Consider the following 48,890-nt stretch of genomic DNA (forward strand, 5'->3'; position numbering starts at 1 on the left):
CTCCAGCTCGTGGCCGTCGATGGTCCCGGCACCGTGACGCTGAGCGGCACAGGCCTCAAGCTGATGCAGAGCGGAGGCTTCAACGGCAGCCTGATCGTCGACGGGCTGCGCTTCTCGACCAGCAACGACGATGCTATTCGGCTCACCAGCGTCACGAACCTGCTGCTCGTCAACAGCACCTTCGATCCGATCGGCTCGGATAATCTGGCACATAACGCCTTGGAGTTGACGATGAGTAGTGGCGTGCGGCACGTGGTGCTCTACAACAACACGTTCCGCAACATCGCCAACGATGCGATCCTGCTGATCGGGGAGGGCACCGCGCAGCCGACGATCACGATCGTCGGCAACACCATCACCGACAGCGGCACCCATGCCAACACCACCGATCAGGGAATCTCGGTGGAGATGCGCGGCAGTGCCAGCGCCAGCGCGACGATCGCCGACAACAGCCTGACGCAGTTGGAGAGCCGCGCGGTGGTCGTCGCCGCTGACGACACAGCGCAGTTCCAGGCGATGATCGCGCGCAACACGATCAACACGATCACCACCCAGGATCAGGCGATCATCGCCGAGACGCTGAACGGCTCGACGACGGCGCTGCTGGATGTGACGATCGCCGAGAACACGATCAGCAACGTCAGCAGCGGCAGCGGCATGGTGGTCAGCCTGGGCGGTGTCGTCGCGACACCCAGCACGCCGCGCATCGTCGCCCGCATCGTGCGCAACACGCTGACGAATATCGGCGGCAACGACTTCGACCGGGGCATCGCGATCATCCCAGGTATCAGCAATAACACCAATCTGAACGGGACCATGAGCCTCCTTGTCGCAGAAAACCAGATCAACACCAGCGCGGCGTCGGGCTTGTATCTCTTCGCCGACGATAGCATTGACATCGATGCGACGGTGCGCAACAACAGCTTCCTCAACACGGTAGCGTTCCCCAGTGCCAACGAGGCCGGCTTCCTGTTCCGCACCAACAATGCAAGCGCGCAGCTACGGCTGGCGCTCACCAACAACACGGCGACAACGGCGACTCCCGCTACCAACCGGGCGATCCGGCTGCTCCATCAGACGGGAACCTTCCAGCTAGAGGGCAATTCGGCGCTGACACCGGAGCAGAATGTCGCGGCGGATAATCCCGGCTCCGCTGGGTCGATTCTGGTAGGAGGAACGATCGGGATTATTCCTCGCGGCACGGTCGTCCCGCCCAGTGACAAGGACCCGCCCGTCGCCCAAGACGACACCGCGACGGCGTTTTCTGGCACGCCCACGACGATCAATGTGCTGCCGAACGATCTCGATCCAAACGAGGATCTGGTCAGGCTTAACTTCTTCAGCTTCACCTCGTTCCGGGGCGGCACGGTCACTCGCAACGATAACGGCACACCCGCCAATCTGACCGACGATCGGCTGGTCTATACGTCGCCCGCTGGCTACGTCGGCACCGATACGCTCTACTACACCGGCTCCGACGGCCAAGCGACCGATGTGGCGAAGGTGACGATCAACGTCATCCCGTTGCCCACCAGCACGCCCACCCCGACGGCCACCAATACGCCGACGCCGACCAATACGGCTACTCCAACGAATACGGCGACACCGACCACCACACCGACCAACACACCGACCAATACACCGACCAATACACCGACCAATACACCGACCAACACGCCGACCAATACACCGACCAACACGCCAACCAACACGCCAACTAACACACCGACTAACACACCGACCAATACACCAACCAATACACCAACCAACACGCCGACTAACACGCCGACCAACACGCCGACGATCACGCCAACTAACACGCCGACCAATACGCCGACCAATACGCCAACCAATACGCCGACGATCACGCCAACCAATACGCCGACTAACACGCCGACGATCACGCCAACCAATACGCCAACCAACACACCGACCAATACACCGACTAACACGCCAACCAATACGCCCACGGCGACCAATACGCCCACGGCGACCAGTACACCGACGCCGACCAATACGCCGACGCCGACTAACACGCCGACGATCACGCCCACGGCGACCAATACGCCCACGGCGACCAGCACGCCGACGATCACGCCGACGACCACGCCGACGAGCTACAAACAGTACATTCCGATCGCCGCAGCCTGGCCTGAGCTAGTTGCGTCGATCCGTCTTGAGCCGAGCAAATCCACGTTCGCCGCCGGAGAGCCAGTCAGGATCATCGCGACGATCACGAACCTTGGCACGACGCGGTCGGCGCCGGCATGGGCGGACCTGTTCATCAATCCTTCGTCGCCGCCAACCAGCGCCAACATTCGCTGGAACGATGTCTGCGGCATGTATCCGTGCTTCGGGATCGCCTGGCGCGTACCCGCGCTAGCACCCGGCCAGAGCGTCGTGCTCACCTCCGATCCGGGCAGCTACGCTGCCGACTACTCGGTCTGGCCGGGCTGGTTCGCATCGGGAACGTCGGATCTGTACCTCTACGTCGATAGCTGGAATCCAGGCGTCGCGACGGGTGCGAATCCCGAAGAGACGGAGGCGAATAACCGCGCCGAGCTACATGGGTTACAGGTGACAGGATCGAATCCGCAAAGCACACGCGACACGGGTGACGTACAGCAGCGTCCGGCTCGCTAGCGAAGTTCCCCGATGGGTGCGCTGCATGCCAGCGCGCCCATCAACATCGTGTGTTAGGATAGACGCTTAAGATCGCCTAAGCCCCCCTGCGTTTGCATGAGGATGGAGTATTTCGGAGGAATAGCGACGCATGATCCAACACTACACCCGTGCCCTGCTTCTGCGTACAGGATTGCTGCTGATGATCGGTCTGGTGCTTCAGATCGCCATCGCCCGACCGGCACTGGCCCAGGAGCCGCCGCGACCAACCCTGGAACCGACCGCAACCCCGACGATCACGCCAACCGGCACGGCAACGCCAACGCCGGTTCCTCCAGATGACACGTTGCCCAGCCCAACCGAGGCTCCTGCCGGGCGGATCATCGGCACGGTGATCGATCTGACCACCAACGCTCCCGCGCCGGGCATCCGCGTCGCAGTGGGCGATATCACCGTCACTACCGATGGCAACGGCAACTACGAGCGCGCGGGCCTACCCGCAGGCAGCTATCAGGTTGCGCTGGTCCTGACCGCCGCGCAGGGCGTTGCGGAGCAGGGGCCGATCACGGTGGATCTGGCCGTGGGCGCCACTGTGGTGCAGCACCTTGCATTCCGCAGCCCCCTCGCAGCCACGGCTGTTCCCAGCACGCCGACGCCGACACCGACTGGACCGGCAACGCTGCCCGATACGGGCGATAGCAGCGGAAACGCCGCGCTGTTCCAGGGCGGGCTGCTCGCAGCGCTGATCGTGCTGCTCGGCCTGAGCGTCTGGGGCATGACCGAACGGTCGCGCCGAACCGCGATCAGGCGAAGATAGATCCGGGCCAGCGCGACCGCTCTATGAGCAACAGAACAGCACCCGCCGGGATGACCTCCTGGCGGGTGCTGTATGTTCGAGCGGGGTGCGGAATCGCGGTCACGGCCTGTGCTGCTGCGCCGCCAGCGATCACCCGACCGACGTACGACGACTCAGCGCGGCGATCCAGCCTGCGATCAAGAGCAGCTCACCCAGCGCATCCAGCAGATAGATCGGCGAGATCCTGCGCTTTGCCACGTACACCACGTCGCCCGCCGCCAGCACGCCAGCGCTCCCGATAGCCAGCAACGTGGCCTCCGGCCCAGGACGGCGACGCAGACCGGCCACCATCAGCACTCCCCCGACCACGGTGATCAGCGCTCCAACAATTTTGACCAGCCAGCGATCGACTTTCGGGCCGGTCACTTTCTGGAAGGTATCGATGCTCACCAGCGGCCAGATGCCGGTGATGATGTAGTAGAGCGCCTGTGCCAGCGCGACGAGCCGCAGCCAAAGCGATGCGCTGCGCGCTTCCGGCGTATCCCCGGCGATTGAGTGACGGCACATCGTCTGTTCGTCCATGCCTCTCCCTCACGCAGTTCACAGCCTGTCCGCCCAAGGTAAAGCGGTCGGAATACGCTCCCCTTGTTTCCGACCGCTCTCAGGAGGCCCACATGGCGTGGTTAGCGCCGTAGTGTTAGCAAGCTCTATGCCAGCCAAGTTCAAAGTTTCGAGGTTATTCCCTATGTTCTCCGTCCGGGCGCAGCCAGCAGATCATATGTGGATAGGGCGCGACGCCGCGCGACGCCGCCTGCGTGGCGTCATAGGTCATACCCGCCCATTGCAGCATCGGCACGCCGAAGGTATGGCCCTGCTGAAAATTCTCGACGATCGAGCGCGCGCCGCCCTGATATCCGGCCTCGTGAAAGACGACCGCCGGGTCGATCCTGAGATGCAGCGCCGCCGCATACGACCACGCAATCGCCATCATCTCCTCGGCGGCATCCGGCCCTACATCGCCGCTGATCGTCGTGCGGCGCGCGGGAGCCGCCACTGCCAGATGCCCGGCCTCATGCAGCAGGTCGCCGGGATAGCGCAGCCGCGCCTCGTCGATCAGCAGCGCGCCGTGGTCGATCCAGATGCCGGGTAAGAACGTCTCCGCCGGGATCTGCCCCGCTCGGACGTCGAGGCCGATCGCCTGGAGGAAGCTCACGATCGTCCGGGTCAGGGGGTCGGTAAAGGTTGGTCGGGTCATGCCTATCTCCACATGCTGATGGTTGGATGGGATCGGGGGATCGACGCAGACGATCATAGCATAGATCAGCGCACGGGCGAAGTGGCATTGCGCAGACGATGCCGCCGACGGTAGCTCAGGCGCAGCGGGCAGGGATGTTGCCGACACGCTGCCCGTAACACTAGGCCGGTAGCAAGCCTTTGTCGCGCATGATCGTCTGCTCATCCTGATGGGCGATAAACAAGATCACTTTCGGCTGCTCGGCATCCCTGGAGACAACGTATGTCACCTCGAACGCGATCGGCTCGTCGCCGGTCTTGCGGAAGAACGCAGCCCATTTCACCTTGACCAACGCATAATGATCGTCCAGCGCCGTCTCACTCAGCGCCAGAATCCTGACCGACTCCAGCTCGACACGCCGATAGAACTCGTAGATCTGGGTCACGGCAGCCCGCAGCTCATCCTCGCTCGTGGTGCAGCCGACGAAATGAGGCGCGGCGGCCATGCAGCACTCGGCAAATACGCCGATGGCCGCCTCGACATCAAGCGCACTAAACGCTGCCTCATACGTCGCAAACAGCCGCGCCAGGTCGCTGTCCATGGAGTTGCTCATGGAAGTCCTCCCGCTGTAGAAACAGACGCAGCTCTGCTCGTGTGCAGGCGTCTTTCAACCGCAAGCCTCGTCTCAAGCGTATCTTAGCACGTCCGACTATAACACGGACAATCAGGCGCAGGCTGCAACACTCGATCGGCTGTGAGCGTCTTTGTAGGCGTAGCAGTGCGCCTGGTACGATGGAGGAGCTATGTTAGATAAAGGAACGCTGGAGCAGGAGAGCAACGATCTCAAGCGCGAGATCGGCAACCTGGAAACCCAGATCAAAAGCGTTCGCGACTATATCGCCGCGCAAGAGCGCAACTTACGAAGCGCGGCAGAGTCGGTTCGCGCAATCACCGAGCGCAGCCTGGCCGAGGCGCGCGGCGATCTCTACCTCAAGGAGCTGCGGCTGCAACAGGTGCGTCAGGAATTCCAGATCAAGCAAGAGCATCTCGCCAAGATCGGCGCTATCGCGCGCAAGCAGCAGGATATTCAGACCTTGGAGCTGGAGCGCGACAGGATCACCGGCATGCTTCAGCGCGCGCAGGTCGAGCTTCAGCAGCTCATGCATGAGTATCAATCGTCGAGCAGCCCCAGCGCCACCGCTGAGTATGCCCTGATCTTCAGCGGCGGCGAGCGCTTTGTGCTGCCTGCCAGCGCATCCGAGATGCTGGTCGGCTGCGCCGACACGGGCGTGTTTCCCGACATCGATCTGGCACCGCTCGGCGGCACGGCGCAGGGTGTCAGTCGCAGGCACGCGGCGCTGCGTCACAGCAATGGAGCGTGGTCGATCGTGGACTTGAACAGCACCAACGGCACGTACGTCAACACGATCAAGATCGCGCCGAACATGCCGACGCCGTTGCAGGATCAGACCAGGCTGCGCTTCGGCAATCTGGATGCGGTCTTCGGCCAGCAGCCAGCACCGGCACATAAGACCGTGCGCCTGACCTAGCGCGGCAGCCGCCCGTGCCGATAGCGTTCTCAGCAGCCATGCGGATCGATGTGCAGGACTGGCGCTCAATCGCCAGTCCTGCACGTGCGTTATCGCCTCCTGCTCGATCGCCGCCTGCTACTGCCGACGCTCCACCCTTTTCACGGCAGCACATGCTCTTTGAGCGCCTGCATAGCACGCAACCGATGGATCAACTTGTGCTAGAATCCATTGAGAATCCGCTGCCGTTGCGTCGAGAGCAGAGCTATGTCACCCACCTCAAGCGCTCGCGATGGTGGACGATCGCAGGTCAGCATCCTCCTACGACCAGCAAGAAATCGTGACCTCACGGAAGCACATCTCTACCTGCGACGGATACCACGTACACTACAATGCGTCAATCTGGCGCTGCGATACCGGTACAGCCTAACCACCGGGCAAAAGGACATGAGCGGCGGTGTGGATCAGCCGATGAGTACATCCGCCCGCAAGAGGTATCGCCGTGCGTAAAGATGCCCTAGCTCAGGAAATTGAGGCGCTGCAACAACGGATCACCGATCTCCAACAGCGCATGACCGAGGCGACGCCGGAGCTGCTCCAGCAGATGCTCGACGAGCTGCACACGGCGCTGGAAGAGCTGCTGGTGGCCGAAGAGCAGCTACACGAGCAGAGCGCGGTGCTCCTTGCCACCCAGGAGGAGCTGGAGCTCGAGCGCCGACGATTCGCTGACCTGTTCGAGTCTGCGCCCAACGGCTACCTGATCACCAGCGCGCGCGGCGTCATTGTGGAAACCAACCGGGCCGCCAGCGACCTGCTGCACCATCCAAAGGCATTCCTGGTGGGCAAGCCGCTTGCTCTGTTCGTCGTAAAGCACGAGCGGCAGCATTTTTGGGCGCTCCTCAAGCGGCTCCACACATCGCCGAACGTTCAGGAGTGGGAGGGTCAGTTGCAGCGACGTCGCGATACGTCTATCGAAGTGAGCGTGCGCGTGGCTCCCGTGCGCGATCAAGCCGGTACCGTCATCGAGCTGCGCTGGCTGATGCACGATATGACGGCGCGCAAGCAGGCCGAGGAGCAGATCCGGCATCTGAACGCGGAGCTTGAGCAGCGAGTTGCCGAGCGGACCACGGAGCTTGTACAGGCGAATCAGATCAAAGATGCGCTGCTGCTGCGTGAGCAGGCGGCAAGGCGCGAGGCCGAGGCGGCACGGCAGGCGCTCCAGCTCAGCGAGGAGCGCTTTCGTATCGCGCTGGCTAGCTCGCCCGTCACGGTGTTTCATCAGGATCGGAATCTGCGCTACACCTGGATCTACAATCCGTATCCTCCCGCGCAGCCGGAAGAGATCGTCGGCAGGAGCGATGCCGAACTCTTCCAGCCCGACGATGCCGCACGCCTGACGGCGATCAAACGCGGCGTGATCGAAACCGGAGTGGGCGTCGAGACGGAGGTGCAGCTCTTCACGCCAGCCACGCCGATGTGGTTCAACCTGCGCGCGGAGCCGCTGCGCGACGCGGCGGTCGCGGTCGTCGGGATCGCCTGTGCTGCGACCAATATCACGGCGATCAAGCAGGCCGAGTTTACGATCCGGCGGCAGGCGCAGCTTCTGGAAGCGACCTTCGACGCGATCCTGGTTCGCGAGGTTACGGGACGGATCATCTACTGGAACCGCAGCGCCGAGACGCTGTACGGCTTCTCGAAGGACGAGGCGATCGGCGAGTTCTGCTACGAGCTGCTGCGCATGGCCGGCAGCGAGAGCATGACGGCGATACAGCGCGCGCTGAATGAGAGCGGGCGCTGGGAAGGCGAGCTTCAGCATACCACACGCGACGGTCGCACGATCGTCGTCTCCAGCCGCCAGGTGCTGGTGCGTGAGGACGACGGCAGCGAGCACGTGATCGAGTCCAACTACGACATCACCGAGCGCAAGCGCGTCGAAGAGCAGTTGCGCGAAAGCGAGGCCCGCTTCCGCACCCTGGCCGACAGCGCGCCCGTGCTGATCTGGATGAGCGGCCCCGATAAGCAGTACACATACGTCAACAAGATCTGGCTGTCGTTTACCGATCGCCGCCTTGAGCAGGAGCTAGGCACCGGCTGGCTGGAAGGCATCCACCCCGACGATCGCGCGCGGTCTGTGGTGCTCTACAACGCGGCCTTCGACGCGCGCGAGGCGTTGCGGATCGAGCACCGGCTGCGACGCGCCGACGGCGAGTATCGCTGGATGCTGAACTGCGGCATTCCGCGTCTCGCGCCCGACGGCGCGTTTGAAGGCTATATCGGCTCGTGCATCGACATTACCGACCGCAAACATATGGAGCGGGTGCGCCATACGCTGCTTGAGCGGATGGTAGCGGCGCAGGAGGACGAGCGCCGCCGCCTCTCGTACGAGCTGCACGATGAGTTGGGACCCTACCTGACGGCGCTCCAACTGGGCCTTAGCTCGCTCCAGGAGCTTGCCCCGGCGGATACCGCCGGTGAGCAGCACATCAAACAGTTGCAGGAGTTGACAACCAGGCTTGGCCGCGATCTGCACGCGCTCGCCCGGCAGCTTCGCCCGGCTGCCCTCGACGATCTTGGGCTGCGCGCCGCGCTCGAAAACCTCGTCGAGGAGTGGTCCAATCGCTACGCCATCGCCGCCGAGGTTCAGTCGATCGGCCTCGACACACAGCGGCTACCTGCGCCGCTAGAGACGGCGATCTACCGCGTGGTGCAGGAAGCGCTGACCAACGTCGCGCGCCATGCCCAGGCCCGACACGTGAGTGTGATCCTGGAGCGGCGGAGCCAGCACGCGCAGCTTATCGTCGAAGACGACGGGCGGGGCTTCGAGGCCGAGACGCTGCTGCATATGCCCGATACCGAGCGCGGGCTTGGCCTGATCGGGATGCAGGAGCGCGTGGCCGCCCTTGGCGGCAGGCTGACGATCGAGTCGTTTCCTGGGCGCGGCACCGCGATCTTCGTGCGGATTCCGATCTCCAGTAAGCCGGAGGTGACGACCGATGACTAAGCTGCGTATTTTCCTTGCCGAGGATCATGGTATCGTCCGCCAGGGATTGAAGACCTTGATCAATGTCCAAGCCGATATGGAAGTCATCGGCGAGGCGGGCGATGGCCTATCGGCCATCCAGCAGGTCCAGACCTACCTGCCGGATGTGGTGGTGATGGACATCTCGATGCCGATGCTCAACGGCGTGCGCGCCACGCGCCAGATCAAGCTGTGCTGCCCCGACATCAAAATCCTGGTGCTGAGCGCCCACGAGGAGAAGAGCTACCTGCGCGAGATGTTGGCGGCGGGCGCGACTGGCTACGTGCTGAAGCGCGCCGTGGCCGACGATCTGATCCAGGCGATTCGCGTGGTCGCCGCCGGTGGCGTCTACCTGGACTCGTCGCTCGCCAGCACGGTGATGAGGAGCTTTGTCCAGGGCACCAGCCGCAAGCGCGAGGCGCAGCGTATGGCCTTGAGCGAGCGCGAAGAAGATGTTGCCCGGCTGATTGCGCAGGGCTATACCATCAAAGAGATCGCGACACAGCTCAATCTGAGCATCAAGACCGTTGATACCTACAAAACGCGGGCGATGGAAAAATTGGGCCTGGATAGCCGCGTTGCGCTGGTGCGCTATGCCTTGCAGCACGGCTGGCTCCAGCCTGAGTGACGCCGCGCTTGTGGTATCCGTCGCACTGTCAGAATTTTCCTGACACAGCCTCCGAACTCTTCGTGTTTGTCTGACACAGATTACGCTTTTTGCCCCTATCAGCATCTGACCCCTGGTTGCTACACTATAGAGACAATCAGATTCAGCAGTTGTCGATAGCCGATACTCCCACGGTATATCCGCTGCCCCTCAACGCTGCCTACGCTTTTAGCATCACGCCCGACGGGCACCCATGCTGGTACCTGCACCGGCGGTAGACACTAATTAATACATATCCAACGCAGCTCTCAGCCCGTGGACCGAGACCATTGGATATAGCGGCGGATCATGGCGATCCGCCAGAGCCGGTTCCAGGCTGAGGCCAATGCCGGAGCCGGGCTGGAGCGATGATATGGCGATGATATGCACACAACATCAACGAGCCAGCGTCTTGTTGCACGCGCCGTGCTCAAATGCGGCAACCTCGGCTGGATCTGGGCGGTACTAAGCTGCCCCTGCTGCGGGGGTGAGCACTGGCACTCTGGTGGCCCGCTCTACGGCGATCCGTATCGCTTCGTCGGGCCGGACATTTGCCATGTATGCCCAGGCGTCACCGAGCTGGCGGATGACCTTGAGCAGACGCCCGTGATCCGCCGATCGATGATCTATGTGCTCGAGCCTGATGGCTCGGTTGCCGCTGATCACGTGCGAGAATAATACTGTGTCGGAAGCAGATCCGGTCGGCGCTGTCCCGTGATCTGCATGTTCATGTCAACATATTCCCTGCGATCTACCGCCAGGAGGCTCGGTCATGTCAGCCACCGCTAATCAAGCGCTTGTGCGCACGTTCTTTGACGCCGTTTGGAATCAGGGTGATGAGACGATCCTGGATAATCTGCTCGCACCACGATCCGGGCGCTCCATCGCCACAAGGCTATCCCGCGACACCGCCTATATTCGCGCGAATGTCCGCATCTTACGCGCCGCGTTCCCCGACTGGCGCGTCACGATCGAAGAGATGATCGCGATGCCCGATCGAGTGCTGACGCGCTGGTGTGCCGAGGGCACGCATCTGGGCTCGTTCATGGGCTTCGCGCCGACAGGCCGACGGATCAGTGCCACCGGAATCAGCATCTTCTATATCACCGGGGGCCGCATTCAGGACGCGCGGGTGAGCCGCGACAGCCTGAGTATGCTCCGGCAAGTCTGCGCCGGGTTGAGCAAGGGGCCGACGGCTCAGCGAGCGATCAGCACCGTTACCGACGGCGAGCAGGGCGAGGCGCTCGCGCTGGGCGGCGGATAAACCGGCACCGGGACGAACACGAGACGAGGAGATCGCATGATCTCCTCGTCTGAGTATACGCCCGTCGATCGGCTCGATGGGCTGCCGGGACGCACCTGATCTTGCCCAGCATGGAGCGGCACCTGGATCTCGGAGCCACTCCACGGCAGCGCCGGGCTTAGCGATCCGGTCGATCGGTCACGCGGATCGCGTTGATGATCGGCTCGCCAAAGCCACGCCGCGTCAGGAAGCGGATGTTGAGCTGTCCATCGGTGACGGTCACGAAGAAGCTGCGGTCGTCAGCCGTCAGGCCCGGCACCTTGCTCCTGATGTCAAAGCCCGTCAGCACCGCCTTGTCCTCCATGGCAACATCAAAGACCCGCTGACCGGGACGCAAGCCCTGGATCTCGGCGAAGCGTAGCTCGACCTGATACGTGCCTTGCGGCAGCCCGTCGAAGCGATACTCAACCTGACCACGGCGCGCATCCTGGTAGAGCGCGTCATCGTCGGTTCCCGCGATGCTCGAACGTGTGTTGACGGTGCTCGACCGGTTGAAGTAGCCGTAGCTGCCAGCCGTGTATGCCTGATCGGCTGCCCAGGGATCGGTAGCTTGATCGGTGTAGGCATTGCCGCCGGTATTCACCGCCACGCGGTAGCGCGGCACAATCAGCCGCACGGGGATCGTGATCCAGTTCATCCGTCCGCTGTTGCTACCCACATAGAGGTAGGCGTAGTTGGACCATCCGGGCTGCATGCCGCTCGAATTAGCCGTGACGTGGACGATCTGCGTCGCTCCCGCCGCCAGATCGCCGTTCATCGGCTCCTCCGAGAGCCATGGTACATCGTAGTCTTCGTAGAGCCACCACGGCGTAGACTCGGTTCCCGTATTCCGCAGCGTCAGCGCTATCGTGCGGGTCTGATTTGGCGGCATGATGAACTCAAGCTCAGACCGGCTGACCTCCACGCGAGCGGTACGCAGGGCAAAGTCTTGCTGCACAAACCGATCCTCGGCAACCGTGAGCTGCGCCGACTCGGCGGTGTAGTTGTACTGGGACGCCTCCACGGTGTAGGTTCCGACCGGAAGCTGCAACTGGTAGAAGCCCTGATCGTCGGCCCATGTTGCCTGGACCTGGCTTCCGTCCTTGATCGCCTGCACGAACGCCGATGGCATCGGCTGGTGGTCGTTGTTGTCGGTGACGTAGCCGCGCACGAAGCCGGACGGCGGCAAGCGGTACAGCACCGCCGTGTCCTCGCGCAGCGTGGGCTGATCGAAGGAGTACTGGAGGCCGACCCACCCGTTCTCGTCCTCGATGCCCATGGTCGCGGAGTTGCCCTGCTCGCGCTGTTCGGCGTCGATCGAGGTGTACTGCATCAGGATGCGACCATTCTCATAGAGCACGACCTCGAAGCGCACCCGCTCCTGGCTCACGCAGCAGAAGGCAACGTCGCGCCATTCGATCACGAAGCGGCGATTCGGCGCGGTGCCCAGCAGCTCAGACCGCACGCTGGACGCCTCATCCACGTACAGATCATCCCAGAACGGGTAGATCGCGGCGTTGGGAGAATACGGGTTGGGGATCGACACGTTGCCGAGATTCGAGTCGAGCCTCTGGAAGTTCAGGAAGCCGTTGGTGCTGACATAGGCGTAGTTGTAGATCTGTCCGTAGAAGATGAATGGGAACGGAAGCGCGACCGTGGTCGCGCTGTCGTCGCCGTAGAGCGGCACGACCGTGTTGGCGTCGATGAAGCTGAACGGAACTGCCTCGCACGAGTAGCCAAAGGCGTCCACGCGCTGCCGCAGCGCAAAGTCGAGCGTCACGTCGCCACTCACCACCAGCGATTGCGTGAGCGAGTCGTTACAGCCCTGACCAACAGCCTGAACATCATAGGTCCCTGCGGGAACATTGGCAAAGCTGTAGAAGCCGTCGGCGTCGGTGGTCGCCGGCGGGATCGGCACTCCGAGTATCGTCAGCGTCGTATTGGCAACCGGAGCATTATGGAAGTCTCGCACGTAGCCGGACACCGTATACCTCGGAGCGGAAGTCAGCGCGAAGTTCTGGGTCGTCGTTGCATCCTGGCTGATACTCACGCCGCTCACGGTCTGCGGCAGGTACCCGAAGGCAGCGATGCTGACATCATAGACTCCGACCGGCAGCCGCATGCTGTAGAAGCCGTTGGCGTCGGTGGTCGTGTGGCGGCTGGCAGGGCCGCTCATCTGGACGCTCGCGCCGACGATCGGCGCCTGGGTGCTGGCATCGACGACGGTGCCCTGAAGCATACCCATCGGGCCACGCGGTGACAGATCGACGGCGGCGAAGGCGTCGAGGCGACCCTCGCCCCAGACGTTGTTGGCGTTGCCCGCGTCGGCAGGCCCAGGATAGGAGCCGTCACAGCTCGTATCCTGCACATCGATCGCCGTTTGATCCAGTAGCTCGCGTGTGGCCGCCACATCGCCGATCAGCGACGGAGCCGCCGACCACATCAGCGCCACGGCGGCGGCGACGTGCGGTGAGGCCATCGACGTGCCGCTGTTCGACCCATAGCCATTGCCCGGTACGGAGCTGCGCACATCAACGCCGGGTGCAGCAACATTCGGCTTCACGCCGCCAAAGGCCGAAGGCCCACGGCTGGAGAACCAGGCGATGTTGTTGCCAATATCGAAGGCACCTGCCGCGTAGCTCTCAGGATAATCGCCGGGAGAGCCCGCTGTGCGGCAGCCTGGTCCGGCATTGCCGATCGAAAAGGCCGGGAAGATACCGGCGGCAACCCACGCCTGCACGACATCGCGGAAGGTCGAGTCTCCTGGGCCATCTCCCCACGAGTTATTCACGATGTTGGGCCGCAGATCGGGCCGTGGATTATTGCCGTTCAGGTCGGTAGGCGCGAGCATCCACTGCATCGAGGCCATCAGCGCACCGAGCGAGCAGCCATTCGTCTCGCAGCCTTTGGCCGTAATCCAGGTCGCGCCGGGTGCCACGCCGATCTGGTTCGTGCCGTCATCGCCGACCATCGTGCCCATCGTATGCGTCCCATGGCTTTCGTTATCGCAGGGAACCGTCGACGGGACGCCGCAGATGTTGGACGGGTCAAACCAGTTGTAGTTATGGTCGAAGCTGCCGTCAGGCTGCCGACCACGATACTGGTTCACCAGCGCCGGGTGGTCGAACTGCACGCCCGTATCGATGCTGGCGACAACGATGCTCTCGCCGCGCACGCCGAAGGTCGACCAGACCTCAGGGGCGCGGATGCGATCGATATTCCACTCGACGCCGTTGACCGCCGGATACTGTCTGCCGGGTGTCGGCTCTGGTATCTGGTACGGGCGATCAGCCACGATCTTTTCGACCTCAGGCAGCCTGGACACCTCCTTGATCGTCGCTGCATCGGCAGTCGCCTCGATGGCATTGACGATGAAGAACGGTCGGTGCTTAGCACCACGGCTTTGGAGCAGCCCACGGACACCCGCCTGGCTTGCATTCGCCATTGCCTGGAGCCGATTGTAAACAAACTGACCGCGCGCCTCCCAGTTCTTGATCGCAAAGGCTGGCTCCAGGTTCGCCTTACCATGCAGGATAATCCAGACGGTGGACTCCTGGTTGGCCGCAAGCTGGGTGTAGACGCTCGGTTCGATCTTCGCCTCTGAGGCCACAGATGGACCCGCGAAGGCGATCAGGGGCAAGCTAACCGATAACATGAAGAGCGTTGCAACGATAGCTCTGCCCCAGCGGAAGGATCTATGCGTATTCATCATCGTTCCCCCTTACTAGCGCTAGAACTCCGACAGGACTGTCTGGCAGCAGCAAGATGAGATAGCGCGGCAAGCAGTACTCACATGCCGCCAAAACAATGATCATTAGGTATTGCACAAGAGAACATGATCACCTCCCTTGTTTGTGCCATGCAGAGAGGAGATTGCACCGAAGTAGCACATAGCACGAAGCCATGTTGTGCAGTCGCTATTCGATCGTGGATCGCGATCTACGACAACAGAGGTTGAGCTACAGATTGAGAGCGGAGGTGGGGGAACACCACCGTATGGTTGAGCCGAAGCATCGGCTCACGATCTCGTGAGGCATGGCCCCCGACGGTGTACGCTGGCGCTCATGCTTGTTATTTGCTCCGTACCACGGATACTAGATCAAAATACTGCGCGTGTATCAGAAGAGGCCGCCACGACGAGTAGAGAACTCACCACACGACGCAGATGCGGCGACAGTAGCGAGCTTAATACACATCGTGCCCGGATCATAACGCCACGCGCGCGCGCTGACAGCTACACTGCGCTTAATCGGGCATACGGCACCGAGCACCAGCCCTGGCCCTCCTGCAATGGGCAGAGCGGGACGTGGGCGATCCCGCTTGATCGCGCCCTCGCAGCGCAGCTCTCGCACCACACCTACCGCACAGAATCTCACGAGCCGCGCTGCTCCACGCAGCCGCCGCAGTGGGCCAGCCGGTGCCGCTCGAACGATGCAGACGGGAAGATGCGATGCCGAGGCGTTCCATCGGCAGGAGGGGCAGATGACAGACGCTTTTTGCGAAGCCGGTGCGACGCTCCTTGTCGCCCTGGATGGCTCGCCCGCCGCAGCGACGGCCCTGCCGATAGCCCTCGCTCTGGCGGCGCAGCTTCGGGCCACGCTTGAGATCTTGCACGTGGTTCCCGCGGCGCAGGCCGCTGCCGCTGCGCGGGCCACGCAGCCCACGATCACGCGCTGGGGCGAAATCAAGCTGCGGCTGGAGGTCGGCGATCCGGTCACGCAGATTTTGCTCGCCATCGCCGATCCCAAGGTTGTGCTCGTGATCCTGACAACGCACGGGCGGGTGATTGAGCCGGGGCGCAGCCTGGGACGAGTGGCGGAGGCCGTCGTCGCTGCCACGACCCGTCCAATCGTGCTGGTACGCCCGGAGGCGGCTACCTACTTCCTCATGAATGGCGGGATGATCCACCGTCTGCTGCTGCCGCTCGACGGCACGCCGACGACCACATCGCTGCTGCTGCCTGCGACGGGATTGGCGCAACAGCTTGGCGCAAGCATCGATCTGCTGTATGTTGCCAGCGCCGATGCCGCGCCCCCAGATGAGCCGGGCAGCCTGGGCGTGCCAGCGTATATCGATCAGCCGCAGCATGAGTGGCCCGCCTGGGCAGATGAGATGCGCGCACGGCTTTGTGCGATCTGTGACAACTGTCCGGCGGACGTGCCCATCCAGGTATTTCTGGCGGAGGGCGAGATTGGTGAGGAGATCGCGCAGTTTGCCGCCGAGCGCCATGTCGATGCGGTTGTGCTCGTGCGCCGCAGCCATTTCGAGGCCGGGCATGCCCATGTGCTGCGCTCGGTGCTGAACCTCACGCCCTGCCCGCTGCTGCTCATCGGCAGTGACGGGGAAGATCGTCGATCAGACGGATGGGAGCGGGCAGCTCGCCCAGCTCAGACCAGCGTCCAGGATCGAGAAAGATGATGTCTATCTTCTCACCGATCTCCATCGTCTCCGGCGGCATTGGCGCAAGGGCCGAGCTGATCCAGACGGCACATCGCGCCGGACGCAAGATCGGCATCTGCGGGCAAGCGCCGTCCGACTACCCGGAGTTTGCGGCGTTCCTGGTGGAGCAGGGCATCGACTCGATCAGACTGAGCCCCAATGCCGTAGTTCGCACCCGGCTACGAATCCTTGAGGTCGAGCGCGCCCTGGTTGTGTGAGCGTGCATGAGCAAAGGAACAAGGGCCGCATCATGAATCTGCGCGCTGCAGCCAGGATTCAGGGCGGCATGCCATAGATTCAGAATTGAGGAGGAAAGCGATGAACACACGCTATCGAAGCTTCCGCGTGCTGATCGCCGGTATCATCGCGGCAGCTTTCTTACCACTCGCTGCAACGCCGCTCGCGGCCAGGCCAACTGCCGACGTCGCCGAGCCGTTCCGCGACTACTACAACCGGCACCAGGGCATCCGCGTGCTGGGCTATCCGCTCACCGATCTGGTTGAGGTCGACGGCTATGCCGCGCAGTACTTCGAGAAGGGCCGGATCGAAGATCATCGCTGGGAGACGACCGATCCCAACTGGGCGTTTTTGTACGGGCGTCTGACCGCCGACTTGATGGAGCGCGCGCCGAACAGCTCGGCCAATACGACGAATATGACCTACGGCGATCTGCGGCGCGCAAACGATCCGCGTCTGCGCCACGCGCCGCCGGCCGGCTTCAAAGGCGGTGTCGCCTCGGTCCATGACGGTATGTTCGTGCCGTACGATTCGCAACTGCGCGCGGCTCCCGGCTATCATGTCGCGCCGTACTTCTGGGCCTACATCAACCGCAGCGATCTCTTCCCCGGCGGCTGGCTCCACGACATCGGCCTGCCGATGACCGATCCGTTCACCGCAGAGACGGTCAAGCAGGGCCAGCGTCGGACCATCTTTATGCAGGCGTTCGAGCGCACGGTCCTGTCCTACGACATGCGTAATCCGGCGGGCTGGCAGGTCGAGCGCGGCAACATCGGCACCGATATGGTGCGGACGCTCACAACCTTTGGCGCGGTTGAGGTTCCCACGACTGGCGCGCGAGCGACGCTGCCGCTGCACATGCTGATTCGTGGCGGACAGCCCAATGAGCGCGTCACGGCGACGCTGCGCTGGCGTGATGGCACGGAGCTATCGCAAGCCTATACGCTGCTGCGCGGCGAAGATGGTCGCGGCCTGCTGATCGATAGCCTCAACTGGATGGGCTCCGGCCCGCCGCCACAGCCACGCACGCAGACGGCAACGCTGGAGATCCGCAGCCAGACCGGCGATCTGCTGGCCCGGCAAACGCTGACGATCCTGAGCGCCAGCGATCCTGATACGCAGGTGATCGATCTCTACTGGGTGCTGGGCGATAACCTGCAAGCGATGCCGCGCCGTATCCCGAAGACCGTCCGCGTCGGCTCGGCGGCGCTGGAAGAGCTGCTGTGGGGGCCTGGGCCGCCCAACTTCGCCGGGTTCGAGACGGGGCTGCCAACGCCGCGGCAGGTGTTGACGTACCCAGGCCGCACGTCGAGCTGGGGGCCGCGCGTCACGCTCCGCAAGCTGACGATCGTGGATGGCGTGGCGACGGCGGATTTCTCGCGTGAGATGGCGGCGTATGGCGGCGGCTCGACGCGCGTGATGTTTATCCGCCAGCAGATTACCCGCACGCTGATGCAATTCCCAAGCGTGCGTGAGGTCCGCATCGCGATTGAGGGGCAGACGGAGGCGGTGCTCGAACCCTGATGCATCATCGGAGATACCGGCGCACTGTCCACAGATCTTCACCTGGGGTTGCGAGATCGCAACACACAGACGGGGCATATGTGCTATGCTCGTAGCACGCGGTTGAGCAGACAAGTAGATAATCCACATCGGACATCGAACGAATGCTCAGCCGCCTCAACTTCGTCACCATAGCCGGGAAAACTCGGCTGATACCTGAGTAGGGTGTCAGGCTACCCGGCTAGGATGAATAGCCGCAGCTACGCAGTTTATCGCCTGAGAGGGTGGAGAAACGTAGCTGCGGCATCTTTTGTTTGCGGCGCGGCTTTGGTCAGCGTCGAGCAGGCGCTTCGGCTCGTAACTCGGCCCACCACCCCATCGGCTGCGCGCATCACCCCCCACGAGCCGCCTCGCGGAGCAGATCGCCCTCCGCATCAGCCGGTCGCAGGTAGCTGCTAAACCAGCGGGCCGCGAGCTGCGCGACGCGCTCCAGCGCGCCCGGCTCCTCGAAGAGATGGGTCGCGCCGGGGATGATCTCAAGCTGCCTGACGGCGTGGAGCCGTCTCGCTGCCGCTTCGTTGAGCGCGATCACCGGTGTATCCGCCCCGCCGACGACCAGCAGCGTCGGCGCTTGGACCAGATCGAGCGCCGCGCCTGCCAGATCCGGACGACCACCCCGCGAGACGATCGCGCCGACCACGGATGAGCGCTCGGCTGCGGCGACCAGCGCCGCGCCCGCGCCGGTGCTTGAGCCAAAGTAGCCGATCCGCAGCATGGCGGTGGCTGGCTGCTCGCCAAGCCAGTCGGTTGCCCCGACGAGCCGACGCGCCAGCAGGCCAATGTCGAAGCGCAGCTTCGCGGTCTGCCGATCGATCGCCTCTTCGTCCTGCGTGAGCAGATCGAACAGCAGCGTGGCGAGCCCTGCCTCCTGCAACGTCCGCGCGACCGCCCGATTGCGCGGGCTGTGGCGGCTGCTGCCGCTGCCGTGCGCAAACACGACGATCCCTTGAGGGTGATCTGGAATACTCAACGTACCATCGAGCACAACCGAGTCGGCGCGCACCCGCACTTCACGTTGTTGCGCTGATGCCTCCATGGTCAAACCTCCTTGATCCGCTTCATGCGGCACGGGGCATACGCGGGGCGTTCACTGACTCCTGGCCCCCGATCCCGGCCCCCCGACCTCGTTGTGTTGCGCGTGCTCAGCGCGATCCAGCAGGCTGCGTACCTCGTCATCCGTGACCTGGTGGAAATCGGCGTACCACAGCCCGACGCCGTAGAACAGCTCAGGCGTCAGCAGACAGACGATCTCGTCCACTTCACGACGGATCGTGCTGACCGTGCTCGGCGGCGCCACCGGCACGCCGACCACGATCCCGGCGGGATGGCGCGCGCGTAACGCCTTGATCGCCGCCAGCATCGTCGTTCCGGTCGCCAGCCCGTCGTCGACGAGCAGCACAATCCGATCATGCACCTCAAGCACGGGCCGGTGATCGCGATAGACGTGTTCGCGTCGCTCGAGCTCGCGTCGCTCGCGTGCGGCGACAGCCTCGATCGCTTTGTCGGCGATGCCAAGGTCCTGAATGACCTCGTTGTAGAGCACGCGCACGCCGCCCGACGCAATCGCTCCCATCGCCAGCTCCTCGTGGCCGGGCACGCCCAGCTTGCGCACGATCAGAACATCCAGCGGCAGTGCCAGCGCCCTGGCGATCTCATAGCCCACCGGCACACCGCCGCGCGGCAGCGCCAGAACGACAGCATTCGGGCGGTTGGCGTAGTGGATGAGCGCGCGCGCGAGCAGTTGCCCAGCCTCGACTCGATCGCCGAATGGTGGTCTGTTGATCATGAGCCTCCTCCTTCGATGATCATCCTGGTGCCGGGCAGCAAGCAGTAGGCAGAGCATGATGCAGGGTCGTGGGGCGAGGTCGATGTGTGGAGGCCCGAACTGGTAGTACGGGCTGCGCGGCATGATGTGTCGCCTACCGTGCGATGCGTCCCAACACCAGGCGGCGAAGCCTGCTGCACCCCTGTGTCGCTATCATAACTGATCCCCACAACCCAAAAGTCCTACACAGGAATACTACAGGTACTAGGCTTAAAATAGTACTTTTGAACAGGCTGTATTAATTTATTTTAATGTTATCGTATAGGCATCCGCTACTGTATGTTACTCGACCGACTGGGGGGTGGGCCGAGCACCATATCGTAGCGGGTATTTATTTTCCCCGAATTTCTCCGAGCACCTCAAAACACCCAGGCGGCATCTGCGCGCGGGCAGCGCTACAACCGGGCAGCAACCAATTGGCCTCATCGGCTCAGCAGATGCTGGGTTAAACAAAGAACGTACCGCTGGGGGGTGTCAGTGCGATACGTTCAAGGCCGCCGAGCACAGGACGTATCGTTGGAGGGTGTAGGCCGACACGTTGGGCTGTAGTACAGCGGTGGTGATAAGGTAAGTTGTTCAAGTGGGGTGTTCTCACCGGAACTGATGACAGTGTAGCACCGGCACCTTACCAACAACCTTACCTGTTCGCCGTGTTTGCTACGTCATTCCAGGGATGCTCATCAGCCGCCACGTCGTCCCGATCTGTATGTGTAGCGTATAGGCAATGTCGCTCGATCGAGCCGCGAGCCGAGGAAAAAATCTTCCAGCCTGCATTTATTGTAGGTGCATTATGAGCACGTGACCTACATCGCTTAGCTTGGTATCGGAGCAAACAATGCAGCAGACCGAGTGGCTTCCCACAGACGAAGAATGGTGCGAACTCTGCTTTGCATTCATGGAGCTGAGCCAGGCCCATGATCACCTGCAAACGCTCTTGCTGGCCGACAGCCCGCCATCCCTCCAGCAGCTTTGGCAGGCCACCAGCGCCTATCGCAATCACTCGCAAACCTTCTTCCAATCGCTCGCCGCCCAAGTTCGCGCCCGCGTCAATCTTTCTGAGCATTCGCTGCCCCGCTCGTAGCTCATCTCCGGCAGCTATAAAGACGCACTGCCGCCCAGGACAGCACTGTTCTGGGTCATGGGCGTTTGGGCTGGCGGTATGTCCGGGTGCTCCTGCGCTGACGCCCTCGGCGTCAGGAAGGGTCTACGGTGTACTCAGGACTAATGGCTGCGTGGTCGCTATCTCAGCCTATACGTATAATCTTCTTAACTATTGACAATCCTGCACAAGATTGCACAAGGAGCACGATATTGAGGCCCATGCTTCAACACCTCATTACATGGAAACAGGCGGTTGTCTCAGCGGTCATTGTTTTTCTAGTCGGCGCTGCGCTGATTATTCCAGCCCGGTACGTGTTCGCAGATACCACGTGCGAGCACTATGATCATGGGCACTTCCCTGGAACGAGCGGCAAGAACGAGCGCTATATCTACTGGGAGCAGTGGTACGTCAGTACCTACCATTACCACAAGTATTGGCACGAATACACCGATCTGACTCATGGCGATTGGCATACACGGGTCTGCTAAACGTGCAGCACGGCGGTATTTGTGAAACATCGTTATGAAGCGGGAAGGTCGTCGGCATCAACAGTGCGGTCAGCCTTCCCGCTTCAGCGATCCAGATCGTCACATACGATCGTACAAGCCCGCCGGACTAACGACGACTCGGCCCGCAACCTCCAGTGGATCAGTTGACGCAGCAAGAATTAATTATGTCAATATCCCTTCTGCCACAAAGGTAATGATTGGCCTGTAGAGCCGCTTCCGGTCATCCACTGTAAAATCATCCACCCCAGAACGCAATCCATTATTGTCAATTAGACTAAAAGGACGACGAGTCATGATTCTGTCAGATCCAGACCTGGCGTACCTTGACAGTCCTTTTACAATTAGATCGTACAAGTTTATGTCCCCCCATCCAACCGGCCTGGGTGGCACCTGCCACGATCGTAGTCAAGGATGAGAGAATCCATGAGAGTTCGGACGCAGCGAACGATGTTGTCGCTCATGAGCGTGTGTGCGCTCCTCACCGCCCTGTTGGTCCCGTTCGTCAGTCGGTCAGCGTACGCGGCAACGGGTCGTGAGCCGGTCATTGTGATCCCCGGCGTCGCCGGATCGGAGCTTACCGCGACATCGGCATTTACGCTCAGCGTAGACAACGGCCACGGCGGCACCTACACCCGCAGCTACAGCGCGGGCGAGAAAGTCTGGGTCAACACCTGGGAGGCCGCGCTGTCCGGCGATGACGATTATTTCGACGCGCTCAAGATGCGCCCCGACGGCGTCACGCCGGTCGCTCCGGCGCTCCGGCCCAGTGATATCTATCACTCAGCCTATGACGATCTGATCGGCTACCTTGAGCGCCAGGGCTACGTCCAGAACGTGGATCTGTGGGTCTTCCCCTACGATTGGCGGCGCGACCTGCGCACGACGGCCAGCCAGTTGGATGCGCTGATCACGCGGGCGCTGACGGCGACCAACGGCGGACGCACCGATCGCTCCACCTGGACGATCACCCGCGCCGACATCGTCGCGCACTCGATGGGCGGCCTGGTGAGCCGCTACTATATCTCCGACGCAGCACGCGCCTCGCGGGTCGACCAGTTGATCACGCTTGGCTCGCCGCAGTTGGGCTCGGTCAAATTCCTCAAAACGCTGATGTACGGCGATCAGTTCGGCCCGTCCTTCCTGGGCATCGGGCTAAACCCCGACGAGATCAAGGATGTTGTGCAGAACATGCCGGGCGGTATGCAACTGCTCCCCTCGCGCGGCTACTACACCTACTACGATAACAGCGACTCGGGTCGGCTGCGTCCATACATCGAAGACCGTGATGTCGACGGCAACGGCACGATTGGCCGCGTGCTCTCGTACAGCGGCGTCAAGCAACTGCTGCTCAACCTGGGCAAGAATAGCACGGTGCTGAACATTGCCGAGGCGACCCACGATGCGCTCGACGGGCAGCGCCACGGCGGCATCAACGGCGTGCGCTGGGTCGCGCTGACCGGCTACGGCTCCGGCACGCTGGGACAGCTTCGCGAGTACACCGGCTCGTGCCTGACCTGGACCGGCTACAAGCCGTGTCCCAAGCGCGACGAGCTGCCCGTCGACGGCGATGGCACCGTCTCGATCATGTCCGCCGCGATGGGCGATCCCTGGCGCAACACGCTGATCAACAGCGGCGCGCAGCTCTGGTACGTCGAGCGCGAGCACGGCGCGCTGGTCCAGCGCGATTATGTGATGGGCGTTGCCGTCAGCGATGGGCCGGTGCTGCCCTGGATCGGCGATCTGCTGCGCGGCGCGATCCCGATGTCGGCCTCGGCGACGACGACCTCACAGTCTTCGACCAGGCCCACTCGCGCCCCGCTGGAGCAGTTGAGCGGCGCGTGGATCAGCGCGCTTGGCCCGGTTGCGCTGCAAGCAACCGACGCCGATGGCCGCGCGACGGGCCGCCGACCGGGCGATGTGGATGCCCAGCCGCCCGCGATCCCCGGCTCCCACTACGAGCGGCTGCCGGAGGGCGAGTTCGCCTTTGTCAAGCCCGATCGCGACTACACCTTCAACCTCGCCGCCGAGCGTGAGGGCAGCGTCGATCTCAAGGTGCGCGTGCTCGGCAATGGTCGCGTGGAGCGCACCGCGCTCTACCTGGGCGTGCTGCTCGGCACGAATGGACGCGCGCAACTGGCGCTTCAGCCGGGTGCCGGTCGGGCGGCAGCGCCGCAGGGCTGGCCCGCGTTGCAGGTGGACGCCGACGGCGACGGCATCTTTGAGAGCAGCGTACAAGCCTCAGCGGTGCTCGACGCCCGCGAGAGCGCCGACGCGAGCGCGCCCGATCTGAACGTCGCAGCGCCGGTGGCGCAGGCCGGTAGCGTGACCATTCGCTGGCAGGCGGCGGATAAGGACGCGGGTATGCTGCTTGAGCAGGCCACGATCGATCCCGACACGGCCAATGCGCGCCAGGTGCAGAACGGCGAGACGCTCAGCCTGCGCCCTGGACAGCACCGGCTGCTCGTCGTGGCGCAGGACCGCGCAGGCAACACCCGCAGCCGCGAGGTCGTCTTCACCGTTCGCTAAAACACATTGCCGATCGCAGATGCGCGCCAGGCTGGTTTCAGCCTGGCGCGCATGTTGTCACCACGATCATTTCCCGATCGCTCCTCCGTAGAGTTGGCCGGCCTTCCATGCATTTTTGTGGGAGCCTGCCGTGGGCATGCGCGATCTGGGGACGCTCGGTGGGGAGATAAGCTTTGCGCATGCCATCAATAATCAGGGCCAGGTGACGGGCTCAAGTGAGGATGCGGCGAACAAGGATCATGCCTTCCGGTGGACGAGGTGCCACAGCGCTGCCACGGGCAACCCGTCAGTCGTCCCAGCCGCAGCAACAACGCCTGAGCAATCGATGCTCAGGCGTCGTCGCGTCAACGATCGTCGGAGGAGGCTAGCGGAACATCGCGGGCATCCAGATGCGCGAGTGGACCAACTGGTACACCCGCACGTAGTCGAAGTTGGCGGTAAAGCCGGTGCCGCCCATCGACACCAGGCCGATGCGCGCGCTGGTGCCCAGGCTATGCGTCCACGTGCCGCCGCGCACCCACTGCGCGCCGGGAGCGTCGCGCTTGGTGTAGGCGGTGTAGTGCTCAGCGCCGGCGTGCGTGCGCTTGACGATCCGCAGATAGGTCCACTCGTCGGGCGGGCCGATCAGCGTGCTGCCGTAGAACGGGCCTTTGCTGACATCGACGTACTCGCGGGCAAACTCGGTCTGGCGCGTCTCCCAGATCGAGGCATGCACCAGCTTGAGATACCGATCGTCGTCGCCGTAGATCACCAGACCGGCCTGGACGTAGTTGAAGCAGCAGCCCTCGGCAGGCAGACTCAGCCTGACCCGCGTCTCGACCACATAGTTGCCGCTGGGCGCGGCCTCGGTCAGCACCGACGCGCTGTTGTTGGTCTGGTACAGATCCGCTCCCTGCGTCTCGAAGCGGAACGACTCGCCGGTCAGCCCGAACTGGTCGGCGGCTGGCTCGCGTACCCAGCTCCAGCGCGGGCTAAGCGACGCACCGTTGAACTCGTCGGAGAACGCTTCGAGCAACGGCCCGGGCTCGTCCATCGGCGCGGGCGGCGTGCGATAGGCCGTCGTGTCGCCGGGCTGGGCTGCGGGCGCTGGCTGTGGCGTATCGGAGATCCAGTGGCCGCCGCGCACTGTCGGCCAGCCGTCGATCCAATCGAGCGCATCCAGCAGCACGGGCCGCTTGGTGAAGTTATCGGTTCCGGCAAAATACGGATCGTTCTGGTCGATCGCGTGATAGATCGTCCAGTCCTGGCCCTCGAAGTCGGTGAAAACGGTGTTATGGCCCGGCCCGACCCAGCGGTTGCCGTTCAGGCTGAGCACGGGCGTGCCCCCGACGCGACCGGCCAGCAGCGAAACGCCCTCGCGATCGACGAACGGGCCGGTCGGGCTGGCCGCTCGGCCAGCGTAGACGCTGTAGCCGGTCTGCGGGCCGTTGCAGCAGTTCGACGCCGACACAAACAGGTAGTAGTAGTCATCGTGCCGGACGACCTCCGCGCCCTCGTAACGGTTGGCGATCGTCACCTGCACGGCGCTCTCGGCGGGCGCGGTAAATCCATCGGCGGAGAGCATACGCACCTGAATGCCGCCGTAGTAGCTGCCGTAGTAGATGTACTTCTGTGGCTCGCTGTACTCATCGACCGGCTCAGCCACGATCACTTCGGGGTCGAAGGTCCAGAAGAAGTTGCAGCCGGGGCCGTTGCGGCGTGGCTCGACCACCGGACGACCGATGTCGTCCCAGGGGCCGAGCGGGCTGCTGCTCGTGGCGACGCCGATCGCGTTATCGCCGCCGCAGTTGGGCTCGCCGCTGACCTCGGTCTTGACATCGGTGATGCCGTAGTAGAGATAATACTTGCCGTTGAAATAATCGATTTCGGGAGCCCACACGCCCGCCGTCGGCTCGCCCCACGAGGGCACGGCGGCGAACGCATCGCCCATATAGGTCCAGTTGACCAGATCGAGCGAGCGCAGCATCGGGATCTTATGGAAATTGAAGTTATCGCCGGTCTTATCCTCGTCGTTGAGCGGATCGGTCGTGCAGTACATGTACCAGTAGGTATCGCCCGGCTGCTGGCCGCGAATGACCGAGGGATCGGCGCAGCTTTCGACCAGACCGTCGCCGGGGATCTGGACCGGCAGCGGGTTGGTGTAGGTTCCGGCGCTGACGCGGACCTCGGCGGATGACACCCGCGCGCCAGCGGCCAGCCCGACGATCAGCAGCAGAGACAGCAGGTGGACGAGTAGACGCGGCGGTCGTCGCCGCAAGATACGCCCTTGCATCGTTCTTCCCCTTTCCGAGCCCCTACATCGATGTTCCAGGTTTCAAGCTTCGAGTTTGGAGTTTCGTCGAACGTTGAACTTGGTTCTCTTATGGAAGCGCCTGCGGCACGTTATCCGGCCCTTTCACCACCGGAGTATCGCCCTCCCAGACCAACTCATCGATCATCATGCGCCGATAGGTGACGGTCGGGTCCCACGAGTGATAGATCATCCAGGCCTCGCCGTCCTTATCCAGCACAATATCCTGACCGCCCGGACCAAGCGCAGCGGCATTGTTGAGGTCGCTCCTGAGAACCGGGTTTTTTTCGGGCTTGGTGTACGGGCCGAGGATCTGATCCGCCACAGCATGCCCGACCGTGTAGTCGATCCCGGCGTAATTGTTGGCCGAGTAGAACAGGTGGTACTTGCCCGCGTGCTTCCACAGCGTCGGCGCTTCGACCACAATCCCTTCCCAGGGCTGATCGTTCTCGATCAGCTTCGTCGGCTCGCTTTCGAGCGTCAGGCCATCGGCGGAAACCTTCTGGAGATAGATGCGCGTCGACGAGCCGCAGCAGTTGCCGTCGTTCTTCCACAGCAGATAGCGCGTGCCGTCGTCGTCGACAAACGAGCCTGCATCGATCGCGCCGCCCTCCTCCATCGGACAGATAAAGGGCTTGTCGGCAGTTGACTGGAACGGGCCTTCCGGCTTGTCGCTGGTTGCCACGCCGATGCACTGGCGCGTCGTCTCGGCGACGCGCGCGGTAAAGTACATCACATAGCCCTTCCCGTCGGCGGTCGTCGTGACCTCAGGTGCCCAGGTAAAGCCGCCGCTGGCCCAGCCCGGCAAGGCTGGAAGCGCCTCACCCACAACCTGCCAGTGGGCGAGATCGGTGGACGTGGCGGTCTGCACGTTGGTCCCGCCGGTATTCGTCGCGTAGGCGTAGTAGGTATCGCCGACTTTCAGCGTGTCGGGATCTGGAAAATCCTGGTCGAGGATCGGATTGGCAAACTCGTTCGGGCCGGGCGTTGGGATCGGCGTCGGGCCAGTGGTGGGCGTGGGCGGGCTGCTGGCTTGCGCCACCGGACTCGCCGCGCTCGACGGAGCCGCGCTGGACTCGGCGCTCGGCTGCGCGCCGCCCTGCGTATTGCCACACGCGGCCAGCAGCAGCGCAGCGATCAGCAGCAAGCTGCGCACAATCACATGTCTCATGCGCTAGCCCTTCAATCCGCTCATCGCCACGCTCTGGACGATGTAGCGTTGCAGCAACATGTACAGGAGCAGCACCGGCACGGCGGTCACGGCAGCGCCGGCCATCAGCTTGCCGTAGTCGAAGGTATACTGGCCCTGGATCGTCGCCAGGCCCACCGGCAGCGTTTGCATCGTCCGGTCGTTCAGCACCAGCAGCGGCCAGAGAAAATCGTTCCACGAGGCCATAAACGTAATCACGGCCAGCGTTGCCAGCGCGCCTTTCGCCAGCGGCAGCACCACACGATAGAAGGTCGTCCAGGTACCGGCCCCATCGATGCGCGCGGCCTCCTCCAACTCCTTGGGAACGCCCTGGAAGAACTGGCGCATAAAGAACACACCGAAGACACCGGCCAGGCCAGGAGCCATCACGCCCTGATACGTATTCAGCCAGTTGAGCCGGTTGATCGTCAGATAGTTTGGAATCAGGAACATCAGGCCGGGCATGACAAGTGTCGCCAGCAGCAGCCCAAAGAGCACATTCCGGCCCGGAAATTCCATGCGCGCGTAGGCGTAGCCCGCCAGCGAGTCGATGATCAGGACCAGCGTGGTAAACACACTGGCGATACCCAGGCTGTTGGCAAACCAGCGCAGCGCCGGTAACGTCGGGTCGGAGAAGATCGAGCGGAAGTTATCAAGCGTCGGATTATTTGGAATCCAGTTCGGCTGTACCCACTCCTCGAACGGCTTGATCGCCGTCACGAACATCCACAGCAGAGGCAACAAAAAAAAGAGCGTACAGAGAATCAGCACGGCATACAAGAGAGCTCTCGATAGAACACGAGTGCCCGCTGGGCCGCTGCTTACACGCTCGGCTGGTACACTGGCTGAAGCCATGGCAGACACCTCCTTTTTCGAGTTTCGGGTGTCGAGTTCATCGAACGTTGAACCTGGAACGCTGAACGTTGAGCCTCGTCCCCCGACTAGCGCTCCTCGGTGCGACCAAAGATGCGGAAGTTCAGCGTCGTGAGCACCAGCAGGATGGCGGCGAAGAACACCGACATCGCGGCGGCGCTGCCCATGCGGTTTTGCAGGATGCCCTCATTGTAGATCCGCATCATGACTGGCTCGGTCGGCAGATATTGCGACCCGGTCATAATCCAGGGCTGTCCGAAGAGATTGGCCGAGGCGATCAGCGTGATCGTGATCACGAAAATCAGCACGGGTCGCAGCATCGGCACGGTGATGCCGAAGAACTGCTGGATGCTATTCGCGCCGTCGATCGATGCGGCCTCGTAGAGCGACTCTGGAATATCCTGCAACGCGGCCAGAAAGATAATCGTGTTGAAGCCGATCGTCCACCACACGGTGCAGATCGTGATCGCGATCCAGGACCACGGGATCGCGCTGAGCCACGGCGGCTGGACCAGACCGAGCGTGCCCATGTAGGAGTTGATCAAGCCGCCCTGATCGAAGATCCAGCGCCAGAGCACCGCAGCGACCGTCACCGACAGCGCGTAGGGCGCGAAGTAGATTCCGCGAAACAGGTTGCGGCCCCGGTAGTTGCCGTTCAGCAGCACAGCCAGCAGCAGCGCCAGGATCACCAGCGGCGGCACGCTGTACAGCAGAAACCAGCCCGTATTGCCCATCGAGCGCCAGAAATCGCTGAACTGGATGCTATTGCGGTTGATCAGCAGATCGGCGTAGTTTTGCAGACCGACGAAGGGCCGGTACTCAGGCCGTAGAAAGTCGAAGTTGAACAAACTGATATAGATGCCGTAGAAAAACGGCCAGGCCAGAAACGCGAGGAAGAAAACAAGATGAGGCAAGATAAACAAGTAGGGAGCCCAGCTAAAGCGTTGTCTCATTCTTTCGCGGGGGATCGTCGCCGCCCGCGCCTGGTTGACTGTAGCCATGATCCTCTGCCTTTCTACCTCGAAAGGTGCTCGCCGCCGCAGAAGGTGCGGGAGTCCGAGCGCTCGGACTCCCACACATCGATCAAGACAGCGTACTAGCCGCCGCCGTACTGCTGTGCGTTCTGCTTCAGCAGTTGGTTCGAGCGCTGGGCCGCCTGATCCAGCGCGGCCTTGATGTCGCTCTGCTGACCGAGCAAAATCGGGTTGACGGCTCGACCGAAGCCCTCAGGGCCGAGCGCACCGCTGATGCCGGGGATCGAGGGCGGGAACTGCATCGACTCGGCTTCCTTGGCGAATGCCGCAACCGGCGCAGCGATAGTTGCCAGCTCAGGGCTATTGCGGGCAGAGTTGCGCGCCGGAACCTGGCCGGCCTTGGCCCACTGCACCGAGTTCTCGGAGAGCCAGGCGATCCAGCAGGCTGCCGCCGCCGCCTTAGCCGGGTCTTCTGTGGTCAGGGCAAGCTGGTGCGAGCCGCCGATCGCCACATATTCGTCGCCGATCTGCGGCACCATCGCAAAGCCGGTGAACGGCAGCTTCTGAAGGTTGCTGATGTGCCACGGGCCGTGGATCACCATCGCCGCCTTGCCCTGCTGGAACTGCGTCACCTCAGGATCGCCCTGGCCCTGGATCGTCGGCGAGTACTTCTGCTTCAGATCGCGCAGGTAGGTCATCGCCTGCACGCCCGCCTCGCTGTTATAGGTCGCCTCGGTGCCTTCCTCGTTCGAGAGCGCGCCGCCAAACTGCCGGATCAGCATGTCGAAGAAGGTTTCGCCGCTGTAGAGCGTGCCGATCGCGATGCCCGCGACGCCGTTGGCGTTGAGCTTCTCCGCCGCCGCCTCAAACTCCTGCCGATTCATTGGCCGGTCGGTCGGCATAGTGATGCCAGCCTGCTGGAAGAGATCTTTGTTGTAGTACAGCACTTGCGGGTTGACATCCAGCGGCACCGAGAAGCGCTGATCCTTGTACGTGCCGCCGTTCCACACCGCTTCGGGGAAGTCCGCATCGTCGGCGGCGATGATGCCAAGCGCCTCGTCGGACATCGGCTTGAGCACGTTGCGCGCGGCCATCTCCGGAACATCGGTGACGCGCACCACGGTCATATCGGGCAGGTTCTTGCCTGCCGCCGCCGTGTTCAGCTTCTGGAGGTATTCGGGCTGCGGCACATGCTGAACCTTGATCCCGCGCTGGTTCTCCTGGCTGAACTGGTTCGCCAGAGCAGTCATCTCGTCGCCATCGGGTCCGGTGAGCGGGCTCCACATCGTAATCTGCTGGCCTTGCGCCGCATCCGGGCACGCTCCCGCGCTCGCCGTACCGCCTGCCGCGCCGCTAGCCGCTGGCGATCCACTCGCCGCCGGGCTCGTCGCCGGGCTAGCGCCCGTGCCGCCTGCCGTCGCCGCCGGGCTAGCACCTGTGCCCCCGGTCGTCCCTGCGTCGCCGCCACATGCTGCAAGCAGCAGGGCCAGCACACTCATCACTGCGATGAGCGCCACCATTCTGTGCAATCGATTCGACATCGTGATCCTCCTTGATCTAGCCTGACCGCCAACTCAAGACGAAACGTAGATCGTGCTGAAGCTGCCTCCTGACCGTGATAGCTGATCTATCAGCCGCCGATGATCGGCGGGGTTAGGGTTTCGGGATCGGCGCGCTTGCCCGGCACGTATTCCAGGCGCAGCACTAAGTCCTGCGGATAATTGCCAAACGATTGACCAAACAGGTTGACTCCGCCGACATGCAGCGCATCTGCTTTCACGCCCAGGCGTATCTTGATCACTCGCTGCTGCTCGACGCCCAGGCCGTGAGTCGTCACCTCCGAGAGCGGACGACCATCAATACACGTGCCGTCGCTGTTGACCAGCCAGCGCTTCAGCAGGCCGTACTGCGTATCTTTCTCGTCCCACCAGTCGGGCGTGAGCACACCGCGCTGGCCGCCAAAATCCGCCGGACAGGTCCAGGTGCCGACCTCGTGGCCGTTGATCCACATCGTAATGTCCGACGGCCAGTGGCTATGGTGCAGCGGAGCCTCCGAGCAGATCTCCATGCTCAGTTGCAGGCTCAGCAGCTTCGCGCCGGTCGGCAGGCGATTGGGAAAGACATACTCGACAAAGCCGCTGCGAAACCAGAGCAGCCCGGCGTGAATGCGATCCGGCTCGTAGAAGCAGAGCGGATCGTCCAGATAGCCGATCAGCCCGGTCGAGCTGGCAAGGCCGCAGGTTGGCTGCACCTCAAAGGCCGCATACGCGCCGATCGGCATTGTCACCTCGACGCTGTTGCGCGCGATGGCGGGCGCGAACGGCAGTTGGATGCTGACGTTATCGTAGGTGCGGGTGCAGATCTTTTGGAGGCCATGCGTTGCCGCTTGCAGCTCGCTATAGACCAGCCCGGCCTCTTCGAGCACCTTGATATGCGCCGCTGCGGTCGACGGCGGCAGCTCAAGCGCGTCTGACACCTCGTTAACCGAGTGACCACCGCTGGCGAGGTACTGCAAAATACGCCAGCGCGGAGCCGATGCCAGCGCCTTGAGCATCGTAACTGCTGTCTCCGCCGGAATATTGGCATCTATGTGCAACGTTTTGCCGTGCAACACCGCAGCTTCTTTCACTCATGCCGATGAGAGTGTGATGAGGATCGTAGTTGACAATTCTGCTTTGACACAGCAATATATCAATCGACGCAAAAGAGTATAATTTAGTCGGCTTTTTTCGTCAATTGTGTATCAGTGATAAGCACGCCTAGCATTTCGTATGCCAGCAGCGCTCCGCAACGTCGTCGTCAACTCATGATCATACGTGAGTCACACTCAAGCTTCGATGCCACCTTGTCGTAATGCAGGCGAATTACAACAGGAAAAGCTGTGTCGATGCAAGACTCTTCCACAGTGCGGTACCTGAACAACGAGGCCGGGACGACTCTCAGCGCTACGCGGGGGCCGGATGGCTGGTCGCTGTACGTCGCGCGCGAGCAGGAGGCGCGCGCGACGATCGAGCCGCCGCATCTGCAACTGCCTGATGGCACGCTCGTCGGCGGGCGCTGGGAGACGCTGACGAGCGTCGAGGGCGGGCTGCTGGCGCAGGGCACCGTCGCGCACGCGGCAGGGCGGGTACAGTGCGACCTCCGGCTGGTCTTCGATTCCAGCCCTGAGCAGCCGCTTGCGCTCGACTGGCAGATCGATTTTGTCGACGGCCCGTTTACCGGCGCGCTGGTGTACGGCTGGACGCTGCACGGTGTCGAGCGCGATCCGGGGCGGCTCGATCTGCCGAGCCTGCACTACGGCTGCGCGACCTACGGCACGGGCATGTTCCCGCACCCCGATCCGCGCAGCGGCTTTGCCTTTCGGGCCGACCGCATGGCCCAGGCGGCGCTCCACTACAGCGCGGCCACAGCAACCTGGAGCATCTTCGCGCCCAGCGAAACGCCGGAGCCGGTCGTTGCCGAGCAGATGTATGCGATCGGCGCGACGCCGACCGAGCAGGAGACGGGGCTGCGCGTGTTTTTCCGCTATCCGCAGCAGGAGTTCGGCCATCGGGGAGACGGCAGCGACGAGGCGTATATCGGCAAAGAGACGTTCGCGCCGGGCGAGCAGGTCTACCGCGAGTTCGACGCGGGCAGCACGCTGCGCTCAACGTTCTTTGTGCTGTGCCGCCCGCCTGCCGCCGCCCACGATCATGCCACGGCGATGCGCTTTCTGTGGCGGCGCTACGCGGGACCGCGCGCGGCGCGGCCTGAGCAAACGCTGCTCAGCCAGGCCGGGCGGCATATCCGCTGGTTCAACCGGCGGCTCTATAATCCGAGCGTCGGCGGCGGCCAGTACGAGTCGCCCGAAGGATCGGGCACGGCCATGCTCGGCTTTGTCGAGCAATCGCTGCTGATGGCAAGCACGACGCTGCGCTACGCCGCGCTCTGCGCCGCAGCCGCGCCGCTGCCCCCCGACGAGCTGCGCCACTACTGCGAGCAGGCCGCCGGAGCGCTGACGCGCTGGGCGACGGAGGGCCGCACGCCTGAGGGCCTGCTCTATCCCGCCTGCGATCGAAGCGGCTATCACTTCGGCTACCGCAACTACGGCGACTACGAAAACCTGACGATCGTGCGCGATGAGAGCCTCGACACGATCCGCCTGGCAAGCGAGGCCCGCAGCCTGCTTGCCGCCGCGTGGAGCGCGCAGCTTGCGCAGCCGCGCGCCAGCGAGGAGCCGCAGATCTGGGCCGAGGCCGCGCTGTCGGTGGCGCGGTGGATCGTCGAGCACCGCCTGCCAAAGGGCGGCTATGCCGGACGCTATCACCGGACGGGCCAGCCGCTTGATCCGTATCCCAGCGGCACGTCAGCGGTGATCGGGCTGTTCGCCGAGTGTGCCCGCTGGCTGGACGAGCGCGATCCCGCCACAAGCCAGCGCTACCGCGAGCTAGCCGTCCAGGCATACGACGATGCGCTTGGCGCGCTGATCGCGGCGGGCGTCTTCGGCGGCGGCACGCTGGACGCCTCCTGTCCCGACCGCGAGGCGGCGATTGCGGCGCTGGACGCCTGCATCACGCTCTACGAGCTGACCGACGATCCGCGCTTTCTGGAGGCCGGTCGCGGCGCTGCCGACAATATTCTGAGCTATACGTTCGTCTATCCGATCACGACGTTTGGAGCCGATAGCGATGCCAGCCGCCGCCGGATCTCAACCTTCGGCGCGTCGACGGTATCGCCGGAGAACCAGCACCTCGATCCGGTATCGACCGCGCCGTGCCTGCTGCTGTACGGCCTCTACACCGGCGACGACGTGGCGGTCCACGCGGCGGTCGAGACGCTGCACTGGACGCTCGATGGACGCTGGGCTTTCGATGAGCCTGACGGCCTGAAGCAATCCGAGCAACTGCTGCACACGCGCTGGTACTACAATACCTTCTTCTCGCGGCGCGGCGATGTGCGCGTCGGGATGCCGCTGTGGGGCCGCAGCGACAGCGAGCATGGCTGGCCGCAGGTGGTGCCGACGGCGGCATTCTTAGGCACCGGCCAGGTGGTGCTGGACTGGCGCACCGGGCGCGCGGTGGGCGTGGACGGCTGGCAGGTGTCGCAGAGCCAGCAGCCATCGGAGCGCGAGGTGGTCCTGAAGCTGGCCCCGACTGATAGCGCCGCCGATCAGGGCCATGCGGCTATGTGCTTAAAAGTGCTGCGTTTGCCACAATCCAGGCTGCAATTAGATCTGAACGGCGAGCGCTCGATCGTTCAGTCGTCGCAACTGGAACACGGCTACCTGCTCGACGTGCCACTTTCCCACAACAGTACACTACGCCTGAGCCAACAGTAATGCGCCGATAGGCCGGGGGACGAACGTTCAAAGTTCAACGTTCAACGTTCGATGAACTCGAAACGTGAAACTTGAAGCTTGAAACTCAACGCTCGAAGCCAAAGGAATGAATATAGTGAATCACGCTCATGCTTATCCGCGTCCACAGCTTGAACGCAAAAACTGGACATCGCTCAACGGCACGTGGGATTTTGCCCTCGACCCCGCCGCCGCCTGGGTGCGGCCCGATCAGGTCGCGTGGAACGCTTCGATCGCCGTGCCGTTCTCGCCCGAAGCCGAGGCTAGCGGCATCGGCGATACCGGATTTTATCGCGCCTGCTGGTATCGCCGCAGCTTCGACGCGCCGGAGCTCGACACCAATCGGCTGATCCTGCACTTCGGGGCGGTCGACTATGCGGCGACCGTCTGGCTCAACGGCAGGATGATCGCGCGGCATGAGGGCGGCTATACGCCCTTCAAGATCGACATCACCGACTATCTGGTGACGAACAGGTCGCAGACGCTGGTCGTGCGCGCCGAGGACGATCCCCAGGATCTGGCAAAGCCGCGCGGCAAGCAGGACTGGCATTTGCACCCGCACGCGATCTGGTATCCGCGCACCACCGGCATCTGGCAGACGGTCTGGCTTGAGCAGGTGCCCAGAATCTCGATCGGCGGCCTGCGCTGGACGCCAAATCTGGCTCACTGGGAGCTGGGGCTTGAGGCGCATATCGACGGCGAGCCAAGCGAGCATCTGCGGCTGCATGTGACGCTTGAGGCTAACGGCAAGCTGCTGGCCGACGATACCTATCGCGTGATCGATGGGGACGTCTTCCGGCGGATCGCGCTCTCCGATCCCGGCATCGACGATTACCGCAACGAGCTGCTGTGGAGCCCGCAGCAGCCGACGCTGATCCAGGCGCATCTCCAGCTCTGGGCCGGTCGCGGACAATTGATCGACGAGGTTTTCAGCTACACGGCGCTGCGGCAGATCGAGGTGCAGGGCGATCGATTTTTGCTGAATGGACGCCCGTTCACGCTGCGGATGGTGCTCGACCAGGGCTACTGGCCCGCAACCGGCCTGACCGCGCCCAACGATGACGCGCTCCGGCGCGATGTGCTGCTGGCAAAGGCGATGGGCTTCAACGGCGTGCGCAAGCATCAGAAGATCGAAGATCCACGCTACCTGTACTGGGCCGATACGCTCGGCCTGCTGGTCTGGGAAGAGATGCCCAGCGCCTACCGCTTCACGCGGCGCTCCGTCGAGCGCCTGATCCGCGAGTGGACCGACGCGATCGAGCGTGATTACAGCCATCCGTGTATCGTCGCCTGGGTGCCGTTCAACGAGTCCTGGGGCATTCCCGATCTGCCGGACATTCTTGAGCAGCGCCATTATGTCCAGACGCTCTATCACCTGACCAAGACGCTCGATCCGACTCGTCCGGTGATCGGCAACGACGGCTGGGAGAGCGTTGCGACCGACATCATCGGCATCCACGACTACGATCAGCAGCCCGATCAGCTTGCGCTGCGCTACCGCTCCGACGAGGTCGTCGGGCGGCTGTTTACCCGCGAGCGTCCCGCAGGCCGTCTGCTGACGCTCGAAGGACATCCCCACACCGGCCAGCCAATCATGCTGACCGAGTTCGGCGGCATTGCGCTCTCTGCCGATACGTCGACCACCTGGGGCTATACCCGCAGCGACGACGGCGAGGATCTGGGACGGCAGTACACTGCGCTGCTCGAAGGCGTGCGCGCCGCGCGGATGCTGGCGGGCTTCTGTTACACGCAGTTCGCCGACACCTATCAGGAGGCGAACGGGCTGCTCTACGCCGACCGAAGGCCGAAGTTTCCGTTTGAGCAGATGCGCGATGCCACGCGCGGGCCGCGCGGCGAGCAGCAGAAGCAGCTAGAGCGCCACTGGCAGGATCAGGTCATGGAGCTTCAGCGCATCGCTGAGCTGGATAACATCCGCGAGTAGCCGAGCCTGCGCATTAATTCGGCTGCGCTCACAGCGCCAGGCTGCCCAATCCTAACGCGGATTGAGCAGCCTGGTCTTCGATCGGTTACGAAATCTTCACCACGGGTAGCCCTCCTCTCTCCACCCGTGGCTCCTGGGCGACTATACTCACGCTACAGTTCCCGTCAGCGCTGCACCATCAGCCACCCATCATAGCCCCGTTGCGCCTGTGGTGCATCCCGCGATCCTCAGGAGGTGACTCATGCCAACGTTTGTCCTGCAACACGAGCCGGAACACCTCGCCCTTTGCGATCGGGCAGGGTGGGTTTCCGCCACGGATGGAGACACGCCGACGATTCAGCTGCCTGTGCGTATGCTTGGGATCGACGCCCCGGAGCTTCATTTTGGCGGTGCCGACGAGGAGCATCCCGGCAAGTACGACGAGCCATTTGCGAACTTTCTCGCAACACACGGCGCGAATCTGGATGATGGCCTGAAGCAGCATCTCGCGCCACGGCTCATGAGTCAGGCATCGACAAGGCATATTCATGCGGGCAAAGCTGCCCACAGCCACTATCTCAAGATCGTTCGCGAGCGGTTGGATCGTGGCATGAGCCAGAACGGAAAGCCGCGTCCACCGCGTAAGCTTTTTGTCATGGTCGCCGAGCAAATCTTCGACCACAACGGGCGCTTGCTGGCCTACGTCAACGCCAACTATACCAAAGCCGAGCGAGCACAGATACCGCCAGCGCAGCGTCCGACCTTCAACCTCCAGATGATGCAGGACGGTCATGCTACCAGCCTGCTGATCTATCCGAACATCCCCAAGCGCGCCGACCTGAAGCTGGTGCAAGACGCCGTGAGATCTGCCCGTGAAAACGGTAAAGGCATCTGGGCACAGGGCGACCTTGTATTACAGGCCTTTGAGTTCCGCTGGATTATCGATACGATCACTGGAACGCGCCAGGGACCGGATCGGTTCTGCGGCGATGTAACGACCGGCAAGCTGTTTCCCCCGCAGCAATACTACCGCGTCGAGCCGGAGAATCGGCTGTTCTTCTTTGAGGCCGACGTACATCAGGCGCTCATGATGGGGTTCAGCCAGGCAACCACAGCCGAGATCGCGCATGTGCTGGGATAGCGCCTCATCGGAGGTCGTCTTACACGCGGGCCTCTGATCGACCGGATACGTGCCCCTCAGGCACGACCAACTTGGCCTTTTCAGCAAGATACGTGTCTTAGAGGCACGTATCTTGTAGGTTTGAGCCAATTCCACTTCTCAAAGGTCCAAATCCCCGCCCTTTGTGCCGCTCAGGCACCTACAACCTGCTCAACAACCGGCTGAACGTGACTCTCCGGCATACCGGTGTTTGACAAAGCGCATACAGCCGTGCTAGGGTACTTGCACGAGTGTGCCGTCAGGCCGGGGACGAGAGCACAAAGCACAGAGCACAGAGCACAAAGGAACAAAGGGGAAGAACCAACGTTGAACTTGAAACTTTGAACTCGCAACTTTGAACTCGAAACGCGGTTGTAGGAGCAGACCATGAGCGAGCAGAAGTCAGGATCGCCGCCAAGCGGCCTGACTCGATACAAGCAAGTCGAGTTCGACGGCGATGAGCTGTTGGCGGTGTTCGTGGACGATGGCATCGCGGTGCCCGTGCGCGCGATCTGCCAGGCGCTAGGGCTAGACCTTGACAGCCAGAGCGCCAAGCTGCGCGAGCATGAGGTTCTGGCGCAGGGCGTGCGCCTGGTACGAGTGCCGCAGGGCGGGCGGGTGCGCTCCGTCGTCGCGCTGCTGCACCGCTTCATCCCGTTCTGGCTGGCGACGATCGTGCCCAGCCAGGTCAGCGAGGCGGTGCGGCCTAAGCTGGTGCGCTACCAGATCGAGCTGGTCGATCTGCTGGCGGCACTCTACGGCAACGAGCTACGGCCCGCGCCAGCGCCATCGGTCGATACCACGCAGGCCGCGCTGGCCCAGCGCCTCGCCGAAGCGCTGGTCGAGGTGCGGCTGGCACGCGAGGCGCTGCTGAGCGCTCAGCAGCGCACGGAGGAGCAGCTTCAGGCGCATGAGGAGCGTATCGGCACGATCGAGGGCGTGATGGACGAGCTCCAGCAGCAGCTTGCCAGCCACACCACCATCACGGGGCCGCAGCAAGAGGTGATCAAGCGAGCGATCACCCGCATCGCCAGCCGCCACAAGCGCCGCACCGGGCAGGAGATCTTCGGCAAGCTCTTCGCGCAGTTCTGCATCGACCTGGGCACGCCCAAGTATGCGCTGCTGCCGGCGGGCAAGTACGAGGCCGCGCTGAGCTGGATTCGTGCCAAAGCCGCCGAGCTCCTGCCCGACGATCCCGACGCGGTGCCGCCGCTGCAAGAAACGCTGCTATGACGATCGATCAAGAGCTGAACGCGCGGATCGGCGCGGCGATTCGTAATGCCCGGCTCGCGCGCGGCGTCACGCAGGACGATCTGGCCGCGCTGCTTCAGGTCGATCGGACGATGATCTCGCGCTACGAGCGCGGCTCGCGCACGATCTCCGCTCCGGCGCTGCTGCGGATGTTCCACTACCTCGAATACTCGCTCAACACGCTGGATCTCGGCGCAGCCTCGGAGGACGCGAGCAGCACGAGCCTGGCAGCCATGCCGGAGCCGATCCAGCGGATCGTCACGATGCTTCAGCAGCGTCCTGAGCTGATCGGGACGGTCGAGGATGTGCTGGAGACGTTTCTCGGCGCGGATGAGACGACGTGAGGATCGCATGTCGCCCGCGCATATCACGGGTTCAATCAGCCGACTCCTGCGCGCGCAGGAAGGAGCGCAATCATGAACGGAACCAACCGACCAAGCAGCGGATTTGCGGATGTCCACGGCGCGCGGCTCTACTATGAGGTTGCAGGCAGCGGCGCGGCGCTGGTGATGGTCCACGCCGGGATCGCCGATCACCGCATGTGGAACGACCAGTGGCCCATCTTCGCCGAGCGCTACACCGTCGTGCGCTACGATATGCGCGGCTTCGGCAAGTCGGCGATGGTGGACGGCCCGTACTCCCACCGCGACGATCTGTATGGGCTGCTGCGCTGCCTGGGCATCGAGTGCGCGTACCTGATGGGCTGCTCGCGTGGCGGCGCGACGATCGTCGACCTCACGCTGGAGCATCCTGAGATGGCCCAGGGATTGATTCTGGTAGGAGCCGGGCTGAGCGGCAATCCGGCTGCGGGAGAGCCGCCCAGGCAGTGGGAGGAAGTCGTTTCGAGCTTCGAGCAGGGCGAGCTGGAGCGGACAGCGGAGCTTGAGGTGCAGATCTGGGTGGACGGCCCGCAGCGCACGCCCGATCAGGTCACGCCGCAGGTGCGCGATCTTGTCCGCGAGATGAACCTGATCGCGCTCAAGAACGATAGCCTGAAGCTGGGCAGCGAGCAGCAGCCGGAGCGGCCCGCGATCGAGCGGCTGGACGAGATTCGGGTGCCTACGCTGGTGATCGTCGGCGATCAGGACCAGCCGTATGTGGTCGAGACAGCCGAGCTATTGGAGCGGCGCATCACGGGCGCGCGCCGCGTGGTGATGCGCGACACCGCGCACGTGCCCAACATGGAGCAGCCTGATCAATTCAATCAGATCGTGCTCGATTTCTTGAGCGCGCTGTAGCCCACCCCTCACAGCGTCATACCACTATCAAGAAGCCACCGATGCAGCTAACATCGGTGGCTTGGTCATTGGTCTTCACTCCGACCTACGGCATCACGCTCTCGCCCGCGACGAACGAGTCGAGCAGGACGTAGCGCGCGCCCAGCGCCCCGTTCGCGCCGACCGCGAAGCTGGCGTAGCGTCCATCCAGCGCGACCACCGCGCTGGTGCCGTGGACGGTCGCGCCGCTCTGGGTGATCTCGACGGCGGTGCCGACATCGATGCCCAGTCCAAGCAATGCCCGATCGCGGTACAGCAGGTTGTAGAGACGGCCCCAGTGACGATCAGGCAGCATGCGCGGCTCGACCGCCAGGCCATCCACAAAGCCCAGGCCGGAGCGCACCGTCACGCCATCAGGCCGGAAGTCGATGATCGACGCTTCTTCCAGGCCGCTGGAAGTCGGCGTGGCGTCGGCGGTCATCAGTTGGCCGAGCGCCGCAGCCGCCGCGTTATCGGCCAGCAGCGTCGTGCCGCCCTGCCATGCGCTGCGCAGCACATCGACGACCGACGCGGCAGAGTCGAGCGCCGCCAGCACCTGGGACTGATCGGGCGCGGTCAGGAACACGCCGGTCGCTCCGCCGATCGCGCTCTGGATCGCCGCCTGATCGGCGTGCGAGTCGAGGACGAACCACTGGACCGGCGCGGCCACCTTGGTCTGGAAGGCGGCGGCATAAGCTTTCGCATCGGCCTGCGCGTCGCTGTTCTTGGCGTAGCCCGTGGCGATCACGACCAGCCGCGCGCCAGCACCGCCGCTGCGCTCCACGAAGCGATCCGCGACCAAGCCCGCTTTGTCGCCGCTGATGTCGCCGCCGAGCAGCAGCGCACCGGCACCCACCGGAAGCTGTAGCCCGCCGAAGCTGCGTCCGGCAATGTCCGGCGCGGGCTGCGGACGACCATCGACCATCGGACGCAGCAGCTTGAGATCGTAGCCGTAGCCGCCGCTAGGCAGCAGATGCGTCGCGACGTTGCGAATCGAGAGGCTGTTGGTCGGGCCGGCAAAGCGGCCAGCCGCGCCGTAGGTCTTGGCATCGACTACAATCGCCGCCGAGCGGCCCGTCACATCGGTCAGCCGCGTCTCGTTCTCGATCGCTGCGCCCGTTTCGGCATCCACGCCAATCCCCAGCAGCGAGGTCGTCCACGTGGCGTTGATCAGCCGCCCGATCCGGCCACGCTGCATGACGTGCTGATCGAGCAGCGCGTTGGACAGGCCAAAGATCAGGCCGCGCGTCTGATCGCTGACGCCCTCCGACAGCCACAGATCGACGCTGCCCTGTTGCAGCCCGTTTTCTGGCCCGTTGTTGCCGGTGTAGCCCCCGATCATATTGAGCGACTCGACGGCAGCGCCCGCGCTGTTGCCGCCTACGGCAGCGCCCGCGTAGTAGGCTGCGGCCATACGCTGCTCGGTGGGCGTATCCGCCACGACGCGCATCGCCACGGTCTGATCGCCGCCCAGGATGTACATGCCGTCGAGATCGGCGGTGAAGAGATCCAGGTTGCTTTGCAGATACGCATCGTCGCGGACCAGAATCGGAGCCAGCACGACGCGGCAGCTCTGCTCAGGCCGCTTAACCGCGTTACAGGCCGCCTCGACCTGGCCCCGGCGGGTATTGGCGAGATCAAGATTTTCTTTGCGCTCCTTGCTCGAAATCACATAGGCATCGGTCGCAAAGGTGATCGGCAGCACCAGCAGATAGACGTTGCCGGTCGTATCGCGCTGGGCGGCGGCCCGGGCAAAGCGCTGGAGCGTGACGGCGCTGTATCCACTGCCGATCGGAACGAGCGTCCGTCGGCTCTGCTGCGCGTCGGCGGCGGGCGCGCTCATGCCCGCCAGCAGCACGAGCAGCGCCAGCAGCGACACCAAGATCCGGTTCGGGCGAGGGAATCGAGACATACTTCCTCCTTGAAACCTGTCTGTTGCGGGAATTGCAGCGGCAGAGGAGTACAGCTTGCCGCGCTTGGTCGTGTGTATGATAAACGACCGCGAGACGTTCCGCAATGCTTTTTCACGATTCCCGATCGTCAACGGCAATGTGTGCGGATCATCACAACATGCTGCTCGACCGCCGGATCGCGGAGCCGGATTGTGCTACGATGAACACAAGGACTAAACGATTGAATCAAAGGCTGTTATGCATCGTAAAACGTGGATGCTGCTCGTGGGGAGCATAACGATCGTGAGCCTGCTTGCGCTCGGCTGGCGCTTGATCGGCGCGCGGCTGACGACTCCGGCGGCGGCGCAGGCCGATTGGGCCGTGGCGCGGGCGGTCAACGGGCCTGCGCTCGGCAACTTCAAGCGCGTCACCGAGGTCCGCCCGCTGGTCTTCCCCAACGATCACGGCCCGCACCGCGAGTACCAAACCGAGTGGTGGTATTACACCGGCAACCTCCAGGGCGCAAGCGGCGAGCGCTGGGGCTACCAGCTTACCTTTTTCCGCAGCGGCCTTACGCCCGACACGCCGCAGCGCGAGTCGCAGTGGGCCACGAGCGAGGTGTATCTGGCGCACTTCGCGGTGACAGATGCGGCGGGCAGGCGCTTCGCCGCCGATGCGCAGCTTGCGCGGGGCGGATCGATCGATCTTGCTGGCGCGCAGGCCCGGCCCTACCGCGTCTTCGTCAAGAACTGGTCGGCTGAGGGCAGCGGTGACACTGCGCGGCTGCGGGCGGCGACCGAGCAGGTGAGCATCGATCTCAATCTCCGATCGCTGAAGCCCGCGACGTTGCAGGGCAACCAGGGGCTATCGCAGAAGAGCGCCGAGGTCGGCAATGCCTCGTACTACTACTCGCTCACGCGCATGCAGACGACCGGGACGATCGCGTTCGGAGGCAAGACGGCCAGCGTGGAGGGCTTGAGCTGGATGGATCACGAGTGGGGCACCAGCGCGCTGGGCGCGGATCAGGTCGGCTGGGACTGGCTCGGCATGCAGGTGAGCGACGGCAGCGATCTGATGTGGGGCCAGCTTCGCCGCACCGACGGCACGGCGGAGAGCATCGACGGCTCGCTGACCGACGCCGACAGCACGGTCACTCCGCTTCAGCAGGGCGATGTGCGGTGGACGCCGCTGGCTACCTGGCGCAGCCCGCATACCGGCGTGGAGTATCCGGCCCGCTGGCGCTTGCAGATCCCCAAGGTCGGCCTCGACGCCGAGGTGACGCCTCTAATTCCCGATCAGGAGCTGCGCGTGGGCCTGACCTACTGGGAGGGCGCGGTGCGAGTCCAGGGCACGCGCGGCGGCCAGCCGATCGACGGCTACGGCTACGTGGAGCTGACCGGCTACGGCGCGGGCGCGCAGCAGACTCGATAGCAGCCGATGGTTGAGGCGGTTGCGACACGAAATTTAGGCAGCTTTGCCAAGCGTTGTCTTGGCGATATTCATGAGCAATCGTAGCGCCTCGTTAACAGCTTCTTCATTCGGAAAGGCCGCTGCGACATCTGGCGCAAGCACCACAACATTCGTCCCTGCCCGATACCGTTCAGCATACTTCCCACGGACACCACCCTTAAGCGTTGATAAATCGTACTCAGGGCGGAGTTCATCGTTCAGGTCGTTCTCAGGTTCGTTCTTCATAGAATCCTCGCTCACTCCGGGTTGCCTCACGCACTAATGATCCGCGTACGGCTGCCACGATCGGTATGCGCAACCATGAGCAGACGACCGCCTGCGGATGTCCCGATAATAATAAAGCGATCTTCGTCCTCGGAATGATCGGGATCATCAAACGTAATCGAGAGCGGGTCACGAAACACGGTTGCCGCTTCGTGGAACGACACCTTCTGCTTAGCGAGATTCGATGCCGCTTTGTTTGGATCCCATGCAAATTCCATCGACGTTCAGTATATCATCAAATTTTTAGGGTGCTACCCATTCCTCGTAAGGGGGCCTAGTAGAGATTGGGACATAATTCCTATTGGTCGCTTTGGTACAATAAGACAACCTTCCTCATCCTACACACCATCGCAGAAAGGAGGTGAGCACCATGTTGGCCTGGTTCGTCCTACGCTTCGTTCGACTGGGAGAGGCCAGCTTCGCAGCAAAGCGGCGGGTCGCGGCGCAAGGTCTTGTTGAATATGCGCTTATTATTATGCTGATCGCGATCGTCGTGATCGGGATCATGACCACACTCGGCCAGACACTCTGTACCGGCTGGTACCTGAGTCTCGTCGGCCCAGGCAGCCCATTCGAGGTACCAGGAGCAAGCTGCTAGTTGTTTTCTTCGCAATTGTTTTGCGCGCCGCCCGATCAGATTTGATCGGGCGGTTCGTTTTGCGCCGCTTGCAGCGCCGCCGGAGCCAGCGGCGCGGCGCGCACCGTCTGCTCGTTGCGGTAGCTGACGAGGCCGGGCGGACCACCGGCGACCTTGCGCACGTGGCGGCGCTGCGTCATCACCACCTCGACCGAGGTCGACTCGCGGGCTGCCGAGAAGTACGCGGCCAGGCCCGCCGCCTCCTCGATCGTCCGGGCGGGCGGCTCGTCCTCCGCCTGCACGATCACATGCGCGCCCGGTATCTCGCGCACATGGAACCAGCGATCGTCGGGCCGCGCCAGCCGGAACGTGACCTCCTCGTTCTGCCCCGCCGAGCGCCCGACATAGATCGTCAGGCCGTCGCTGGAGCGCAGCCGGAGCGGCCTGGAGCGCGGCCCGCGCGCCTGGGCCTTGCCGGAGGGCGGCTTCAACACGCCCTGCTCGTACACCTCGCGCTCGATCCCGGCGATAGCCTCGTAGCTATCGGCGAGCTTCAGCAGCGTCAGCGTCTCGTCGAGATAGGCAAGCTGCGCATCGGTCGCGCCCAGACGTTCGGGCACTCCGGCGAGCGCGCCCTTGGCCTTATCGTACTCGCGGAAGCGCGCCTGCGCATTCTCGACCGGCGTCTTACCAGGATCGAGCTTGATCGCCCGCCCTTCGACGCGCAGCTCGGTCTGGCCCGGCTCCACGGTATGCAGATAGCCGAAGATCATCTCGCCCTCCCAGCGCAGCCGCTCCAGGGCATTGGCCCGCTCCAGCTCACGACCAAGCGCGTCGCGCTGGCGCTGCTGGCGCTCGCGCACGTCGAGCAGCCGCTGGACGAGCGCGTCGCGGCGCTGGGCATGAGCAGTGATCTGCTCGGCCTCGGCGTAGAACGTATCCAGCGCGGCGCTGATGCTGGCGACAGCTCGCACGTCCTCGAACTGCGTCATGCGGTAGGGCGCAAAGGCGATCGGACGCGCGCCCTGGTAGGCCAGCGAGGGCTGAAACGACTCGGTCCAGAGCGCGCGCAGGGCATCGGCGATGGCGGCGAAGGGCAGCGTCGGATCGAGCGCGACGCCTGGCTGGCCGGTCGCGCGCATGATCGCCTCACGGGCCTGCTGCGGCGACACGCCGCCATACGCGGCGGTAAGCGCCTTGCCGAGATCAGTCTCAGTGCCGTCGAGCAGCGCGGCCACGCCTGCCGCCGTGATCGTGCGCGGATCACGGCGATGCGGACGCGGCGGCGCGATATAGACCTCGCGCGGCATGATCGTGCGGCGCGTGCCCTCGGATGGAATGCGCTTCACCGCGTCGAGGATCAGATTATCGTCGTCGACCAGAATAATATTCGAGCGCTGGCCCATGATCTCCAGAATCAGCTCGCAGCGCTGCTCGTCGTCGACATCATCGTCCTCGTCGCCAATCGCGTCCTCGTCGCGCTCGTCCTTGCGTGGCGATGGATGTTTGATTATACTCAAGACCAGGATGCGCTCAAGATCGGGCTGCTCGACGGCGGCGATAAAGCCGTTGCGCACATATTTGCGCAGCAGCAGCAGCAGCGGCGTCTCGCGCTCGATGCCGCGCGTGGGCCTGGCCGACAGCAGATGCGCGCGGGCGCTGGTGGGATTGGCCGAGGCCAGAAGCTGGTAGCGCTGCCCGGCATGGTACACTTCCAGGCCAATGCTCAGGGGCGTCGGCAGCACCACACGCTGGATTCGCCCGCCGACGATCGTGCTGCGCAGCTCATCGGCAACGGCCTTGACGGTCAGGGCATCATAATTCATAGTTCAGGCCACACCCCTGAAGTGGGCTGCACTTCAGGGATCATAAAGAGCGTACGATGCATTGTACGCAAGCCTGAGGCAGAACGCCAACTGCAAGGAATGTATGAACCGACAACACACCGAAATCAATCCGATCATCTTTGGACAACCGCCGGAGCCGCTGCTGGTGATCCTATCGGGTCCGTCCGGCGTCGGCAAGGATAGCGCGCTCATGCGCATGCGCGAGCTGGGCTTTCCGTTTCATTTCGTGGTGACGGCAACCGACCGTCCGCAGCGACCGGGCGAGATCAACGGCGTGGACTACCACTTCGTCACGACGGCTGATTTCGAGCAGATGATCGCCGATCAGGAGTTGTTGGAGTGGGCGCGCGTCTATAACGATTATAAGGGCATTCCCAAGTGGGACGTGCGCAACGCGCTGAGCAGCGGCAGAGATGTGATCCTGCGCATCGATGTGCAGGGCGTGGCGACGGTGAAGAAGCTCGCGCCGGAGGCGGTGACGATCTTTATGGCTCCCAGCACGATCGGCGATCTGCGCCAGCGCCTCCAGTGGCGGCGCACCGACACGCCCAATCAGATCGAGCAGCGCCTGGCAAAGGCCGAGTGGGAGATGGAGCAGATCCACCTCTTCGATTACGTCGTGGTCAACCATGCCGATCGGCTCGACACGGCGGTCGGGCAGATTCGCTCGATCATTTTCGCCGAGAAGCAGCGGGTCTATCCGCGCCGCGTGAAGCTCTAGCCGCCCGCCGATGAGCTCGACGATCGATCACACGCGGCACGATACGCTGATTGCCGAAGGACGCGAGGCGCTGCTGGCGGGCGATAAGGCGCAGGCGCAGGCGCTACTGGCCCAGGCGGTTCAGCTCGATCCGCGCAGCGAAGAGGCGTGGATGTGGCTCAGCGGCGCGTACACGCAGCCCGCAGACATGGCGGCCTGTCTCCAGCAGGTGCTCGCGATCAATCCCCACAACGAGCAGGCCCAGGAAGGGCTGCGCTGGCTATCGGCGGAGTACGGCATCACACCGCCGCAGCCTCCTGTGGCTTCCACCGCCGATCCCGCTCCGATTGCCGAGGCCGTGCGCCTGCACCCACCGCCGATCAGCAGCTACAGCAGCCAGCTCCTACTTGAGTCGGCGCTGCATCCCGTGGCGGCTGGCGTGTGGCTGGGCCTGCTCCGGCTGATCGGCTGGCTGCGTCCAGAGACGCTGGCGCTGCTGCGGAGCAATCAAGGGCCGCTCGGCTGGTCGGGATCGCTGGGAGTAGCGGGCGCTGCCGTGGTGTTTCATGGCCTGGCACTGCTGCTGCTCTGGCTCATCCTGGGCTGGCAGCTCAGCCGCGTGCGCGCGGAGGGACGCGGCGATCTCTTCGATAGCCTGGTGCGCGCCGGGCATCTATGGCTGCCCGCCCACCTCTGGCTGGGCGCGGCGATCGTCGCGGGGCTGGGGCTGGATCTCAGCGCCGGGCTGTGGCGCGTTGTTGTGATCGTCTGCTGGCTGCTGCTGCTGGCGGGCGCGGCGCTGATCGGGCGGGGGCTGTGGCTGCTGCTGGATCGCGTCGTCGGGACGCAGCCCAACCGCACGCGCATCGCGGCCCGGCTGGTGCTGATCCTGGTGCTCGGCGGCGTGCTTGGCCTGGGGCTGGCGGGCATCGCGACGGCGGCGCTGCTGCGGTAATCTCGCAGCGTTTGGTAGTGGCTTAAGAAATTGCGTGTATTCGTCGGGTACTTATGGCGTTAAATCAGTAAGAGCATCTGCGGGTGTACGAGTCGGCACAATCCCTATCAGTCGCGTCAAGTGCTCATGATCGAGGGTGATTAAGGTACAACTGGCTTGCAGCGCGACCGCACCATAGACGGCATCTGCTCCACGGAGTCCATGCTGAGCAGCTAACTGTGACGCTTGCTGAGCCACAGTAGCGTCGAGTGGAACAAATGTGACGTTGGGAAGATTACTAATCGCTGCTGCAAATGCCAATGCTTGTGCTGGATTATTCCGGCTACGGCTAACCGCTCCCGCAACTTCGGTAAGTACCAGAAATGGCACAATAACCGGCACGGCTTGATCTCTTAGGTATTCAAGCACGCGGCGGCTAATCTCATGTCCGGCTTCTCGCTGGTCGAAGCTATTCACCCAGACGCTTGCATCAACCGTGTACATCAGTTCACCGGCGCATCGATACGACCGCAGCGGTCAGTGTGGCTGATCCAGGTGTATCACTCGCCGCGATCGTATCACCAAGCCGAAACAGCTCTGTCCATGCCCGGTCGTACTCTGAGGATGAA

40 protein-coding genes are annotated in these 48,890 nt (G+C 63.3%); 23 read left to right on the top strand and 17 right to left on the bottom strand.

Annotation, left to right across the window (positions count from 1 at the left end):
• Both VFZ66_23455 and VFZ66_23460 read left to right on the top strand, forming a co-directional pair.
• Nucleotides 1–2,643 (top strand): Ig-like domain-containing protein (locus VFZ66_23455; GenBank protein ID HEX6292165.1); only part of this gene is annotated, 2,643 nt, incomplete at its 5' end.
• Nucleotides 2,644–2,773: 130 nt separating this feature from the next.
• Complete coding sequence (locus tag VFZ66_23460; GenBank protein ID HEX6292166.1) at nucleotides 2,774–3,439, top strand: carboxypeptidase-like regulatory domain-containing protein; 666 nt, start codon at nucleotides 2,774–2,776, stop codon at nucleotides 3,437–3,439.
• A gap of 129 nt (nucleotides 3,440–3,568) precedes the next feature.
• Here VFZ66_23460 and VFZ66_23465 read toward each other — a convergent pair whose 3' ends face one another.
• The 3 genes from VFZ66_23465 to VFZ66_23475 form a co-directional block, all read right to left on the bottom strand.
• A complete protein-coding gene (locus VFZ66_23465) occupies nucleotides 3,569–4,000 on the bottom strand; it encodes a hypothetical protein (GenBank protein ID HEX6292167.1) in 432 nt (143 codons plus the stop codon).
• Nucleotides 4,001–4,154: 154 nt separating this feature from the next.
• On the bottom strand, nucleotides 4,155–4,673 hold the full coding sequence (locus VFZ66_23470; protein HEX6292168.1) for a hypothetical protein: 519 nt from the start codon (nucleotides 4,671–4,673) through the stop codon (nucleotides 4,155–4,157).
• Nucleotides 4,674–4,833: 160 nt separating this feature from the next.
• Entirely contained in the window at nucleotides 4,834–5,265 is a 432-nt protein-coding gene (locus VFZ66_23475) for a hypothetical protein (GenBank protein ID HEX6292169.1), read from the bottom strand.
• A gap of 190 nt (nucleotides 5,266–5,455) precedes the next feature.
• Here VFZ66_23475 and VFZ66_23480 point away from each other — a divergent pair, with 190 nt between their 5' ends.
• The 5 genes from VFZ66_23480 (at nucleotide 5,456) to VFZ66_23500 (ending at nucleotide 11,110) form a co-directional block, all read left to right on the top strand.
• Nucleotides 5,456–6,202, top strand: coding sequence for an FHA domain-containing protein (locus tag VFZ66_23480; protein ID HEX6292170.1), 747 nt, complete (start codon nucleotides 5,456–5,458; stop codon nucleotides 6,200–6,202).
• A 481-nt stretch (nucleotides 6,203–6,683) separates the two neighbouring features.
• Nucleotides 6,684–9,182, top strand: a complete 2,499-nt coding sequence (locus VFZ66_23485) for a PAS domain S-box protein (GenBank protein HEX6292171.1) — start codon at nucleotides 6,684–6,686, stop codon at nucleotides 9,180–9,182.
• Nucleotides 9,175–9,828: a response regulator transcription factor gene (locus VFZ66_23490; protein ID HEX6292172.1), complete on the top strand. Its 654-nt coding sequence runs from the start codon at nucleotides 9,175–9,177 to the stop codon at nucleotides 9,826–9,828. The genes VFZ66_23485 and VFZ66_23490 overlap by 8 nt, the downstream gene beginning before the upstream one ends.
• Before the next feature lie 402 nt (nucleotides 9,829–10,230).
• A complete protein-coding gene (locus VFZ66_23495) occupies nucleotides 10,231–10,524 on the top strand; it encodes a hypothetical protein (protein ID HEX6292173.1) in 294 nt (97 codons plus the stop codon).
• Between the two features lie 94 nt (nucleotides 10,525–10,618).
• Nucleotides 10,619–11,110 carry an ester cyclase gene (locus tag VFZ66_23500; GenBank protein HEX6292174.1) on the top strand — a complete coding sequence of 164 codons (492 nt, stop codon included), beginning with the start codon at nucleotides 10,619–10,621 and terminating at the stop codon, nucleotides 11,108–11,110.
• A 157-nt stretch (nucleotides 11,111–11,267) separates the two neighbouring features.
• Here VFZ66_23500 and VFZ66_23505 read toward each other — a convergent pair whose 3' ends face one another.
• Nucleotides 11,268–14,783, bottom strand: coding sequence for a carboxypeptidase regulatory-like domain-containing protein (locus VFZ66_23505; protein ID HEX6292175.1), 3,516 nt, complete (start codon nucleotides 14,781–14,783; stop codon nucleotides 11,268–11,270).
• Between the two features lie 827 nt (nucleotides 14,784–15,610).
• Between VFZ66_23505 and VFZ66_23510 the strand changes: the two genes are divergently transcribed.
• The 3 genes from VFZ66_23510 (at nucleotide 15,611) to VFZ66_23520 (ending at nucleotide 18,328) form a co-directional block, all read left to right on the top strand.
• Nucleotides 15,611–16,546: a universal stress protein gene (locus VFZ66_23510; protein ID HEX6292176.1), complete on the top strand. Its 936-nt coding sequence runs from the start codon at nucleotides 15,611–15,613 to the stop codon at nucleotides 16,544–16,546.
• A complete protein-coding gene (locus tag VFZ66_23515) occupies nucleotides 16,543–16,785 on the top strand; it encodes a putative PEP-binding protein (protein HEX6292177.1) in 243 nt (80 codons plus the stop codon). Before VFZ66_23510 ends, VFZ66_23515 begins: the two co-directional genes overlap by 4 nt.
• A gap of 100 nt (nucleotides 16,786–16,885) precedes the next feature.
• Nucleotides 16,886–18,328 (top strand): GerMN domain-containing protein, encoded by a 1,443-nt coding sequence (locus VFZ66_23520; GenBank protein HEX6292178.1) that lies wholly within the window; start codon nucleotides 16,886–16,888, stop codon nucleotides 18,326–18,328.
• A gap of 370 nt (nucleotides 18,329–18,698) precedes the next feature.
• Here VFZ66_23520 and VFZ66_23525 read toward each other — a convergent pair whose 3' ends face one another.
• Both VFZ66_23525 and VFZ66_23530 read right to left on the bottom strand, forming a co-directional pair.
• Nucleotides 18,699–19,403 (bottom strand): alpha/beta family hydrolase, encoded by a 705-nt coding sequence (locus VFZ66_23525; protein ID HEX6292179.1) that lies wholly within the window; start codon nucleotides 19,401–19,403, stop codon nucleotides 18,699–18,701.
• 51 nt (nucleotides 19,404–19,454) lie between these two features.
• Nucleotides 19,455–20,153 (bottom strand): phosphoribosyltransferase, encoded by a 699-nt coding sequence (locus VFZ66_23530; protein HEX6292180.1) that lies wholly within the window; start codon nucleotides 20,151–20,153, stop codon nucleotides 19,455–19,457.
• An 874-nt stretch (nucleotides 20,154–21,027) separates the two neighbouring features.
• On the opposite strand from VFZ66_23530, the gene VFZ66_23535 reads away from it, so the two are divergent.
• From VFZ66_23535 to VFZ66_23545, 3 genes are all read left to right on the top strand, one after another.
• A complete protein-coding gene (locus VFZ66_23535; GenBank protein ID HEX6292181.1) occupies nucleotides 21,028–21,273 on the top strand; it encodes a hypothetical protein in 246 nt (81 codons plus the stop codon).
• Between the two features lie 239 nt (nucleotides 21,274–21,512).
• Nucleotides 21,513–21,782: a hypothetical protein gene (locus VFZ66_23540; protein HEX6292182.1), complete on the top strand. Its 270-nt coding sequence runs from the start codon at nucleotides 21,513–21,515 to the stop codon at nucleotides 21,780–21,782.
• A 480-nt stretch (nucleotides 21,783–22,262) separates the two neighbouring features.
• A complete protein-coding gene (locus VFZ66_23545) occupies nucleotides 22,263–24,329 on the top strand; it encodes a hypothetical protein (protein HEX6292183.1) in 2,067 nt (688 codons plus the stop codon).
• 364 nt (nucleotides 24,330–24,693) lie between these two features.
• Here the strand turns inward: VFZ66_23545 and VFZ66_23550 are convergent, their stop codons facing one another.
• The 6 genes from VFZ66_23550 to VFZ66_23575 all read right to left on the bottom strand — a co-directional run bounded on the left by VFZ66_23550 (nucleotide 24,694) and on the right by VFZ66_23575 (nucleotide 32,269).
• Complete coding sequence (locus tag VFZ66_23550; GenBank protein HEX6292184.1) at nucleotides 24,694–26,601, bottom strand: family 43 glycosylhydrolase; 1,908 nt, start codon at nucleotides 26,599–26,601, stop codon at nucleotides 24,694–24,696.
• 88 nt (nucleotides 26,602–26,689) lie between these two features.
• Nucleotides 26,690–27,790: a glycoside hydrolase family 43 protein gene (locus VFZ66_23555; GenBank protein ID HEX6292185.1), complete on the bottom strand. Its 1,101-nt coding sequence runs from the start codon at nucleotides 27,788–27,790 to the stop codon at nucleotides 26,690–26,692.
• A 3-nt stretch (nucleotides 27,791–27,793) separates the two neighbouring features.
• Nucleotides 27,794–28,528 carry a carbohydrate ABC transporter permease gene (locus VFZ66_23560; protein HEX6292186.1) on the bottom strand — a complete coding sequence of 245 codons (735 nt, stop codon included), beginning with the start codon at nucleotides 28,526–28,528 and terminating at the stop codon, nucleotides 27,794–27,796.
• A gap of 221 nt (nucleotides 28,529–28,749) precedes the next feature.
• Nucleotides 28,750–29,682 (bottom strand): sugar ABC transporter permease, encoded by a 933-nt coding sequence (locus VFZ66_23565; protein HEX6292187.1) that lies wholly within the window; start codon nucleotides 29,680–29,682, stop codon nucleotides 28,750–28,752.
• 95 nt (nucleotides 29,683–29,777) lie between these two features.
• Entirely contained in the window at nucleotides 29,778–31,196 is a 1,419-nt protein-coding gene (locus tag VFZ66_23570) for an ABC transporter substrate-binding protein (protein HEX6292188.1), read from the bottom strand.
• A gap of 89 nt (nucleotides 31,197–31,285) precedes the next feature.
• Entirely contained in the window at nucleotides 31,286–32,269 is a 984-nt protein-coding gene (locus VFZ66_23575; GenBank protein ID HEX6292189.1) for a helix-turn-helix domain-containing protein, read from the bottom strand.
• A gap of 273 nt (nucleotides 32,270–32,542) precedes the next feature.
• On the opposite strand from VFZ66_23575, the gene VFZ66_23580 reads away from it, so the two are divergent.
• The 6 genes from VFZ66_23580 (at nucleotide 32,543) to VFZ66_23605 (ending at nucleotide 40,559) form a co-directional block, all read left to right on the top strand.
• Nucleotides 32,543–34,972: a hypothetical protein gene (locus VFZ66_23580; protein ID HEX6292190.1), complete on the top strand. Its 2,430-nt coding sequence runs from the start codon at nucleotides 32,543–32,545 to the stop codon at nucleotides 34,970–34,972.
• A gap of 115 nt (nucleotides 34,973–35,087) precedes the next feature.
• On the top strand, nucleotides 35,088–36,932 hold the full coding sequence (locus VFZ66_23585) for a glycoside hydrolase family 2 TIM barrel-domain containing protein (protein ID HEX6292191.1): 1,845 nt from the start codon (nucleotides 35,088–35,090) through the stop codon (nucleotides 36,930–36,932).
• A gap of 241 nt (nucleotides 36,933–37,173) precedes the next feature.
• Nucleotides 37,174–38,052, top strand: coding sequence for a thermonuclease family protein (locus tag VFZ66_23590; GenBank protein HEX6292192.1), 879 nt, complete (start codon nucleotides 37,174–37,176; stop codon nucleotides 38,050–38,052).
• A gap of 405 nt (nucleotides 38,053–38,457) precedes the next feature.
• Nucleotides 38,458–39,303, top strand: coding sequence for a phage antirepressor N-terminal domain-containing protein (locus VFZ66_23595; protein ID HEX6292193.1), 846 nt, complete (start codon nucleotides 38,458–38,460; stop codon nucleotides 39,301–39,303).
• A complete protein-coding gene (locus tag VFZ66_23600) occupies nucleotides 39,300–39,665 on the top strand; it encodes a helix-turn-helix transcriptional regulator (protein ID HEX6292194.1) in 366 nt (121 codons plus the stop codon). The genes VFZ66_23595 and VFZ66_23600 overlap by 4 nt, the downstream gene beginning before the upstream one ends.
• Nucleotides 39,666–39,737: 72 nt before the next feature.
• Entirely contained in the window at nucleotides 39,738–40,559 is an 822-nt protein-coding gene (locus tag VFZ66_23605) for an alpha/beta hydrolase (protein ID HEX6292195.1), read from the top strand.
• A gap of 85 nt (nucleotides 40,560–40,644) precedes the next feature.
• Here VFZ66_23605 and VFZ66_23610 read toward each other — a convergent pair whose 3' ends face one another.
• Nucleotides 40,645–42,489 carry a hypothetical protein gene (locus VFZ66_23610; protein HEX6292196.1) on the bottom strand — a complete coding sequence of 615 codons (1,845 nt, stop codon included), beginning with the start codon at nucleotides 42,487–42,489 and terminating at the stop codon, nucleotides 40,645–40,647.
• Nucleotides 42,490–42,727: 238 nt separating this feature from the next.
• Between VFZ66_23610 and VFZ66_23615 the strand changes: the two genes are divergently transcribed.
• Nucleotides 42,728–43,900: a lipocalin-like domain-containing protein gene (locus VFZ66_23615; GenBank protein HEX6292197.1), complete on the top strand. Its 1,173-nt coding sequence runs from the start codon at nucleotides 42,728–42,730 to the stop codon at nucleotides 43,898–43,900.
• A 33-nt stretch (nucleotides 43,901–43,933) separates the two neighbouring features.
• On the opposite strand, the gene VFZ66_23620 is transcribed toward VFZ66_23615, so the two are convergent.
• Both VFZ66_23620 and VFZ66_23625 read right to left on the bottom strand, forming a co-directional pair.
• The gene (locus VFZ66_23620) at nucleotides 43,934–44,164 is read right to left on the bottom strand and encodes a hypothetical protein (GenBank protein ID HEX6292198.1); all 231 of its coding nucleotides are present in this window, start codon (nucleotides 44,162–44,164) and stop codon (nucleotides 43,934–43,936) included.
• Between the two features lie 26 nt (nucleotides 44,165–44,190).
• Nucleotides 44,191–44,421 carry a BrnT family toxin gene (locus VFZ66_23625; protein ID HEX6292199.1) on the bottom strand — a complete coding sequence of 77 codons (231 nt, stop codon included), beginning with the start codon at nucleotides 44,419–44,421 and terminating at the stop codon, nucleotides 44,191–44,193.
• A 152-nt stretch (nucleotides 44,422–44,573) separates the two neighbouring features.
• Here VFZ66_23625 and VFZ66_23630 point away from each other — a divergent pair, with 152 nt between their 5' ends.
• On the top strand, nucleotides 44,574–44,801 hold the full coding sequence (locus tag VFZ66_23630; GenBank protein ID HEX6292200.1) for a Flp family type IVb pilin: 228 nt from the start codon (nucleotides 44,574–44,576) through the stop codon (nucleotides 44,799–44,801).
• A gap of 35 nt (nucleotides 44,802–44,836) precedes the next feature.
• Here the strand turns inward: VFZ66_23630 and VFZ66_23635 are convergent, their stop codons facing one another.
• On the bottom strand, nucleotides 44,837–46,606 hold the full coding sequence (locus VFZ66_23635; GenBank protein HEX6292201.1) for an NFACT RNA binding domain-containing protein: 1,770 nt from the start codon (nucleotides 46,604–46,606) through the stop codon (nucleotides 44,837–44,839).
• A gap of 103 nt (nucleotides 46,607–46,709) precedes the next feature.
• Here VFZ66_23635 and VFZ66_23640 point away from each other — a divergent pair, with 103 nt between their 5' ends.
• A complete protein-coding gene (locus VFZ66_23640; GenBank protein ID HEX6292202.1) occupies nucleotides 46,710–47,348 on the top strand; it encodes a guanylate kinase in 639 nt (212 codons plus the stop codon).
• 10 nt (nucleotides 47,349–47,358) lie between these two features.
• Nucleotides 47,359–48,282: a hypothetical protein gene (locus VFZ66_23645; GenBank protein ID HEX6292203.1), complete on the top strand. Its 924-nt coding sequence runs from the start codon at nucleotides 47,359–47,361 to the stop codon at nucleotides 48,280–48,282.
• A gap of 51 nt (nucleotides 48,283–48,333) precedes the next feature.
• On the opposite strand, the gene VFZ66_23650 is transcribed toward VFZ66_23645, so the two are convergent.
• On the bottom strand, nucleotides 48,334–48,765 hold the full coding sequence (locus tag VFZ66_23650; protein HEX6292204.1) for a PIN domain-containing protein: 432 nt from the start codon (nucleotides 48,763–48,765) through the stop codon (nucleotides 48,334–48,336).
• Between the last annotated feature and the right edge of the window lie 125 nt (nucleotides 48,766–48,890).

The organism is Herpetosiphonaceae bacterium (genome assembly GCA_036374795.1).
In the GTDB taxonomy this organism is placed as follows: domain Bacteria; phylum Chloroflexota; class Chloroflexia; order Chloroflexales; family Kallotenuaceae; genus LB3-1.

What these genes read in the sequence shown, in the direction of transcription:
- VFZ66_23515 (HEX6292177.1), top strand. Translation starts at nt 16,543, where the DNA reads ATGATGTCTATCTTCTCACCGATCTCCATCGTCTCCGGCGGCATTGGC.
- VFZ66_23610 (HEX6292196.1), bottom strand. Translation starts at nt 42,489, where the DNA reads ATGTCTCGATTCCCTCGCCCGAACCGGATCTTGGTGTCGCTGCTGGCG.
- VFZ66_23640 (HEX6292202.1), top strand. Translation starts at nt 46,710, where the DNA reads ATGAACCGACAACACACCGAAATCAATCCGATCATCTTTGGACAACCG.
- VFZ66_23650 (HEX6292204.1), bottom strand. Translation starts at nt 48,765, where the DNA reads ATGTACACGGTTGATGCAAGCGTCTGGGTGAATAGCTTCGACCAGCGA.
- VFZ66_23565 (HEX6292187.1), bottom strand. Translation starts at nt 29,682, where the DNA reads ATGGCTACAGTCAACCAGGCGCGGGCGGCGACGATCCCCCGCGAAAGA.
- VFZ66_23505 (HEX6292175.1), bottom strand. Translation starts at nt 14,783, where the DNA reads ATGTTATCGGTTAGCTTGCCCCTGATCGCCTTCGCGGGTCCATCTGTG.
- VFZ66_23625 (HEX6292199.1), bottom strand. Translation starts at nt 44,421, where the DNA reads ATGGAATTTGCATGGGATCCAAACAAAGCGGCATCGAATCTCGCTAAG.
- VFZ66_23635 (HEX6292201.1), bottom strand. Translation starts at nt 46,606, where the DNA reads ATGAATTATGATGCCCTGACCGTCAAGGCCGTTGCCGATGAGCTGCGC.
- VFZ66_23465 (HEX6292167.1), bottom strand. Translation starts at nt 4,000, where the DNA reads ATGGACGAACAGACGATGTGCCGTCACTCAATCGCCGGGGATACGCCG.
- VFZ66_23475 (HEX6292169.1), bottom strand. Translation starts at nt 5,265, where the DNA reads ATGAGCAACTCCATGGACAGCGACCTGGCGCGGCTGTTTGCGACGTAT.
- VFZ66_23555 (HEX6292185.1), bottom strand. Translation starts at nt 27,790, where the DNA reads ATGAGACATGTGATTGTGCGCAGCTTGCTGCTGATCGCTGCGCTGCTG.
- VFZ66_23645 (HEX6292203.1), top strand. Translation starts at nt 47,359, where the DNA reads ATGAGCTCGACGATCGATCACACGCGGCACGATACGCTGATTGCCGAA.
- VFZ66_23500 (HEX6292174.1), top strand. Translation starts at nt 10,619, where the DNA reads ATGTCAGCCACCGCTAATCAAGCGCTTGTGCGCACGTTCTTTGACGCC.
- VFZ66_23605 (HEX6292195.1), top strand. Translation starts at nt 39,738, where the DNA reads ATGAACGGAACCAACCGACCAAGCAGCGGATTTGCGGATGTCCACGGC.
- VFZ66_23630 (HEX6292200.1), top strand. Translation starts at nt 44,574, where the DNA reads ATGTTGGCCTGGTTCGTCCTACGCTTCGTTCGACTGGGAGAGGCCAGC.
- VFZ66_23620 (HEX6292198.1), bottom strand. Translation starts at nt 44,164, where the DNA reads ATGAAGAACGAACCTGAGAACGACCTGAACGATGAACTCCGCCCTGAG.
- VFZ66_23470 (HEX6292168.1), bottom strand. Translation starts at nt 4,673, where the DNA reads ATGACCCGACCAACCTTTACCGACCCCCTGACCCGGACGATCGTGAGC.
- VFZ66_23530 (HEX6292180.1), bottom strand. Translation starts at nt 20,153, where the DNA reads ATGATCAACAGACCACCATTCGGCGATCGAGTCGAGGCTGGGCAACTG.
- VFZ66_23525 (HEX6292179.1), bottom strand. Translation starts at nt 19,403, where the DNA reads ATGGAGGCATCAGCGCAACAACGTGAAGTGCGGGTGCGCGCCGACTCG.
- VFZ66_23580 (HEX6292190.1), top strand. Translation starts at nt 32,543, where the DNA reads ATGCAAGACTCTTCCACAGTGCGGTACCTGAACAACGAGGCCGGGACG.
- VFZ66_23595 (HEX6292193.1), top strand. Translation starts at nt 38,458, where the DNA reads ATGAGCGAGCAGAAGTCAGGATCGCCGCCAAGCGGCCTGACTCGATAC.
- VFZ66_23520 (HEX6292178.1), top strand. Translation starts at nt 16,886, where the DNA reads ATGAACACACGCTATCGAAGCTTCCGCGTGCTGATCGCCGGTATCATC.
- VFZ66_23535 (HEX6292181.1), top strand. Translation starts at nt 21,028, where the DNA reads ATGCAGCAGACCGAGTGGCTTCCCACAGACGAAGAATGGTGCGAACTC.
- VFZ66_23540 (HEX6292182.1), top strand. Translation starts at nt 21,513, where the DNA reads ATGCTTCAACACCTCATTACATGGAAACAGGCGGTTGTCTCAGCGGTC.
- VFZ66_23615 (HEX6292197.1), top strand. Translation starts at nt 42,728, where the DNA reads ATGCATCGTAAAACGTGGATGCTGCTCGTGGGGAGCATAACGATCGTG.
- VFZ66_23510 (HEX6292176.1), top strand. Translation starts at nt 15,611, where the DNA reads ATGACAGACGCTTTTTGCGAAGCCGGTGCGACGCTCCTTGTCGCCCTG.
- VFZ66_23600 (HEX6292194.1), top strand. Translation starts at nt 39,300, where the DNA reads ATGACGATCGATCAAGAGCTGAACGCGCGGATCGGCGCGGCGATTCGT.
- VFZ66_23495 (HEX6292173.1), top strand. Translation starts at nt 10,231, where the DNA reads ATGCACACAACATCAACGAGCCAGCGTCTTGTTGCACGCGCCGTGCTC.
- VFZ66_23550 (HEX6292184.1), bottom strand. Translation starts at nt 26,601, where the DNA reads ATGCAAGGGCGTATCTTGCGGCGACGACCGCCGCGTCTACTCGTCCAC.
- VFZ66_23490 (HEX6292172.1), top strand. Translation starts at nt 9,175, where the DNA reads ATGACTAAGCTGCGTATTTTCCTTGCCGAGGATCATGGTATCGTCCGC.
- VFZ66_23480 (HEX6292170.1), top strand. Translation starts at nt 5,456, where the DNA reads ATGTTAGATAAAGGAACGCTGGAGCAGGAGAGCAACGATCTCAAGCGC.
- VFZ66_23545 (HEX6292183.1), top strand. Translation starts at nt 22,263, where the DNA reads ATGAGCGTGTGTGCGCTCCTCACCGCCCTGTTGGTCCCGTTCGTCAGT.
- VFZ66_23590 (HEX6292192.1), top strand. Translation starts at nt 37,174, where the DNA reads ATGCCAACGTTTGTCCTGCAACACGAGCCGGAACACCTCGCCCTTTGC.
- VFZ66_23570 (HEX6292188.1), bottom strand. Translation starts at nt 31,196, where the DNA reads ATGTCGAATCGATTGCACAGAATGGTGGCGCTCATCGCAGTGATGAGT.
- VFZ66_23460 (HEX6292166.1), top strand. Translation starts at nt 2,774, where the DNA reads ATGATCCAACACTACACCCGTGCCCTGCTTCTGCGTACAGGATTGCTG.